The sequence below is a fragment of the Collinsella aerofaciens genome (assembly GCF_018785265.1).
Taxonomy (GTDB): domain Bacteria; phylum Actinomycetota; class Coriobacteriia; order Coriobacteriales; family Coriobacteriaceae; genus Collinsella; species Collinsella aerofaciens_AI.
In genome coordinates, this window is record NZ_WQPK01000003.1 from 1 (window position 1) to 54,975 (window position 54,975).

Here is a 54,975-nt window from a genome sequence, read left to right on the forward strand (position 1 = left end):
GCCTCAAGAAGGAGTAACATCGGGGCTTGCAGCGACGGACCTCAGGACACTCTTACACCACGTCTGCGCGCGCCACCCTGACCATTGTAGATTTACGGCAAAAAGGGTTCCAGACCGTCCAAAGATGCATCAAATGACGCACCGACAATCTGGAACCCGTTCAAACTGGCTATGTTTTACTCTCGCTAAGCCAAAACACCCGCCAGGATCTCGATCAGGTTGTCCACGTCGGCCTCTTCGCACACGAGCGGCGGAAGGAAGCGCAGCGTATGTGCGCCTGTAGCGTTGATCACGGCACCAGCCCCCAATGCACGGGCCACGACGTCGTGTGCATCACCCGCGGCATCATCCAGATCGCAGCCGAGCATCAGGCCGCGACCACGCACCTCTACCACATGCGGAAGCTTAGCCAGCGCCTGCTCCATATAGGCGCCAACCTTGGCAGCATGCTCGGCATAATCGCCGTGCACAAGCGCGGAGAGCGTCGCGGCACACGCCGCGATGGCCAAGCAGCTGCCACCGAAGGTCGAACCATGATCGCCGGGCTTAAAGACGTCGGCGATTTCCTTCTTTGCCACCACGGCACCCATAGGCACACCGTCGGCAATGCCCTTGGCAAGGCTCATGATGTCGGGCTCCACGCCATAGGTCTGGAACGCAAACGGCTTACCCGTGCGGAAGATACCACACTGGACCTCGTCGGCAATAAGCACGGCACCCACCTCGTGCGCCAAGTCGCGCGCCGTAGCCATAAACTCCTCGGTCATGGGATGCACACCGCTCTCGCCCTGGATTGGTTCGAGCATCACGGCACAGATTTCACTGCCCAGTTGCTTAAAGATTGCACGCAGCTCATCCACATCGTTGGGTGCGCAGGCCACAAAGCCACCCGGCAGCGGGCGGAAACTGTCCTGCAGCCAATCCTGCATGGTCGCGGCAATGGTCTCGAGCGTACGACCGTGAAAGCCGCCGCGCATGCACACGATGGTGTTGCCAGCGTTGCCGGCACGCTTGGCGTACAGACGCGCGAGCTTCATAGAGCCCTCGTTGGCCTCGGCACCGGAATTGGCAAAGAACGTCTCCCACACCTGCTCGCCCGCAGCCGGAGCGCCAAGTGCCGCCGCCGTGGTCTCGTCGCCAGCGGCAATCGCGTCGGCAAGCACGCGTGCACCGTCCGCATCATCGTTAGCGAGCTTGGACAGCAGCGCCGCGACCTGGCCGCGCTGCTCGATGTAGAAATAGTTGGAGACATGCAGGAGCCTCTTGGTCTGATCCTCGAGCGCCGACAGCACTGCCGGATTGCCGTGGCCCAGGCTGCACACGCCAATACCGGCAAGAAAATCGAGGTATTCGCGACCATCGTCGCCGGTGAGCTTCATGCCGTGGCCTTCGACGAACTCGACCGGCGAGCGACCAAAGGTGTGCATGACGTAGTGGGATTCGAGCGATTGTTGTGCTGCAAGTGACATGAGATACCTTTCGTTAAGCGCCAGGTAGCGCGGACTGTGGGCGTAATGGCGTAGCAATTTCGAGCCGGCTAGACCGTCTGGAGCTTCTCGACCTCGTCGAGGTTCTCGGTCAGGCGCGCCGCAAAGGTCGAAAGCGGGTGCGGGTGCGCATCGAACTCGTAGGCCGTCTCGGTGGAATGGATCACGGTACCGACGCCGGCATCGGTCAGCAGCTCAAGCAGCAGCGAATGCGGCGTGGTACCGTTAATGATGTGGGCGCGGAATACGCCCCCGGCAAGCGCATCGACGGCCGCGCGCAGCTTGGGAATCATGCCCTTATCGACCTCCCCGCCATAGAGCATCTCGTTGACCTCGTCGAGCGTCAGGTTGGAGATAAGCGAGTCCTTGTCGCTAAAATCCTTGTACAGGCCGTCGACATCGGTCAAAAAAATCGCCTTATGCGCATGAAGCGCCGCCGCGACGGCACCGGCAGCGGTGTCGGCATTGATGTTGAAGAATCCGCCGTCCTCCCCTGCCGCGACGGTAGCGATGACGGGAATGTACTCGCTATCGAGCAAGCGCTCGATATAGTCGGTGTTGACGTGCGTCACTTTGCCCACACGACCGAGCTCGGGGTCGAGCGGCTCGGCGATGAGCGTGCCGGCATCGCTGCCCGACACGCCTACGGCCAGATTGCCGTGGTGGTTGATGGCAGCAACCAGTTCCTGGTTGACTTTGCCGCCCAGCACCTCGCGCACGATATCCATAGTCGCCGGCGTGGTCACGCGCTGGCCGTTCTTAAACTCGACGGGAATATCGTAATGGCTCAGTGCCTCGTTGATAGCCTTGCCTCCGCCATGCACGATGACGGGGCGCATGCCGATGATCTTGAGCAAAACGATGTCGCTCATCACATCGCGGCGCAGTTGCTCATCGACCATGGCCGCTCCGCCATACTTGATAACGACCGTCTTGCCGGTCAGGTTTTTAATCCACGGCAGCGCTTCGAACAGCAGCTGCGCGGTTGCTTCGTTGGATTCGCTCGAACGACAATCGCGTGCGAATTTCATAATCTGCCTCGTCTTTCGTATCGTTATCGTGCCGTGCTCCGCCGTCCGCAATCGCGGCAAGATGCGCAGCGTGCCTGGAATCTAGGAACGGTAGTCGCCGTTGATGGAGATGTACTCGTGCGTGAGGTCGCAGGTCCACACGGTCGTTGCCGCATCGCCTGCGCCCAGGTCGGCCGAGATCACGATCTCGGGCGCCTCAAAACGTCGCAGAGCCTCGTCCTCGTCAAAGGGAACAGTCAGACCGTCGCGACAGACGGGCATGCCCATCATGTCGATGGAAACGTCTTCCTGATTAAACTTCACGCCGCACTTGCCAAGCGCCATGGCGACGCGGCCCCAGTTGCAGTCGTGACCAGCGATGCAGGTCTTGACGAGCGGCGAGTTGGCGACGGCACGGGCGGCGATATCGGCTTCCTCGTCGTTGGCGGCACCGGCAACGTTAACCGTCACGAGCTTTGACGCACCCTCGCCATCGGCCGCGATGTTGCGCGCCAGGCTCTCGCACACCTCGTGCACGGCAAAGGCTAACTCGTCAAAGGCGTCAGTGCCCTCGGCGATGGCCTCGGCATCTGCGGCAGCAGCGCCGGAAGCGAGCATAATGCAGGTGTCGTTGGTCGAGGTATCGGAATCGACCGTCACCTTATTAAAGGTCTGCTTAACGGTCGAGAGCAACAGGGTGTGGAGCGCCGACGGCTCGACGGGGGCATCGGTAGTAATGACCGCGATCATGGTGGCCATATTGGGCATGATCATGCCCGAGCCCTTGCACATGCCGCCCACCGTATAGGCGTTGCCCGCATGGCCCGCAGCCTCACTGCGGTAGCGAACGGCATACTCCTTGGAGTGTGTATCGGTCGTCATGATGGCACGGGCCGCATCGGCACCGCCATGGGCAGAGAGCGCCTCGTAGGCGGACGGAACGGCCGTCTCAAACGTATCGATCGGCAGAATCTGTCCAATCACACCCGTGGAGGCAACCAGGATCTGCTGGGGTTCACAGCCGATGACCTGCGACGCGATGTTGCACGTCTCGCGCGCACAGGCCAGGCCGGTCTCGCCCGTGGCGGCGTTCGCGTTGCCGGAGTTGATTGAAACACCGGCGACGATTCCATAGCCCTTGTCCGCACCGCCCAGGTTGGCACGACTCACCTGCACGGGCGCCGCGCAAAAGCGGTTGGTCGTAAACACGCCGGCGCCGGGACAGGGCTTATCGGGCACGACGAGCGCATAGTCCAAGCGCTCGGGATTCTTCCGGAATCCCGCATGGATACCTGCAGCCTTAAAGCCGGCCGCTGCCGTAACGCCGCCCTCGACGGCGCGAATCTTGATATCAATCAGGTCGGTATTCATCGTCCCTACGACTCCTTATATCAAATAAAAAAGCGGGCATCGGCTGGCACGCCATACCGGTCGCAATTAGTAGACCAGCTTAAAAGTGGCGCCCAACTCGATACCCGACTACCAAATCGTTAACAATCGAATGTGCTACACCGGGCACGCCACTGTGGGCAAGCCTCGTCGCTCGTCAAAGCCAAAAACGATGTTGGCGCACTGGACCGCCTGGCCCGCAGCACCCTTGCACAAATTGTCGATAGCGCCCGTCGCCACCAGCACGCCCGCACGCTTGTTGAGCGCAAGGCCGATCTGGGCGGCGTTGGTGCCGACGACCGAAGCCGTCTTGGGCTGCTGGCCGGCATCGAGCACGCGCACAAAGCTGCGTCCGGCGTAAAACTTCTTGTAATGGTCGACGACGTCCTCAAGGGCCAACGCGTCGAGAGCCTGCGGCGCGAGCGGCATCGTCACCGTGGAAAGCAGGCCGCGCTTGAGCGGTGCCAAGTGCGGAGTAAAGACGACGCGATCGGTCAGGTCCAGGATCTGCTCAATCTCGGGCGTATGGCGATGTTTGCCTACGCCATAGGCCTCCAGGTTCTCGTCCGCGCTACAAAAATGGGTGCGAGCGTTGCAGGACTTACCGGCGCCCGTCACGCCACTAATGGCATCGACGATTACGGGGCCGTTCTCTGCCACCCAGCCCGCACGCACGGCAGGAGCGGCAGCAAGGCTCGTTGCGGTGGGATAGCAACCGGCGCAGGCGACCAGCACGGGTTTGCCGTCGGCATGGTCGGATGCGGCGGTCTCCAAGTCCCGGCAGAATAGCTCGGGCAGGCCAAAGGCACGGGTCTTGAGCAGCTCGGGGCTCGTATGCTCGGCGGCATACCACGTCTCAAAGACGGACGCGTCGTTCAGGCGGTAGTCGGCCGAAAGATCAAAGCAGGAGACGCCCGATGCAAGCAGCGCGGGCACCTGTGCCATGGCAGCCGTGTGCGGCACGGCAAGAAAAACCGCATCGCAGCTCTTGAGCTCGGGGGCGTCATGCGTGGTGAAAACCAGATCGCTCACGCCAGCAAAGCTCGGATACACCGCGGACAGCGGCTGGCCGGCATCGGCGTTGGACGTAATGGCAACAAGTTCAAACTCGGGATGGCCGAGTACGAGGCGAATGAGCTCGGCTCCGGCATATCCAGCCGCGCCGACGATTCCAACCTTCAAAGACATATCAGACTCCTTGTCTGCGATTTATGCACCGATGCGCATTTCGCAGCGGTCGTTATGAAGTGGGTTGAAACTTTAGCACCAAAAGATACATTTATACGTAAATAGCTTGCATGTTCATGCATTGAAACATTCCCGACACATTCACTTGAAGGAATTGACAAATAGAGCGGACCCCGTATTGACCGGCACTCCTTACGGCGCCGGGCAACACGGGACCCGCCCATGCGAAAACTAAGTTGTTAGGATGAGCCAGCTGGCTAGAGCTCGACCGGCACCCATTCGTCGTGATTGCAGATAAAAGCCTCGGGATCCTCAACGCTAAAGAAGACGAGCGCGGGGTCGTTAGGCCCCTCATAGTGCTCGCTCAAGCGCTCAAGATGTTTCCATCCGGCCTCGCGCATTTCGCTCGAAGCCCGGTCTTCCAGCCCTGCACGCCCGCGCAGGATCAACCAACCATGGCCCGGCCACCAACTCGTGGCCTCAAAGCGCTGGTTTTGCAGCAGCTCCTGCCACACATCTTTGGTGCGCGCTGTCACAAACCACAGCTTGCCGTCCTGAATCTGCGCAAACGAGAACGGACGCACATGCGGCTGCCCGCCCACGCTCGTCGCCAGATACCACGCCGGCACCGACGTCAGATACTCCAACACCGTATTCAATCCGTCCATGTGTCCTCCTGACGCCTGACCAGTCTTTTTGGAATGGGTAGCCAATTTGGGAAATTAGAGCTCGAGGCGCTCTTCGCTGCCGTCGATATCGCAGAACCGTGCGGCGATGTTGCGGACCGAGAAGAATGCAAGGCGGCCGTCGTTGGCACTATCGTGTTGCTCGCCAATGCCCACCATGTGCCTAAAGCCCGCCTGACGCACCTTGTCGCTCACGACTGCATCATCATCGAGCGCGGCCTCACCGGTTAACACGATCCAGCACTCCCCCGGCTTCCAGCCCGATACCTCAAACTTGGGATTCGCGCTCAACTCCGCCCACACGTCCTTGTCGCGCGACGTGCAAAACCACAGTTTGTCGTCATCGACCATGGCAAACGAAAACGGCCTCACGCGGGGCTGATGCCCGTCGCTCACATCGGTCGTGGCAAGATACCACGCCGGAATGCGTCTGAGATACGAGCAAGCGCGCTCGAGCTGAGCCGTGCGATCGATGTCGGTCATAGAGACCCCTTTCTTGCGCTCGAATCGAGCTTAGACGAGTTGAAGATTGATAACGACAACGCATGTCACCAGCAGCGCCATCGCCACCGCGGCCAGTGCATCCCCGCGGCCAAACGTAAGCGCATGCAGACGCGTGCGTCCCTGTTCGCCGTGATAGCAGCGCGCATCCATGGCGGCCGAAAGCGTCTCGGCATGACGAAACACGCCGGTGAACAGCGGAATCGCCACACTGCCGAGCATGCGCACACCGCCGAGCGGACCGCCCGTCACGCGCGCGCCGCGACTTGCCTGTGCATCGGCCGTCTGTTTCATCTCGGTGGCAAATTGCGGCATAAACCGCAGCGCGATACCCATAATCATGCCGAGCTCGTGCGCCGGAAGCCCCACGCGCGCAAATGGTGCGAGCAGACGTTCAAAGCCCGCGGTGAGGTCGAGCGTCGGCGTGGTGAGTGTAATGGCGCTCATGCCGGCCATCATCAACGTCAGGCGGCACGCCACAAACGCCGCAGAACGCAGCGAGCCCTCGCTCACCTGCAAAAAGCCAAGCTGCCACAGGATGCGGCCACTCTGGTCGGAAAACAGGTTGAGCACCGCGACCACCACGACAATCGCCAGCAATGGTGCCATCGATGATAGGACCCGGCGCAACGGCACCCGGGCTGCGAGATAGACCAGCACGACAAAAAATGCGACCGGAACCAGCCCGCAAAAGCTTCCGACGGTGAGCACGGTGACCAGAAATGCAAAACCTAGGAGCAACTTATTACGCGGATCCAGGCGATGCACCGCGCTATCCCCGGGATAGTAGCTGCCAAATGAGAACGCCTCCATTAGCAGCCCTCCTCTCGCGTGGGCGCCTTGGAACCAGCCTGACACGGAACCCTCAAAGGCACGTCCGCGCAGCCCAGCAGCAAGCCGGCCAACTCGTCGGCTAGCGCCTCAACCGTATAAAGCTTGTCGCAGCGGAGCGGCACACCGGCTTGCGCAAGCGCCAGCGCCATGCGCTGGGCGGCAGGAACGCCCAGGCCGATCGATTTGAGCTCGTTCGCGCGCGCAAACACCTGCGCGGGCGTTCCCTCGGCAAACACGGCGCCCTCGTTCATCACAACGATACGGTCACAGCAATTTGCCAGGTCATCCATGCTATGCGAAACCATGACAACAGTCAGGCCCTCGCGATGGAGCCGATCGATGAGCCCCAGGAAATCCCTGCGCGCAGCCGGATCGAGCCCCGCCATGGGCTCGTCGAGCACCAGCACCTCGGGCTCCATGGCGAGCACGCCGGCAAACGCCACGCGGCGCTGCTGGCCGCCCGAAAGCTCAAAGGGGTTCTTGTCGCCTATCGCGGCAAGGTCGAGGCCCACGCGCGCAAGCGATGATGCGACACGGCGTGCAACCTCGTCTTCTGGCAGGCCAAGGTTGCACGGGCCAAACGCCACGTCCTGCGCCACGGTCTCGGCAAATAGCTGGCGCTCGGGATACTGAAACACCACGCCGACCTTGGCCTTAACCGCGGCGGCGTCTTTCTTGCTTGATAGGTCGAGCCCCAGCGCGCAAACGCTTCCCTCCTGCGGACGAATCAACCCGTTGAGATGCTGAACCAGCGTCGATTTACCCGAGCCGGTATGACCCGCCAATCCCAGAAACTCGCCGCGGCGCACCGTCAACGAAACATCACGTAGCGCCCAGGGGCTGTTTGGATCGTTGCCCCAAAGAGCTTGTTTGCTCGATGCGTCCGCAGTGGTCGAGCGCTTGCGCCATCGACGGCGCTCGCGGGCGCTCAGCGAGTAACTATGCGAGAGGTGCGAGATCTCGATAACGGGCTCCGACGCGGCCGCCTCGTTAGTCGCGAAGGATGCATTGTCGAGCATACGAGAATCGGATGCAGAAGGCTGCACTGCGACGTCCGCCCCGCCCCGCTCGGCGTAAACCCGCGCAATCTCGGCGACCATATCTGCCTCGCGCACCTGCGCGCAAACGGGCACGCCCTTCTCACGAAGTGCCCTACCTAGGCAGCACGACGCCGGCATATCCAGGTTGAGCTGCGCAAGTTCGTCCGCCCGCGTCAAGATTTCCTCGGGCGTACCGATCATGGCAACGCGGCCCGCTTGGAAGACAGCAACGCGATCGGCCTCGGCGGCCTCTTCCATAAAGTGCGTAATCATCACGATGGTCATGCCGCGATCATGCAACGCACGGCAAGCCTTCATGAGGCCCTTGCGTCCACGCGGATCGAGCATCGAGGAAGCCTCGTCCAATATGAGCACGCGCGGTTCCATGGCGAGCACGCCGGCAAGCGCCACGCGCTGCTTTTGGCCGCCCGAAAGCGCGTGGGTCTCGTGGCGCTCAAAGCCCACCAGGCCCACGCCCTTCAGTGCCTCGCGTACGCGCTGCGCAATTTGCGCCGATGGCACGCCAAGGTTTTCAGGACCAAACGCAACGTCATCTTCGACAAGCGTTGCTACCAGCTGATCATCGGGATTCTGGAATACCATGCCCGCGGTCGAACGAATGTCGTAGACCAGCTCGGGGTCGGACGCATCCATGCCGTTGACGCGTACCGTGCCCGCATCGGGCTGCAACAGTGCATTCAGATGCTTGGCAAACGTCGACTTGCCCGACCCATTGCCACCGAGGATGCAGAAAAACTCGCCATCCTCGATGTTCAGATCGACGCCGTCGAGTGCCGGTGCGGCACCGTCATAGCTAAAGGAAACGCCCCGACACTCAATCATGCGCGGCCTTTGACCTGGTCCTTTTTAGGCGTGATGAGGTTGGAGACCGCCTTGTACACCACAAGCGTCAACACCGAGTTAAGCACGGTCTTGATAAGGTTGAACGGCAGCACGGCAGGAATCATGAGCGGGGCGATCACATCGACCGAGCCATACCAGAACCATACGCCAATGGTAAGATTTGCGACCATAGACAACGCCGTAGCGGCAATAACGCCGAGCACCAGGCCAATCACGGCACCCTTATAGGTATGCATCTTCTGGTAGACGATAGCCGCGGGCAGAATGTAGCCCAGCGTGGCAACCAGATTCATAAGCGCGCCGACCCAGTCACCCGTAGTGAGCGCATGGATAACGATCGCCATGGCTGCAACAGCGGTACCAGCACCGGGGCCATACGCAAATCCGCACACCATCGCCGGCACCAGCGACGGGTCGTAGGTCAAAAACGGCGCCGAAGGAAGGATGGGCAGCTGCACGTACATAAACAGGGCGCCCAAGGCGCACATCAACGCCATGGTAACGAGCTGTTTGGTGCTCCACCTATTCGTGTTCTCAAAATGGATATGCTGCGACTGTTCAGACATAAGATCACCTGCCTCTTTCATCCGGACTCTAACCGTTGGTACTGGGGTCTCACCAGTTCAGCCGGCATGCGAACCAACACACGCACGGGTCGCGGACTCATCGGCTCGGTCGCAGACGCCTCGTCTGCGCCACGGCACCCCTTTGGCACCGCCCGATTTACCGCCAGTGGGGAATTCCACCCCGCCCTGAAACAGCAATTGCAAGTGTAGCACGGGCAGGTATTCGCGCAAGTATGCCAAGGATAATTTGTGGTGGGGATCAGTTGCCGTAACAACCACGTTCCCCATCCATCCCAAAGTAGCGTGCCTTTCGCGCAAAGCGCGAAACAGCGAAGGGGACACGTATCCCTATCGACCACGTCCTTCTCCCCCCGCCGACCTCAAGGCCGTAAACGCAGGGAATCCGGGGGCGTGACGGGGGCTTCTCTCCGGAACATTCCGCAGGACGCAAAGAGGCTCCGCAGCGCGAAGCGCGATGCGGAGCCTCTTTGCATGTCCGAGGACGTTCCGGAGAGAAGCCCCCGTCACGCCCCCGGATCCCCGGTGGGAGTTCTAGACCTTGTCGGCCTTAGTACATACCGCCGCCCTGCTGACCAGCGGTAGCAGCAGCGATAGCATCCTCAAGCTGAGTGTTCTTGGGCACATCGGAGACGGTGGCCTCGGTGATGAGAATCAGGCTGGCGACAGAAGCAGCGTTCTGCAGGGTGACGCGGCTGACCTTGACGGGGTCGAGGACGCCCATCTCAATCATGTCGCCCCACTCGCCGTTGGCAGAGTTGAGACCCTGGCCGGCGGGCAGCTCGGCAACCTTGTCGACCACGACAGCGCCCTCAAAGCCAGCGTTCTTGGCGATGGTAGCGACCGGAGCGGTCAGAGCCTTCTTGACGATATCGACGCCAATCTTCTCCTCGGGGTCGTCGATCTCAACAGCGTCGAGCGCAGGAGCAGCGTCCATGAAGGCGACGCCGCCGCCAGCGACAATGCCCTCCTCGACAGCAGCGCGGGTAGCCTGCAGGGCGTCCTCGACGCGGTGCTTGATCTCCTTGAGCTCGGACTCGGTAGCAGCGCCGACCTTGATGACGGCAACGCCACCGGAGAGCTTGGCCAGGCGCTCCTGGAGCTTCTCGCGGTCGAAGTCAGAGGTGGTGTTCTCCATCTCGCCCTTGATCTGAGCGATGCGGGCGTCGATGGCCTCCTTGGAGCCAGCGCCGCCGACGACGACGGTGTTGTCCTTGGAGATGGTGACGGACTTAGCGGTACCGAGCATATCGGCGGTGATGTCAGCGACCTTCACGCCCAGCTCGTCCAGAGCGGCCTGGCCACCGGTGAGGACGGCGATGTCCTCGAGGATGCGCTTGCGGCGATCGCCGTAACCCGGAGCCTTGACGGCGCAGACGTTGAGAGCGCCACGGATCTTGTTGAGGACCAGGGTCGGCAGAGCCTCGCCGTCGATGTCCTCAGCGATGATGAGCAGGCCACGGCCGGCGCGCTGGACAGCCTCGAGAACAGGCATGATGTCCTGGACGCTGGAGATCTTCTGGTCGGTGATGAGGATGTACGGATCCTTCATCACGGCCTCCATGCGGTCGTTGTCCGTGACGAAGTAAGCGGAGACATAGCCCTTGTCGAACTGCATGCCCTCGACGGTGTCGATGGTAATGTCGAACGTCTGGGAATCCTCGACGGTGATGACGCCGTCCTTGCCCACGACCTCCATGGCCTCGGCGATCTTCTCGCCAACCTCGGGGTCACCGGCGGAGATGGTGCCGACGGAAGCGATCTGCTCCTTGGTCTCGACCGGCTTGGCCTGCTTCTTCATCTCGGCGACGGCGGCGTTGACGGCCTTGTCGATGCCGCGACGGATGGCCAGCGGGTTGGCGCCAGCGGCGACGTTGCGCAGACCGTCGTTGACGATAGCCTGAGCGAGCAGGGTTGCGGTGGTGGTGCCGTCACCCACGGTGTCGTTGGTCTTGGTGGCGACCTCCTTCACCAGCTGAGCGCCCATGTTCTCGATGTTGTCCTCGAGCTCGATCTCCTTAGCGACGGAAACGCCGTCGTTGGTGATGGTCGGGGCACCGAACGTGCGCTGCAGAGCGACGTAACGGCCCTTGGGGCCCATGGTGACGGTAACGGCATCGGCCAGAGTGTTGACGCCCTTTGCGAGCTTGGCGCGGGCATCGGTGTTGAACGTAATGTTCTTTGCCATGGTAGGTAATCCTCCAAAAGAAATGTGACTCGCGTCGCCGCTTCCGAGTCCTATGCGGCAGGCGCGTTCAAAGACGAATCAGAGATTCTGACGAGGCTAGGCCTCGACGACGGCGTAGATGTCGTCGGCGCGCATCAGCAGATACTTCTCGCCGTCGACCTTGACCTCGTTGCCACCAAACTTACCGTAGATGACAACGTCGCCGACCTGAACGTCCATGGGAATGCGCTCGCCCTTGTCGTTGACCTTACCGGCGCCAACGGCAACGATGGTGCCGCGCTGCGGCTTCTCCTGAGCGTTGCTAGCGATGTACAGACCAGAAGCGGTCTTCTGCTCGGCCTCGTCGGGCTTGACCAGGACGCGATCTGCAAGCGGCTTCAAAGACGACATGCTTGTTTCCTCCTTTGTGGGCCGCGCGGTCATGCCGCGCGGGTTAACCCTTTTTGTTTGCGTACGCGTTGAATGGTACCCACGAATGGCGGGTTATACAACACGGAGTCAAAAAATCTTATTTTTTGGCACTTAGATTTTCTGAATGCCGGGGGATAACTTAGCGGTGGCTCCCGGGGCGGACCGGAGGGCATGAAGTTTGCTGCTCTACAGTCCTGCGCAAGACGGAAAGCACATTAAGTGCTTTCCTTTGCGTGCGGAACTCGCGACAAACTTCATGCCCTCCGGTCCGCCCCGGGAGCCAGGTTGACTAACTCGGGCCCGGCATTCAGAAAAGTCAGTGCAGCAAAATGGCGATGCGGGTAGGGTGCACAAGAAAGGGGCACGTTGCTGAAACGTGCCCCTTAAGTTGCGGTGGAATATGGACTGTTTTTGGCTGTTGAGGTGTTATTTAGTCCGTATTTCACCGCAACTGAGGGGTGGGATGTGGGGTTAACGCTCGTAGATTAAGTTGCCTGCCAGGTAGGTTGCCTGAACTTTGGTAGCCTGGAGCTCTTGTGGGTCAATGGTGAGCGGGTTTTGGTCCAGGACTACCAGGTCGGCGTATTTGCCGGGCTCTAGACTGCCGAGGTTTTGCTCGTCGCCCGCTGCGTACGCGCTACCAAGCGTGTAGTTGCGCAGGGCCGTTGCCGCATCGATGCGCTCGCTGGGGAGCCAGCCGCCCTCGGGCCAGTGGCTGCGAGGGTCTTGGCGCGTAATAGCCGTGTAGAGCACGTTCATGCTGGTAACGGCCGTGATGGGGCTGTCGGTACCAAAAGCTTGGCGGATGCCGCGCTGCTTATAGGTCGCAAACGGCCACATGATGCGGCTGCGTTCCAGGCCCAGGTCGCGCTCCGGGCCACCCGGGTCGAGCGTGATGTGGCAAGGCTGGCTCGAGGCAATGACGTTGAGCTTGCGCAGACGATCGATGTCCTGAGGCAGCAGATTCTCCAAATGCTCAAGCGTATTATGACCGTGCTGGGGCAGGCCGTAGAGCTCTGCCGCCTCCTCAAAGATATCGAGTGCGGCATGGATGGCACCGTCGCCGATAACGTGGATGCGCACGGTGTGGCCGCGCTCGGCTGCCGCCAGAACCAACTTGCGCATGCGCTCGACAGGAACCGTCAGGCGCCCCTGGTCACCCGGGAAGCGCGGGTTAGTATAGGGCTCAGTGAGGTATGCGGTATGCTCGCTCGACACGCCGTCGAAGAACTGTTTAAATCCTGGCGCCGAGAGCAGCGCGTTGTTCGCGTAGCGGGTCTGGAGTTCTTCCAAGCGCGATTGGTCATCCAGCAGCGTGGGAAACAGATGGGCGCGGATGCCCAGCTTGCCGGCGGCCTGCAGCCTGTCGTAAACATCGTCGCGAATAAAGTCGCAGCCCGGCATGGGCATGAGCGACATATCGCAGATTGAGGTGATGCCTTGCTCGGCCATACGCTTCATCTGGTCGCCGTAAGCGCTCGCGATGCGGTCCTCGCCCAGCCATTCCAGGCAGCGCGGCAGCAGCTGCATAGCAGCTGCCTCGTGGGCAATACCCGTAAGCTCACCGTTTGAGTCTTTGTCGTAACTGCCACCCGCCGGAGGCTCGCTGTCACGCGTCACGCCGAGGGCTTCGAGTGCGCGGCTGTTGAGCCACAGCGTATGCCCATCGCCCGAATACATAACACAGGGGCGACCGGGGAAGGCGGCGTCGAGGGAGGCCTTGGTAGGATGCTCGGGCGGATCCCAGCGGTAATCGCGCCAGCCCTGGGTCACGACCCAGGCGTCGTCGGGCAGGCCCTGGGAAAACTCGAGCGCATGCTGCACCAGTGCCGCCTCGGACGTGCCCATATCCATGAGCATATACGGCGAGGAACCGACCGAGGTATGGAAGAAGTGCAGATGAGCGTCATGGAAACCGGGGCAGACAAACTGCTCGCCGTAATCGACCACCGGCGTGGCGGCAGGTGCGGCGGCAATCACGTCATCGGGCGCGCCGACAGCGACGATGCGATCGCCCGCGATGGCGATCGCCAACTCGCGGGCGGCATCGATACCGTCTTGCGCGGTAAAAACGTTCTTGGAGCGAATAATCCGATCGATATGTCGCATGGGCATCCCCATCTCTGGCAGGTAATTCAACACCCCCGAGTGTACTCCCCCGCCCTTGCAACAAAACCCCAAGCGGCAAACGGCAACTTTACCAGCCCTAGCGGCAGGTGGCATACTGGAGAAAGCCTGTACGATTTTGCGATCAACCCAGCAAGGAGCAAATCGACCATGACGAAGACCAAGGCACAGCAAATTATGGCGGCAACCGAGGTTCGCGCGGCAGACGACGTCACCGCGGCCATCCAGGATATCGCCGCCGAGTTTGAACCCTACATCATCAAGCAGCGCCGGCACTTCCATAAGCACCCGGAGTTGAGCCTTGCCGAGGAGCGCACGACTTCCGACATCGCCAACCAGCTCGACGCCATGAATATCCCCTACGAGCGTCCGCTCAAGACGGGCCTGGTGGCGACGCTTCGCGGCACCGCGCCGGATGCCTACCGCGAGGACGGCACGCCGCGCCGCCGCATCCTGCTGCGCGCCGATATCGACGCCCTGCCCGTCACTGAGCAGACCGGCGAGGAGTTCGCCAGCGTCAATGAGGGCTGCATGCACGCCTGCGGTCACGACTGCCATATCGCCATGATGCTCGGCACGTTGCAGATTCTGCGCCACATGACCGATGACATCCACGGCGAGATTCGCATCGTATTCCAGCCCAGCGAGGAAAACGGCCAGGGCGCCAAACTCATGATTGGCACGGGTGTGCTCGACGGCGTCGATGGCGCCTACGCCGCGCACATCTGGAGCGAGGTCGACGCCGGTACCGTAAGCTGCGAGCCCGGCCCACGCATGGCAAACACCGACTGGTTCCGCATCGACGTCCGCGGCACCTCGTGCCATGGCGCCATGCCCCAGCGCGGCCACGACGCCGTTATGGTTGCGGCAGAGATCGTCAACGCCCTGCAGACCATCGTCTCGCGCGAGATTAGCCCCTACGAACCCGCCGTCATCACCGTCGGCGAGCTGCACGGCGGCACCGCGCGCAACGTTATCGCCGGCACGGCGTACCTCGCCGGCACGGTGCGCACCTATGGCGACAAAACGCATGAGGAGATGCCCGAGCTTATGCGCCGCATCGTGGAGCACACCGCAGCAGCGCTAGGCGCCGAGGCCGAACTCACCGACTACACCATCGCCAACTACAAGGTCGAAAACGATGCTGCCTCGAGCGAGCGCTGCCGCCAAGCTGTGCTCAAGTGCTTGGGCCCCGCGGGCGAGGGCCATTACCGCGGCACGCTTTCGGGCGAGGACTTCTCGGAGTATCTGCGCCGCGTACCGGGCGTGCTCGCCTTTGTTGGCACGCGCAACCCCCAGATCGGCGCCACCTATGCCCAGCACTCCTGCTTCTATAAGATCGACGAGAGCGTGCTCGCCAAGGGCTCCATGGTAGCCGCTCAGTATGCCATCGACTTTTTGGCCGAGCCCACGCAAGAAGAGCTCGACGGCCCCACGATCGCCGCGGTTGCCGAGACCAATCCCGACCTGGCAGCCAAGCTGCGCTCTGCCAAGGCAACGGCCGCCGAGGCCCGCGACGCCGTGCACGACGCCCGCACCGCCCGCCATGCCGCCATCAAGGGCATTCACGATGCCCGTGCCGCCGCTCGCCACGAGGAGAAGCGCGACGAGTAGCCGTCACGCCCACCCATAACAACCTAGCTAGAGCAAAGCGGGGGCGAACGTTATCTCAACGTTCGCCCCCGCTTATGTGTCGACCGCTTTTCTAGCGCGTCCTCCGTCACGACAGGTAAGAGTGAAGAATGGTGAGCCAGCGTGGGGTTTCGAGGTGGATGATATCGGCAGGAACTCCGACGGGAGCGTGACCACCAAAGAGCAGGCCCGCGTCTGCCGGGTTGATAAGGCGCACGATCCATACGGCAACGACCAGCACGCACAGAACAATAACCGCAATGTCGATGCCGCGCTTTAGCTTGCTCGACGTCACCTCCTCGCGCACGAACGCGAGCACAAACGCAATCGGCACCACCCAAAACAGCGGATGGTAGGCAAAGGCCGCCGCAAAATCGAGGCGCAGTGCTGCCAGCCAGGCCCTCGTCATGCCACATCCCGGACAGGGAATGCCCGTCATCAGGCGAAACACGCAGCCGATATCGAGCAGGTAGAGTGCGAGCCAGGCGACAAAGAGCGCGCCGATGCAAGAAAGGGCGCGGCGAATGAGTTCCGCCGCGCCCTTATGTCCCTGGGAGCTGTTCACGCCGCTCTTATCGTTAGGCACGAGCGCCAAGACGGACGTTGTAAGCCGTTGCCATGGCATTGGTATTCTTGATGATGATGTTCATGGCAAAGATGGGGCCAAGGCCGCACAGCAGCGCGCCGACGATCTGCCACATAAGAACGGTGGTACCGTTCTCCTGGAACATCAGGCCATAGCGAGGAGCATTAGCCTGCAGGCGGTTGCCGATCTTGTAGTACCAGTAGAGTGCGTAGAAGCCGCAGGTCACGAACGACAGCAGGATAAATGCTGCCAGACCCGGCGTGGAATCGCCGTCGTCCTGGCACATGACATTGATGTCGCGAGCGAGGCAATAGAGGAAGTAATATGAATAGATGCCGCAGGTCACGATGGAAAGCAGGAGCCAGCCGATCACGCCACGGTCGGTTTTAATCGGAGCATAGCCCATCGGGGCGGGTGCAGGCTGCTGAGCATACTGCTGCTGACCGGTGTACTGCTGCTGGCCGGTGTACTGCGGCTGAGGCTGAGGCTGAACTGCCTGAACCGGAGCGGGCTGAATCTGTGTGGGCTGCGGAGCAGGTTGGGGCTGAGGTGCAGGCTGCGGCGCGGGCTGCGGAGCGGGAGCGGCACCGACGGCAGAACCGCAGACGGGGCAGAATTTGGCATCATCCGAAATGGGAGAACCACAAGTGGGACAGAACATAAGCTTCTCCTTTTCCTAAGGCGTTGCACGCCTTCAAACCTTACACGTCTATGTTCTCAACAATAGCCGCGACGTTGTTGCGCAACATTGACCAATTCCCGAGAAATTTTGCTGCAACCGTTTTCCCAGGCATTTTCTTGCTTCCGCAGTAGAAAAAGGCACCCCGGGCTCAGTTGCCCAGGGCGCCTCGACCGACTATTCGGTTTGATTGTTTTCGGCAGCAGGATTATCGCCCGGCTCTTCCGCCGGCGTGGCAACGGCATTCCAATCGGGCTCCGCAGGCGTCGCCTCGGGCGCCGGGGCAGGCGCCGGGGCAGGTGCCGGAGCAGGCGCGGGCGCAGGTGCAGGCGCAGGTGCAGGTGCAGGGGCAGGGGCAGGTGCCGGGGCAGGCGCAGCACCAGTGGCGGCCGTGGGGTTGAATCCCGCAGGAGTAGGCTTCTTCTCACCCGGGAACACAAACGTCAGGACATCGTCGGCATCCTCATCGGCCCACTCGCTGGCATGACGTGCCGCCCAATAGCCAACGGCGCGATACTTGAGCATCTTGCCAAACACAGTCAGGAACACCGTGACGAAGGCAATGATCATCAAGAACAGAATGAGCGTAATGCCACCGCCCTCGATGATTGCCTCAAGACCCGTGGGGCGGTAGTAATAGCTATACATACCAAACGTAGCAATGGCGCCGAAGATGGCGGTGAAGATCCACGTGATGATGTGCGACACGATGCCCGTCAAAAACTCGGGGAGAATCGATGCGCAGAACAACTTGCCCAGGTTGGCCTTATAGGACTTCCAAACCTTCTCAAGCGAGAACGCACTCTCCACGCGCCCGACGACGGCAAAGTGCATCACGGCAGCATCACCAAACATCTTAAAGAAGATGCCCAGTACCACCGACACGATCATGGCAAAGACGAGCAGGCCCATCGAGCCGAAGAGTGCGGCCTCGAGACCGCTCGAACCGTTGTAATAGTACGAGCCGACGGCACCGATCACGACGCTCTCGATAGCCGAGAAGATCACGCCTATCACTGGGATAATGGCAACGAACTCGAGCACACCGGTAATGACGGACGAGAAGATACCCAATCCAAACGAGGTCGAGCGCAACAGCGGACGCTCCATGCCGTTATCATCCTTGAGCGACAGGTCACGACCCCACTCGATAGCAAAACCGGCACCGCACACGCTTGCCACGTACGCAAGCAAAAAGCCAATGGCCGCTGCGATACCGCCGATAACGGGGATGAACAGCACCAGCACCGACACGACGCAAATCAGCGCCGGCAAAAAGGCAATCTGACATACGCGAACCAGGGCGCCGGGAACCTTAAGCATATCGTTGAAAGCCTGCGCCATGCAGCCCTTGGGCACGTTCATAGCCGGCTGGGGCGCAACGAACGGCTGCGGCTGCGGCTGGGCAAACGGCTGACCCTGCTGCTGAGGTTGAGCTTGCGGAGCGGGACCGGCGGCCTTGACCTCGGTATTAGGGGCACCGCACACGCCGCAGAACTTGTCGTTATCGCCCATGGGGGCGCCACACTGCGAACAGAACATCGAAATCATCCCTTCGTATCTAGAGCGAATCACCTGGATCGCAAACGATGTCTTTGGCATCATTATCGCCCAATGTGGGGACAAATACCCCAAGATGACCGATTTGCAACGCAGCCGGCTTTATTCAATGATTCGAAGGGTACGCCCGGGCTAGTTCGTGCCGCGGAAGCCCTTGCCGACGATTTCGGAGCTATCGACGATGGTGATGAAGGCGCCAGGGTCAATCTCGCGGGCATAGCGGCGCAGTTGCACTGCCTCGCGACGGCTCAGCACGCTCATGATCACCGTGACGCACTTGCCCGAGAAAGCGCCGTAGCCACGGCTGATCGTTGCCGTGCGGTTGAGATGCTTGACGATAAACTCCTCGACCTTAAGGGGCTCGGAGCAAATGATCGTACAGACCTTACGAAGGTGAATGCTCTCGATAGCCTTGTCGACCACAAGCGTCTTGGCAAACAGGCCAAGCACGCAGTACAGACCGACGCGCGGGCCATACAGGAAAGCCGCAATGGTCACGATGCCGATATCGACCAGCAACAGGGCACGGCCGATCTCGAGCGTCGTGCGGCGCTTGAGGATCATGGCAAGGATGTCGGTGCCGCCCGTCGAGGCGCCAATGTCAAAGACAATGGCACTGCCCAGCGCCGGCAAGATGACGGCAAAACACAGGTCGAGCCACATATCGCCCGTCATCGAAACATCCGACGGAATGAAGAGCTCAAACAGCGAGACGTAGGCCGAAAGCGCAAACGAGGCAAAGACGCTCCAAAGGATTGCCTTGCGCTCCAAAAAGATAAAACCCAGGATGACCAGGACCGCGTTGATAATCCACATAAATACGCCGACGGGCAGAGTCGGGAACAGCGTGGAAAGAATGACCGACACGCCCGAGGTGCCGCCGAAGGCAAAGTGATTGGGCGTTTTGAAAGCCACGATGGCGAACGCCGTGAGGACCAGGCCCAGATTGAGCTCGGCAAAAAAGCGCGGAAAGCCTGGTTCCTGGCTGCGCTTGCGGCCGGCGCGCTCGCCACGTTCGATATCCTCGCGACCGACAACGCGCTCCATCGGCACCACCGGAGGACGATGCATCTCCTCGGCGGCACGCGACGCCGCCTCTGCCGCAGCGGCTTCAATCGCCCATGCCTTGCTTTCGGTCTCATGTTCGTCGGCCATTACGGCAACCCCTCGTTAACAATTTGGAAACAATGCGCCCATTAGGGTAACGCGGAACGCGAAGATTGCAACCCTTAGTTAGACGAGCGGTATGCCTGCATCGGGGGCATATAGAAAACGGTCGACCGCACCTTTGCTTGCGCGGTCGACCGTTTAGCGTTTTCGCAGGTAAAACCTATCGAAACAAACCTGTCCCTATTTGGTAGGTTACTCGTGCTGGCTGGTGCGGTGCTCGTACTCCTCGGGGGTGATGACATCCTCGATGCGCAGGTTGACGCCTGCCACCTCAAGGCCGGTCATCGCGGCCAGACGCTCGGTGACGCGCGCCTTAACGTCGTCAAAGATCGCAGGCGCATAGGCGCCGTACTCGATGATGACCGAGATGTTGACGACCACGCGGTTGTCATCGGTGACCTCGACCGTCACGCCCTTGGTCAGGTTCTCGGCACCAAACTGCTCCTGCACAAAGTGCATGAGGTTGCCCTTCATGCCCAGGACGTGCGGCACCTCGCGGGTGGCCATGGCGACGATCTTCTCGATCACGCCGTTGGAATAGGTCAGCGAGTCCTCGGACTCGTCCGCCTCCTCGTCCATCTCCTCGTTGTCCTCGTCCGCATCGGACTCGGCCTCGACGAGCGCCTCGTCCTCGAGCGTCACGTCCCCGGCATCGGCGACGGCCTCATTCGCCTCGAGCTCGGTATCGGCCACATCGACCTTCGTGTTAAAAGCCATGGTTCCTCCTTATGCCTGCCGCAGATGCGACAGTCGAATACATATTAGCGGCCGCTAAACAGACGGCCGAAGAAGTTGACGATACCGTTCTCGCCGTCGCGAATCTGGCCGATCACGGCGCCAATCAGCACAAAGAATGCGATGACGAGCGTGTCCCACAGGCCCAACGTAAGTACCAGCACGGCGAGGATAAAGCCAGCCACGGCGCCGAGCGTAGTGTTGGGGTGGCGCACGGCGTAGCTCCAGATAGCAGCGCCCGTACCTTTGATGAGACCCATGGCCTCGTCAAAGTCGTTGACGGCGCTGTCGTGCTGCTCGCCGGCCTCGGGCTTGGTGTCGGCGGACTCGCCTGCTGGCGTAGCGTTCTGGTCGATCGTCAGGCGCGGCGTGCGGGCGGTCTTGTCTTGGTTGGTATCACTCACCGGAAACCTCCACGGTCTGGACGGTAGTCTTGGACGGCAAAAAACGGACGCGCGCGGTCGTGCCCGGCGTGCCGAGCATGGTGTCGCAGGCCTTCTCGATGCGCTGCTGCATCGAGGTGGCAAGGGAGGCGACGTCCTTATCATCGAGCGCGATGGCCTCGACCTTAAAACGAACGCGGGACTCGTCGGGGCCTTGAACGCGTGCCTCGATATGCTCAACCATCACGCGATCATCGCACTCCGCCGCGGCACGGGCGCACGAGGAAAGCGCTGCGAGCGTAACCTCGATATTGCGCTCCCCCGCCGGATGCACGCAGGACGGCTCGCGACGCGCGAACATCAGGCGGAAAAAACCGATGAGCACGCCAAGTGCCACGATAGCAGTACACACCGTAACGACGACGCGAGGCATGGTGTCACGCAACAGCAACATAATGCGATACGTATACGGTCCCCAGAACTGGCAGACAAGCGCACCCAGCGCCACGATGGAGGCGGCAAGATACACGATCGCTAGGGCTCGTTTGAGTACGCGCACGCGCGCTCCCTTCAGGTTTCGGTCCACAGAATGCAAAACGATTCGCATCATTATAAAAGAGCCGGGTCCGGTGCCATACGCACGCGGATCCGGCTCATCTATTCCACGAGGCTTGCATGCTCGCTTCATTATGCCCAGATATGCACGGCTTAACCCGTGCAGGCGCTACTCCTCCTCGAGGGCAGCGATGACCTCGTCGGTCATGTCCATGGTGCTGTAGACGTCCTGGACGTCGTCGAGCTCCTCGAGACGGTCGATGAGGCGCTGAACCTTCTTGGCGTCGGTACCGGAGACCTCGGTCGGGGTAGTCGGGACCATGGTGGTCTCGGAGCCCTTGACCTGGATGCCCTGCTCCTCGAGTGCCTTGGAGACAGCCATGACGTCGTTGGCAGCGGTCCAGACGATCCACTCCTCGCCAGCGTCCTCGTAGTCCTCGCCACCGGCCTCGGCGATAGCCATCATGAACTCATCCTCGTCACCGGCAGCACCGTTGGCGATCATGGTCTCCTTCTTGGCGTTCTCGTCCAAGATCTCCTTGGCGACGACGATCTGGCCCTTGCGCTCAAACTGGAAGGCGACGGAGCCGGAGGTGCCCAGGTTGCCGCCAGCGTGGGAGAAGGCGGAACGGACATCGGCGGCAGTGCGGTTGCGGTTATCGGTCAGGCAGTCGACGTAGACGGCGACACCGGCGGGACCATAGCCCTCGTACACGATGTTCTCGTAGACAGCGGCGTCGGCACCCGAACCGAAGGCCTTGTCGATAGCGGACTTGATCTTGTCCTTGGGCATGGACTGAGCCTTGGCCTTAGCAACAGCAGCAGCGAGGCTGGCGTTGTTCTCAGGCAGCGGGTCGCCGCCGAGACGGGCAGCAACGGTGATGTTGCGGCTCAGCTTGGAGAAGAGGGCGGAACGCTTGGCGTCCTGCGCGCCCTTACGATGCTTGGTTGTGGCCCACTTAGAGTGTCCGGACATACGTGTCTCCTATCGGTTTCGACCTAAAGCCCAGCGCAGATGCTCGGGCAATATAAACAAACGTCGTTATGATATACCTACTGGCCTGCGAGATAAACCCCAAAATGAAGGCGTCGTGATGATACAGCCCCTTGGTGCAAAGTAACCTGTCCCCTTTGCACCAAATTAGGACCAGAGGAGGTCGCTGCGGGTGATGGTGGCGCCGATGGCAAAGGGCATGCAGGCGATGACCGGATACAGGTAGCGCATGTAGGTCGAGCCGTTGCAGGGACCGATCAGGCACACGGCGAGCACGCCCAGCAGCGGCACCCAAATGGCCAGCCCGCGCCACGAATGACGACGTAGCAGATAGACCACCACGGCGATCATGATCCACACATAGGTGGCCGAGCTCATGGTGAGCGAGATAAACGGGATGCGCTGCACCGCCACGCGGTACAGGTTGATCAGGTGGTCGCACCAGCGCACAACCTTGCTATCGACCGGATGGAAGTCGAAGTACTTGAGGTTATCGGGCTTTGCCATGATCTCGGCACTGCGCGCCGTGCTGTAGACCCACGCATCGCGGGCACTCGGATAAAAGTAGCCGTAATAGTTATTGATGAGCGCCGAGATATAGCACTCGGGATCCTTTTTGAACATCTGGGCCCACACCTCAAAATAGGCCTTGATGTCCTCCTGCGAGGCGTACTCGTTAAAGCAGTTCTTGACGGCATCGGACTTATCTGGGTTGTAACGGCGGCCCAGATTCTCGTACTTGAGCACACGGTCGATCACGGCGCGCTCTTCGTCGGTCACCAAGCCGTCGCAAGGAGCCTCCACGACGGTGCCGTCCTCCTTAACCGTGGGATTGACGCCCGAGTTGAGGCCATCGTGCTTTTGGACGAAACGAGCCGTCTGCTGGAACGGAATCGAGAGGATTTCGCGCTTGGAACCAGGCGTGATGTCGTGCACCGGCATAAAGACCTTGGTGAAGTACATATTAGAGGCAAGGCAGAGCGCAAGCACCGCAAGAACGCCCACCCAGCGGAAACGCGGCGTGGCGCCCGAAGTCGCAGCACCAGCCTGCTTGGCTGCACGATGAGCCACATGCGCGTCCCACGCGCAAAACGCCGCCGCGATCACGCATGCCGCCAGGGAAAACACCAGGCCGCCGTTGCGCAGAAACGTGGAACCCATGGCGCCCAGAGCGAGCAGCAGCCAGTCGTGGCGCGCAAAGAGCACAGGCCTCTGTTCGCCTGCACGCTCGACATTGGCATCGCGACGGGGCAGGCCGCAGGCCACGAGCTTCACGGTCTGCACCAACAGCACCAAAAACGCGTCGGCAAACAGCACGTCTTTGGTAAGCAAGGCCGCGTAGTTGGAGAACATGGGCATAAACACAAAGAACAGCAGGATTACGCCGCGGACCGGCAGGCTCACGCCCAGCTTGCGCAGCGACGAGATGGAATAGGCCATGCAGGCGGCCGTAATGACGAACTGAGCGCAGGTGTAGATGGCAAGACCTGCGTTGGCGCTGTTGAACAGTGAAAGCCCCAGCTGGACGCACGAACCGATGATAGCCGTATGCACCACGGGGTGATGTCCGTTGAGCAGCACATTGGGATTGAGCAGACGCAGGTAGTCACTCGTGCCGTTGGGGTAGTTGAACCACTGGCGAATCTGCGCACCCGTATCTCCCATAAAAAGGCCGGGCAGCGAAGCGATGAGCGTGGGCGCCCAAGCGACCATAAGCACCAGGAAGGGCCCGGCAAAGGGATGGACCGAGAGCACGGCGTGAGCCACACGCCATACGCGGCCAAAGTGCGCTTCGGAAAACGGAATGCGCCGAGAGCTCAGCCAATCTAGACACTCAAAGGCAAGGTAGAAGGCAACGACCGCCAAGAGCATCCAGCCCGCACCGCCTATCCAGGCGCAGATGATGCGGGCCTTGTCGCCGAGCACGATCTCGGCCGAATCGGTGAGGTCGTAGCTGCGGCCAAACACCATGCAGACGGCAAAGAACAGCGACGGAAGGATCACCGAGGGACGCCAAGCGTCGCCGCGGCCAAAGAATACGTAGCGAAACGGCAGCGTGAGCAGGCAGGCAAGCGCAAGCAGCATGACCGCGTCGGTATGGCCGGCAAACGAGAGGAGCACCTCGTAGCACACGTACAGCATGCCCGAGGCTTTGGGGTCAATCGCCAAGACTGCGTTGCTCGACACCGGGGCGGGATCGATGGAAAACGCCGTGGTCGCCAACAGCGCGAGCAAAAATGCGATGAGCGTCTGCTTGGCGGGGTAGCGCTTAAACCAGACGATGCGGGCAGCGTCGCGCGCAGCCGTTGTGGAGAGGTCGGGATCCTTCACAGTCCGAAAGCCTTTCTAGAAACCTATCAAACTCGGCAAGACCACCACAAAGGTGCCTGTCCCCTTTGTGGTGGTTTTGGTGGTTAGGCGTCCAAGTAGACGCGCTGGGGGCGATTGCGGTGTCGGGCGAAGATGATGAGCGCCAGACCGGCGATCACGAGCGGCAAACTCAGCAGCTGACCCATGGTGATGACGCCGCCCAGCAGATAACCCAGCTGGGCATCGGGCACGCGCACGAACTCAACGAGAAAGCGGACGATGCCGTACCCCATCACGAACACGCCCATAAACGTGCCCTGGGGCAGTAGCGGCTTTTTGCGGCTGAGCACCTGCAAAATACAGAAGAGCACGACGCCCTCAAGAAACGCCTCGTAGAGCTGGGAGGGATGGCGCGGCATATCGCCCGCGGTGCCGCCAAAGACCACACCCCAAGGCAGATCAGTCGGTTTGCCCCACAGCTCACCGTTGACGAAGTTGGCGCAACGGCCCAGGCACAGCGCCAGCGGGGCGCCGATCACGGCAAGGTCGGCGACGGTCCAGGCGTCGAGCTTATACATGCGGCACACGATGATGCCGCCCAAGATGCCGCCCACCAAGCCGCCGTGGAAGCTCATGCCTCCCTCGTTGGTGGCAAAGATCTCGAGCGGGTGGGTCCAATAGTAGCCATCGCCGTAAAAGACGACGTAAAACAGGCGCGCGCCGATAATAAGGCCAAAGACCGCACCGACCACGACGCTCGTCAGGTCATCGATCGTGATGTCGAAGCCCCAACGACGTTGCGTGCGGTACATAACGACCGCCGTGAGCAGAGCGCCGACCACGTAGGCCAGACCGTACCAGTAGATGGTGATGGGGCCCGCCGAGATCGCGACGGGATCAAGCATATGGTAGAGGTCGTTGAGCATATCGATCCCCCTGCTCCCTACATACAAATGCGGCCGCGGGCCTTACGCTCGCAGCCGCATATTTGGGCGTAACGTCTATGCGGAGCGTACCGTCCGCAGCTTTCGCATCTTAGAACGGGGCGTACTCGTCGTACAGGTCCTCGGCCTCGCCGGAAGCATTGACCTGCTCAACGCGGGTAACGCCGGGCACGTGCTCCTTCAGGATGCGCTCGATGCCCATGGAAAGGGTTAGCGAGCTCATGGGGCAGCCGGCACAGGCGCCCTGCAGCTCCAGCTTGACGACGCCCTCGTCGTCGACGCCCACATACTCCATATCGCCACCGTCGGCCTGCAGGTTGGGGCGAATCTCTTCAAGAACCTTCTTAAGCAGCTCTTCGTTAACAGCCACAGGGGCTCCTTTCTCACAACAACGCGGGCACGCCCGCGGACAGAAGCTATGTTACTACAGCCATGTACCCGCTCACGAGCCGTCCATGCGCGCAGACGCGACTTTCACGAGTAGTCAATTTGGGACGGGGCTCTTTTGGCTGTTTTGCCGTCAGCTGGCGTTGGCACGCGCTACTGCTGAGCCTGTCCCCCGGTACCAATCTGGACATCGACGATGACCTGGCGGTAGCTGATGCCGCAGGAGTCGAGAATGCGGCGGCTGATACGGCCGTCATCGGTATCGGCATACTTATTGTCCAGGTAGACGACCTCGCCTACACCTACCTGCGCCAGGATCTTGGCACAGTCGTGGCACGGGAATAGCGTGACGTAGACTGTGGAACCCTCGAGGTCCTTGAGCGAGCCACGGTAGTTGAGCACGGCGTTGGCCTCGGCATGGACCACGTAGTTGTGCTTATCCTGCAATGGGTCGTCGCTCGTACCCCACGGGAAAAAGTCATCGTTGAGCGCCGAGGGCGTACCGTTGTAGCCCACCGAAAGGATGCGGTGGTTGGTGCTGGCGATGCACGCGCCCACCTGCGTGTTAGGGTCCTTGCTGCGGCGCTGCGCGGCAATGGCCACGCTCATAAAGAACTCATCCCAGCTAATGACGTCGCGGCGCTTGCCCGACGCGGTTTGATGAAGATCGTCCGACATGGCAGGCACCTCCGAAATCGCAATAGTTTGACCCATTGTAGCAGGTGGAAGGTAGGGGCGTTTATCCCACCGGCGCCCTCACTTTCACGCGCGGCGGGGCTTTTGGTTGATGCGGTAAAGCTCGGCGAGGCCCCGCAGCGTCAACGCGTCATCGACCGTCAGGCTATGGCCGACCAGGGCCGCAAGCGCCTCGGCATCGTCGCCGGTAATGACAATGGGCACATCGCCCTCCCCCGCGGCCTTGGTCGCACGCATCTCGGCAAGCACCATGTCGAGCATGCCGTCGATACGGGCTACCTCGCCCAAAACCACGCCCGAGCGCATGGCCTCGCGCGTGTTGCGGCCGATGACGTGTGTCGGCGCCGAGGGCTCAACCTGGGGCAGGCGCGCTGCTGCCGCCGAAAGCGAGCGGGCACCGAGGGCCAGGCCCGGCGCGATAACGCCGCCGACAAAGGTACCGTGCGCGTCGATGACCTCGATATTGGTCGTCGTGCCCAGGTCGATCACGATGCACGGCGAGCCGTAGACGGCGCGGGCTGCCACGGCGTCGGCGATGCGGTCGGGACCGATCTCGGCCGGGTCATCGTAGTGCACGGGTATGCCGGTCTTGAGGCCCGGCCCCACCGTGAGCACGCGCCCCGTGCAGGTATGGGAAAGTGCCGCCTTCCACGGGCGCTCGAGCGCCGGGACCACACAGCTCAGCACGGCAGCCGTGGGCACAAGCGCACCCGGCATGCCCGCATCGGCCGCCAGTGTGGCCATAACCTGCACGAGACGCATGCGCGCCTCGTCTGCCGTGATGCTCGACGGCGTGGTGATCTCGCACGTCGCAAGCGGACATTCCTGCGCCGCGGCCGAATCCTCGGCAAACAGGCCAAAGCGAATGAACGTGTTGCCTACGTCGACCGTCAATATATATGCGCATCCATTTTGCATCGTCGGCGCTCCTTTCGTCTGCCCAGCAGTATATCGCCTACCTAAACCAGTCATCCCAAAATGACTAGCTTGCGGCTATACTGGTGCGCGGTCGTTTGCGAGCTCACGCGGCGGCCCTTGGTAACCCGACTTCCCGCGCCGTATCCGTAGCGGCGCTCCCGGGGAAGCGGATATACGCAAAGGAGTTCTATATGAGCAATCCCTCGAGCCGCGCTTCGATGCGCGGGCAACTCACGCTGCGCGGCGTCGTCATCGGCGTCCTTGGCTGCGTGATCATCACGGCAAGCTCGGCCTATACCGCCCTCAAGATGGGCGCCCTCCCCTGGCCGATCGTCTTCGCTGCCGTCATCTCGCTGTTCTTCCTTAAGCTCATGGGCAACGCCAGCCTCAACGAGGCAAACGTCACCCACACCATCATGTCCGCAGGCGCCATGGTCGCCGGCGGTCTGGCGTTTACCATCCCGGGCGCCTGGATGCTGGGCTATGCCGACCAGATTAGTTGGCTCGACATGTTTATCGTGGCACTCGCCGGCACTATCCTGGGCCTGCTGGCCACGGCACTCATCCACCGTCACTTTATCGTGGACGCCGCGCTTGAGTTCCCCACCGGCAACGCCGCAGCTCAAACCCTGCGCGCGACCGAGGCCGGCGGCAAGACCGGCAAGCAGCTCTTTGGCTCCATGGCCATCGCCGGCATCTACAGCGTGCTTCGCGACGCTCTGGGCGTGGTGCCCAGCATGCTGTGCACGCTCAATATCCCCGGCGTGACCTTTGCCATCTACAACTCGCCCATGTTGCTGTCCATCGGCTTTTTGGTGGGCTTCGCCCCCGTCGCCTTCTGGTTTGCCGGCGCGCTGCTGGGCAACTTTGGCATCATCGTCGGTGGCACCGCTGCCGGCCTGTTCGATGTTGCGACCGCGCAGGGTATCGTCAAGTCCCTCGGTATGGGCCTTATGATGGGCTTTGGCGTCGCCGTCGTCCTTAAGGACATCCTTCCGCAGGTCGCCGGCATCGTCCGCGGCCTCGCCGCCGACAGCTCCACCGACACCGACGAGCAGTCGCTCATCTCGGGCTCCCTTAAGCTCGACGCCGGTATCATCGGCCTGGGCGCTGCCGCCATCGCCGTGATCATCGCCATCGTGCTCGACCTTGGCCCCGTTCCGGCCGTCATCGTTACGCTGTTCACCTTTGTCACCACCATCATGAGCGCGCAGAGCTGCGGCCAGACGGGCATCGACCCCATGGAGATCTTCGGCCTCATCGTCATGCTCATCGTTGCCGCCTTCGCGCAGCTCGCTCAGGTCAAGCTGTTCTTTATCGCCGGCATCGTGGCCGTGGCGTGCGGCCTTGCGGGCGACGTCATGAACGACTTCAAGGCCGGCGCCGTGCTGGGCACCAACCCGCGCGCGCAGTGGGTCGGCCAGGCCATTGGCGGCATCGTGGGCGCCCTGGTCGCCGCCGCCGTCATGGTCGCGCTCGTCACCGCCTATGGTCCGGACGCCTTTGGCCCCGACAAGAGTTTTGTGGCCGCACAGGCAAGCGTGGTCGCCACCATGGTCTCGGGCATCCCGAGCGTGCCGTGGTTTGCGGGCGGCTTTATCGCCGGCATCGTCATGTACTGGCTCGGCATTCCGGCCATGATGATCGGCCTGGGCGTGTACCTGCCGTTCTACATGTCGCTCACGGCCTTCCTGGGCTCCTGCGCTAAGCTCGCCTACGACAAGTGGGCCGCTCACCGCGACGCCGAGGCCGGTCTTTCGGACGAGGAGAGGGCTGCCAAGGACGCCGCCTTCCAGGAACAGGGCCTGGTTGTCGCCAGCGGCCTGCTGGGCGGCGAGTCTATCGTCGGCGTTATCCTGGCGTTTATCTCTGTTGGCCTGAGCCTGCTGGGCTAAACCAAACAACAACGCACCCGTGCAGAGCGCGGGGTCGGAGACCATCCGGCCCCGCGCTTTTTGTATCTGCCGAAACCCTCGGCAGTACTTGTATGTGGCGTGTCTTCCTTTGCCTGCTCGCCTAAGTTCCATGTCAAGATGACCGCCCCGCCCGCCACGGTGTAGAGTACATGCTGCGAGCGCACCCGCGTTCCTGCGGCAATACGAGGTGAACATGGAACTCGACAAACAACAGATTAAGCGATTGCGCGAGCGCCATCATCGGCGCCATGGCATCCGCCCCGCCCACAGCGAGGCTATGGAGAACGCAAACCGCTTTCTAAAGCAGGCATTCAACATTCGCGAGGGCCGCGCGCCCTATCACGTGATTCGCAAGCGCTTTGTAAACGGGGCGCGCCTGACTGGCACGCACTTATGCATCCTGATCATTGCCATGTTGATCGCGAGCATCGGCCTCGATATCGACTCGGATATCGCCATTGTAGGCGCCATGCTCATCTGCCCGCTCATGGGCTCGGTCCTTGCCATGGCATACGGCATCGCCACGCTCGACCGCGAGATCACCCTTGAGGCCGTCGCCGGCCTCGCGCTGCAGATGGTCTTTTGCCTGGTCACGTCCACGTTGTACTTTAAGCTCTCGCCCCTTGGCACCACCACGGCCGCCATCATCGACAATTCGACACCGACTGTTTGGGACCTTGCCGTCGCGCTCGCGGGCGGCTTTGCGGGTGGCCTGGGCAACTCGCGCGACCAGGAACCCGCCACGCTCATCGCCGGCGTGGCCGTGGCAACCGCGCTGATGCCGCCCCTGTGCGCGGCGGGCTATGGCATCGCCATCGCAAGTGGGTCGCTGTTTCTCTCGGCGCTTTATGAGTTTGGCATCAACGTGGTCTTTATCGCGCTGGCCGCCGAAGCCGTGCTGCTTCTATTGCGCGTGCCGCTCAAGCGCGACCTCAACGGCGACGGCATTGTGACTGCCGAGGAAGATGCCGAGGTCGACGAGCTATCACGCAAGGTGCGCCGCCGCATCATTGTGGGCACGGTAGTCTTTGCCATCCCCTGCATCGTTATGACGGCGGGCTCTATCGGCTCGGCGCAGGCCGGCGTGCAGGACGGCTACGGCGTCACCGAGACCACGCGTGAGCTCGCCGCGGTGCTACCGGGCTTTAAGGACTACACCGTCGCTGTCGAGACCTCGGCTACCGAAGGCGAGGAGGAGGGCATCGTCGAGCACGAGATTGTCGCCCATGTGACGACAGGCGAGGCGCTTGGGGCACACGACCGTCGTATCGCCCGCAAGCTCATCGACCTCAATGTGCCCGAACTCGATCGCGTGGAGTTCGATGTGAAGTGATACCGGCGCGGGATGAATGCGCGCACGGACGCAAGTTACGACGAGACGCAGACGCGATACGGACACGAGCAAACAGCGGGGTGCAGTTCACCCGCGCCCCGCTCGCTGTTTTATTGCCGTGAATCAGACGTCCGCATCGACATCGCCAGATTCCACTGTAAACGCCGGATCGGTGCTCACCAGATAAAATCGGGTCACCTTAGTATTTCTAATTAGGTAAATCTGCCCCTGATTGCGTCGGCGCGATATATACGCAACGTGAATCGTGCCGAATTCTTCGCCGTTTTCCTTCTTTAATATCAGGATGTTGGGGTCATCCGTACGCTTAAACTGCCCGTCTGTGCAGATTCCGTCTTGATCGACCAGCTGCCATCGACAGTTGTCCTCCTCAAGAAAAGCCAGGGTTTCCCGACTCGTTTTGTCATCCCGATAGTAACCATCAATGGCAAACCCTTCGGAAGCGCATTCCTGCATATAGGACGTTTCCCGGCTTATAGCAAACAGCCCTGTAGCGCCCAGGAGCACAGCCAGGCAGACCACTGCAAGGGTTATCGAAATAGCACGGCGACCCATGTTAGACCAACCGATAGTTGTTTAACGGAGCGCGAAACATACCTGGAACCTCCGATATCAGGGGGAACGTCGCCAGCAGGCTGGTGACAACTATATGCTTCTGACATCAAACCATATGGCTGCCACTCGCGGAGGGGGCATCGGTGAACGGCGTGTTTTCATACTCCATTGGTCAAACCTAAGCGCGGCCCTACAGGTCGTACTTGTACACGCGGTAGATGTGCTTTTCGGCTTCCATCTCGTAGGTGGCGATGGGCAGTCCGTAGCGGTCGTACTCGATAAAGGTCTTGGCCATGCCCGATGCCACGAGCATGCTGTTCGAATTGCCGACGCGCTGCGCACTGCTCACATAGCCCGAAAACGGCACGGCGATCTGGTCCACAAGCTCGTAGGTGCGCGCGGTCTCGTCCACCGTAAAGATGCGCCCAAACGAATGCGTGCCCTTGTTGTAGTCGGTCACCACCGCGGCGCCCAGCTGACCCCAGTCGAACTTGGGATAGCTTTCGGCCGCACCAAAGTTGTTGTCGTACAGCAGCACCTGGTAGCGACCAGTCGTTGCCGTGTCAAAACTCGGCAGATACGTCACGCTGTGCTGACCCGCGTTGAGCGAAAAATCGCCCTGGGCCTGCAGTAACTTGTCCTCAAAGCCCGAGCCGGCCCATTGCCACTCCTTTCTATTTCTGGGTCCATCTTCTCACTGCTGGCGACCAAAAATGATCCGTTTTCCTCCGTCCCCGAGGGATCATTGTTAGTACTTGAAGAAGCCCTCGCCCGAGCTTTCGCCCAGCTTGCCTTCGTCGAGCATCTGCTTGAGGACGGATGCCATGGCCTTAAAGTTGTAGGGCATCATCATCTTTTTGAGCAGCGGGCTCACCAGGCCCGGGACCTTCTGATACTGCATGACGATGTTGTAGGCCGTCTGGATACCCACGGTGTCGAATACGCGGAATGGGCCCTTGGGAGCACCAGTGCCGCGCGTCCATGCGAGGTCGATACTCTTGGGGTCACTCACGCCCGAGACATACAGGTCAAGGCCCGAAAGCAGCCACGGCACCAGCATGGAATTGAGCAGGTAGCCGTTCTTTTCCTTGTTGACGGGAAGCGCCAGCATGCGGATATCGTTGGCAAAGTCGACGAGCTCGTCGAAGTAGCGCTTGTCAGTTTGGCTCTGGGCCATGACCTCGGTCATGTTGTTCTTCCAGATGGAGTTGGCAAAGTGCAGCGACAGGTACTTCTCGGGGCGGCCGGTGTACTTGGCAAAGGTGCTCGGCAGCAGCGTAGAGGAGTTCGTTACGACGACGGTCTTTTGCGGGAGGACCGGGGCGAGCTTCTTGTAGAAGTCGATCTTTGCCTGGGCGTCCTCGGCCATGGACTCGATGACCAAGTCGGCGTCGGCCACGGCTTTGGCGAGGTCGAGCTCCGGCTTGAGTGTGGAGTAGGCACGCTCAACGGCGGCGAGCGCCGCCTCCTTGTCGAAAGGCTGGTCGCTATCGGCGATACCGGCGCACCACTCGCCCGTGCCGTCCGCCATGCCCTCGATTGCCGCGATGTACTCCTCGCGCACATGATCGATCTTGGGCTGGGTGCGGCCGATGCTGCCCTCGCTGCGCAGCCAAATCGTTACATCAAAGCCGCAGTAGGCAGCCTGAAAGGCAATCTGGCTTCCTAACACGCCGCCGCCGGCAACACAAACGGTCTTGTAGCTCATAGGAACAGCTCTCTCTTACGTAATTCCATAGATGTGTATTTATTCAACCGTAAGGGGACTGCACGCTGGGGGTGGGTTCTATAAACGGACGGTAATTTGCGGCGAACGGCTACACCTGTTCATTAACTCTCGATTTTGAGGGCATTTTTTGACGCTGCTGAACCGCTGTTTTCGGAAGTGCGGGGAAAAATCGGAGTTCGCCGACCAGACCGGCTTTTTTACAACAAAACCGCAGGTCGTGAGAGTCTAAAAAGGCGGTGTGCTCAGGAGGTTCGCGTTTTTTCCCGCACTTCCGAAATTCGAGTGCACAGAAGGCTGCGACAAAACGATTTACGCAACATATGTCCAGCAAAAACGGGTGGTAGCCGGTACGGCTACCACCCGTTTGTCTCATATCTAGCCCAAAGCAGGCCAGTTACTTCTTAATGCCGCGTCCCAGGCGCTCAGCGACCGACGCCACGGCACTCTCGTCGACCGAGCCGCAGCTCACGCAGCCATCGTGGGCACGCATCTGGCCGGTGACCTCGTCCATCGCGAGCGGCGCCACCTTCTCGAGCTTAAAGCCCTTGCCGGCGCGCATGTTTTCCTTAGCCACGCTGATCATGAGCTTAATGCGGTTGAGCTGGTTGACCTCGGATGCACCGGGGTCGTAGTCCACCGCGACAATGTTGCTCTCGGGGTGCTGGCGGCGCAGCTCCTTGATCACGGCCTTGCCCACCACGTGATTGGGCAGGCACGCGAAGGGCTGCGTGCAGATGATGTTGGGCGCACCGTGATCAATTAGGTCGAGCATCTCGGCCGTGAGCAGCCAACCCTCGCCCATGTTGTTGCACACCGAAAGCACCGTGCGAGCCTTATCGGCCATGGTGCCGATGCGCTCGGGCGCCTCAAAGCGGCGGGACTTCTCGAGCATCTCCTCCACCGGCGTGCGCATCCAGTCCACGAGCTTAATAAGCGCCTGCATACCAGCGCGCGTGGTAGCGGAGCTTCCCAACTCGTCCTTCTGCAGCTCGGCGTTGCTCATGGAGTACAGGAAGAAGTCGAGTAGGCCCGGCACCACAGCCTCGCAGCCCTCGCGCTCAATGACATCGACCACGTGGTTGTTGGCCGTGGGGTGGAACTTGACCAGAATCTCGCCGACCACGCCCACGCGTGGCTTGGTACCCTCGCCCACAAGCGGCATGGTGTCGAACGCGCGGATGGCCTCGCGGCACAACTTGGTGTAGTTGTGCCTGTTGAACTTAGGCGCCAGCTTGCGGGCGCGCGCCATGTACTCCTCGTAGAGTGCGTTGGCAGCACCGGGCGTGGCCTCGTACGGGCGGCAGCGGTAGAGCATCTGCATCATCACGTCGCCAAAGAGCACCGCGTAGACTGCCTGCTTAAGCAGCGCCGGCGTAATCTTAAAACCGGGGTTGTCCTCGCCGAGCGCCACGGCCGAAAGCGAGATCACCGGAATCTCGGGGTGGCCGCTCTCGCGCAGGGCCTTGCGGATGAGCGCGATGTAGTTGGTGGCGCGGCAGCCGCCGCCGGTCTGGCTGATGACCACAGCTGTCTTGGACAGGTCGTATCGACCGCTCTCAATGGCCTCCATGATCTGGCCCGTCACCAGGATCGACGGGTAGCAGATGTCATTGTTCACATAACGCAGGCCGGCCTCGACGGCGTCGTGATCAGTCGAGGGCAGCAGCTCCAAGTTGTAGCCGGCACCGCGGAACACCTCTTTGACCAGGTCAAAGTGGATCGGCGCCATCTGCGGGCACAGGATGGTGTAGCCCTCGTCGCGCATCTGCTCGGTAAAGGGTACCTTGGGCCACGCGGTCGAAGCGCTCTCGCGCTGAGCCTCAAACGTGTACTTGCGGCTCGCGAACGCGGGGGCATCCGTGGAGGGTGCCACCGGCGCGGCATCGCCCTGCTCGTAGGCCTCGCCCGCGGCCGTGGCCTCGGCCAAGCGCTCGGCCTCCTGGTCCTTGAGCGCTGCCATGAGCGAGCGGATGCGGATGCGCGCGGCGCCCAGGTTGGATACCTCGTCGATCTTGAGCACGGTGTAGATCTTGCCGCTGGCCTCCAGAATCTCCTGCACCTGGTCGGTGGTCAGAGCGTCCAGGCCGCAGCCGAAAGAGTTGAGCTGGATCAGGTCCAGGTCGTTGCGCATCGTCACAAAACGGGCGACGGCGTACAGGCGACTGTGGTACATCCACTGGTCAACGACGCGAATCGGACGCTCGGGCTTCACGAGATGCGCGAGCGAATCCTCGGTAAAGACCGCAAAGCCAAAGCTCGAGATCAGCTCGGGCAGGGCGTGGTTGATCTCGGGGTCGTTATGGTAGGGGCGGCCGGCGAGTACGATGCCGTGGCCGCCGTGGTCCTCGACCCACTTAAGGGCCTCCTCGCCCATGGTCTGGATATCCTCGTGGAAACGCGCATCGGCCTCAAAAGCAGCGTTGACGGCAGCATCGACCTCGGAGCGCGTAATCTTGGGACCGCGCACGCGACCGCGACCGGCTTGCGCATCGGCCACGCGGTCGACGGCGAGCACCTGGTACAGACGACGCTTGAGCTCGGTCTTGTCGTGATACGGCACAAACGGATACAGGAACTCGATGTTCTGCTCGCGGATCTCGTCGATATTGAGTGCCAACGCCGTGGGGTAGCTCATGACGATGGGGCAGTTATAGCAGTTACCGGCCGTCGGGTCCTCCTTGCGCTCCCAGCGCACGCACGGCATCCAAATGAAGTCGACATCGCGGTCGATGAGGTTCATCACATGGCCGTGGCTCATCTTGGCCGGGTAGCACACGCTCTCGGACGGCATGGACTCGATGCCCGCCTGGTAGGTCTTTTTGCTCGACTGGTCGGACAGCTGCACGCTAAAGCCCAGGCGCGTAAAGAACGCGTGCCAGAAGGGGTAGTTCTCGTACATGTTGAGTGCGCGCGGGATACCCACGGTGCCGCGCGGGGCCTCGTCGGGACTCAGGATCTCGCGGTTAAAGAGCAGCTCGTTTTTCTTTTTGAAAAGGTTGGGGGCCTCAGTCTTCTGCTTTTTGTGGCCGGCGCCCTTCTCGCAGCGGTTGCCGGTAATGAAGCGCCTACCGCCGCCAAAGTCGTTGACGGTGAGCTGGCAGTTGTTGGAGCAACGGCCGCAGCGGACATGCTTTTGCGTCACGGTGAGGTGCGCGATGTCCTCGGCCGAAAGGATGGTCGAGGTGCCATCGGCGCCGGCGCGATCGCGGGCGAGCAGGGCAGCACCATAGGCACCCATGCAGCCGGCGATGTCGGGACGCACGGCATGGACGCCGGTGAGCTGCTCAAACGCGCGCAGCGTGGCATCGGACATAAAGGTGCCGCCCTGGACGATCACCTGGCTGCCGATCTCCTTGGGGTCGCGCAGCTTAATGACCTTGAACAGAGCATTCTTGATGACGGAATAGGACAGGCCGGCCGCGATGTCGCCCACCGTGGCGCCTTCCTTTTGCGCCTGCTTGACGCGCGAGTTCATAAAGACCGTGCAGCGGCTGCCCAGGTCGACCGGGGCCTTGGCATGGATAGCGGCGTCGGCGAACGCGCGCACGTCCATGTTCATAGAGACGGCGAAGCTCTCGATAAAGCTACCGCAACCCGACGAGCAGGCCTCGTTGAGCATGATGTGCTCGATAACGCCGTCCTTGACGCGCAGGCACTTCATGTCCTGGCCGCCAATGTCCAGGATAAACTCGACGCCGGGCAGGAATGCCTTGGCGCCGCGCAGGTGAGCGACGGTCTCGATCTCGCCGGAGTCGGCCTTAAGGGCCTCGATGAGCAGTGCCTCGCCGTAGCCCGTGGTAGTCACGTGGCCGATGGTGCAGCCGGCGGGGATGTGGTTGTAGAAATCGGCCATGATGACCTTGGCCGTGCCCAGGATGTCGCCGTTGTTGTTGCCGTACCAGGTGTGCAGCAGCTGACCGTCCTCGCCCACGAGCGCGGCTTTCATGGTGGTGGAGCCGGCGTCGATACCGATGAACACGCGGCCGGTGTAGCCGTCGAGCTTGCCCTTGGGGACGACTTCCTGGTCGTGGCGGGTTTTGAACTCGGCAAAGTCCTCGTCAGTGGCAAAGAGCGGATCCAGGCGCTCAACCTCGGCGCCCTGCGTGTCGCCCAGGCTGTCGATGGCCTCGATGAGCTGCGGGAACGTGCTGAGCTTGTTGGACTCATGCGCCATGGCGGCGCCGCTCGCCACAAACAGGTGGGCGTTTTGGGGCACGATACGGTGCTCCTCGTCCAGATTGAGCGTGAGGTAGAAGCGGTGGCGCAGCTCGGAGAGATACTGCAGCGGGCCGCCCAGGAAGGCGACGTTGCCGCGGATGGGACGGCCGCACGCCAGGCCCGAGATGGTCTGGGTCACGACAGCCTGGAAGATGGAGGCAGCCACGTCTTCGGGGCGGGCACCCTCGTTGAGCAGCGGCTGCACGTCGGTCTTGGCAAAAACGCCGCAACGACTGGCGATGGGATAGATGGTGGTGGCGTTGGCCGCGAGCTCGTTGAGGCCACTGGCATCGGTGTGCAGCAGGGTTGCCATCTGGTCAATGAACGCGCCCGTGCCGCCGGCGCAGGTGCCGTTCATGCGCTGCTCGATGCCGTTGTCGAAGTAGATGATCTTGGCGTCCTCGCCGCCCAGCTCGATGGCGACATCGGTGGCCGGGATAAGGGTCTCGACGGCGCGTTTGCTGGCGATGACCTCCTGGACAAACTCCAGGTCGAGCCACTGGGACAGCAGCAGGCCGCCCGAGCCGGTGATGGCGCAGGTCATCTGGGCCGTCGGCAGCACGGTCGCAGCGCCCTCGAACAGGTCGCGGGCACAAGCGCGGACGTCGGTGTGGTGGCGTTGGTACTTGGCGTACACGATCTGGTTGTCGTCATTGAGCACGGCAAGCTTGACGGTGGTGGAGCCCACATCGATGCCCAAGTGCAGGTTGCCGCGAGCGTTCTCGGGGTTGAAGATCGCGCCTTCGGGGGCGTGGGCGGCGGCTACGGGCTCAGCGGCGGTGGCGGGCTCGCTGGTGACGGACGCCTCCCCTGCCGCGTTCTTGGCCTCGGCAACTGCCTCGGCGACCTTCTCGGCAGCCGCGGTCGCGGCCTTCTGCGCGGCGTCCACCACGGCGGGCGCGGCCTCGCGTGCGGCAGCGACCATGCGGTCCTTGATGCCCTCGACGAGTTTGCTCATCTGTCTCTCCTCTTAGTCGTTGGACTCGACGGTTGCGACGGTGTCGGCCGCATCCTCGAGCTGCAGGTTCAATAGCTTCATGCCGTATTCCGGCACGTTGATATCGATGGGTTGGCCATACAGGTCACCAGGGCGCACAAAAGCGATGACCGTCATAATGCGCGCCATGGTCTCGGGCGATTCAGAAAGGTCACGCTCAAACCAACGTTGGATCATGCCGACCTCGGCACTCACGACATAGGTGACGTAGTAGTCAAAGAAGGTGCCCAGCGCCAAACCCAAAATGCCCGTCTGTGCACGCGGCACCACGGCCTCGCGTGCGGTATCGATGATCTTTTTAATAAAGGCGGGGTCGCCGCCCGGGCCCAGCAGGGCCCCGATAAGGTCGCGATTAGCCGCAAGATAGCGAAGCAGCTCAACCGAACCGGGTGCCGGCTCGAGCTCGTCGATATTGCGGTAAAGATCGGGTAATTGAGCTGCGGTGATAAGCTCCACCCGTTCGCGAATCTCGGCAAGCAGGCCGTCCTCGATCTGGCTGATAAAGTCGGGGATATCGCGGTAGTGCGAATAGAACGTGCGGCGTGTAAGACCGGCGCGCTCGGTGAGCGACGCGACGTTAATGCGCGAAAGGTCGCCGCTTTCGGCAAGCTCGCTGGCAAGCGCCTGGCGAAGGGCACGCTGCGAGCGAAGGGACCGGCGATCGCATTTCTCGAGCTGGGACAAGCGTCCTCCTTGTTACTCAACCTGTGCGCTATTGCACAGTGCGAGTATTATTGCACACCGTGTGCATCAACACGTAAAGGCAATATTTGGAATGTGACAAAGGGCAGTCCCTTTGTCACATTATTCGATGACGGTGCGGGAGTTTTGCTTGCGCATGGTGGCGAGCATATGCTTGGGAACGGCGTGGACCATGCAACTGCCGATGGTCGCGCTCGCGGCGGCCTTGGCCGCGTCACTGCCGTTTTTGGTCGCGTAGCTATGGCGGAAGCGTTTGAGCATGGCAATGTCGTTGCCGCCGTCTCCGTAAACCGCGACCTCGTCCTCGGCAATGCCGTAGTAGCCCGCCAGCCAGGCCACACTCTCGCCCTTGTTGCACGCCACGTCCGTGATCTCGAACATCACCGGATCAAACGGCGCGTTGACCACACGGTCCGAGCGCTCGGCCAAATACGCCTTAAGGTCGCGCTCCAGCTCGGGCGAGGTCACGCGACAGTTGATCTTGCACACGTCATGACGCAGGATGTCGCCGATCGACTGATCGAAATACTGCTCCTCGTGATACCCGCCACGCGCGCGCATGCCGCGCATCACGATGCGCTTGATAGGGCTGTCCTTCTTAAAACCCGCCTGGTGCATCTCGAACGACCCGCTCGAAAACATGCCGTCGGGCGTGGAGCAGTCGAAGCAAATGTCCGGGAACGCCTTGAGCAGTTCCTCGGTAACCTGCGGGTCGATGGTCCAGGTCTTGAGCACCTCGCCATGACTGTCGCGCACAATGGAGCCGTTAGAGCAGCAGGCGTCAAGCGCCAGGCCCGTAAAGCCATGCTCGCCGATCGGCAGCGTCGAGCGTCCGGTCGCGGGAACCACATGCAGGCCAGCCTCGGTCAGCTCGCGAATGACACGGCGAATGGTCCCGTCTGCCTCGTGCAGGGCATTCAACAGCGTTCCGTCTAAGTCACTCGCAAACATCTTGATCATGGGCATGCCTCTCCTTCGTCTGCACGATATTGTAGACGAGAGCGGGCGCGTCCCAAGAGAGACGCGCCCGCTAGGCGAAAGATTGTCCTACACCGCGGCGGGGCCGTGTTCGCCGGTGCGGATGCGGATAACTTCCTCGACCGGCTCGACCCAGATCTTGCCGTCTCCAACGGCACCGGTGCGAGCAGCATTGCAGATAATCTCGACAATTCCGTCGACATGCTCATCGGCGCAAATGAGCGTGAACTGCACCTTAGGGATCGTGTTGACAAGCAACTCGTTGCCGCGCGCGTATTCCTTCCAGCCATGCTGTGCACCGCAGCCCTGCACCTGGTTGATAGTCATGCCGCGAACATCGGCAGCAAACAGCGCATCTTTAAGAACCTCAAGCTTTTCCTGGCGCACGATAGCCGTGATCTTTTTCATAATGAATTCCTCTCAATAATCAACGTATCCCTTTACATGAGACGCGGGTTTCCCAGGTGCCGCAGATTGGGTTGAAAGAGGAGCGCCGCGTACTTTTGTACGCAAGCGACGGTTTGAAACCCAAGGTGCGGTGCCTGGGGAAGCCGCTAGTCAAGTCCCGAGAAGGAGGGATACGCGCTCTCGCCGTGCTGACTCGCATCCAGGCCCAGCGCCTCGTCGGCCTCGTCCACACGCAGGCTGCCGTGGAACAGCGCCTTGACCACCGCGGCGATCACTAAATCGAGTACCAGCACAATAGCGACCGTCACCACAATGCCCAAAATCTGCGAGATGAGCAGCGACATGTCGCCCGTGTAGAACAGGCCGCCCTTACCGGTCCACGAGAGCTCCGGCACACAGAACAGGCCCGTGAGCACGCCGCCCAAGATGCCGCCGATACCGTGGCAGCCAAACGCGTCGAGCGCGTCGTCGTAGTCGAACTTGGTCTTGAGATGGCTGATGGCCAAGTAGCAGACGGGCGACACGATCAGGCCCATGACCAGCGCCGCCCACGGCTCGACAAAGCCCGCGCCCGGCGTGACCACCACAAGGCCCGCAACCAGACCGGTGCTGGCACCCACCAGCGTGGGACGACCGGTGTGCACGCACTCGACGGCAAGCCACGAGACCATACCTGCCGCACTGGCCGTCACGGTGTTGAGGATGGCGAGTGCCGCCACGGCGTCGGCCTTAAACTCGCTGCCGCCGTTAAAGCCAAACCAGCCAAACCAAAGCAGCCCGGCGCCCAGCGCCACAAACGGCACGTTATGCGGACGATAGCTCACCATGCCAAAGCCGCGACGACGGCCGAGCATTAAGCAGAGAATCAGGCCCGTGAGACCGGACGAAATGTGCACCACGTCGCCGCCGGCAAAGTCGAGTGCGCCGATGATGTCGCCGATAAAGGAGCCATCGCCGCCCCAAACCATGTGGGCGAGCGGCGCATAGACCACAAGCAGCCAAATGCCCAGGAAGACCGTCATGGCACCAAACTTAACGCGACCGGCCAGGCTGCCCGTGACGATAGCGGCGGTGATCATGGCAAACGCCATCTGAAAGGCGATGTTGATAATCTGAGGGTAGACGGCACCGTCCGCAGCATTGCCCTCGGCCGCCTGCAGCACCTGGTTGAGCACCGGCAGGCACAGAAGCTGGTCAAAGCCGCCAATAAACGGGCTGGAACCATCGCCACCGTAGGCCAGCGACCAGCCGGCAACAATCCACAGCACACCAACCAGGCCAATGGCGCCAAAGCACATAAGCATAGTGTTGATCACATTTTTGCGCCTGGACAGGCCGCCATAGAAAAACGCCAGACCCGGTGTCATTAAAAACACGAGCATGGTGCAGATGAGCATAAACGTTGTCGATCCCGTGTCGTACATTCGCTCCCCCTTGGTCGCATGAACGTTGTCGGCGCCCATAATGCGGCCGAGGGGCAACTGGTGTAGACCAGATACGGCGTTGTTAAACGCTGCGTTGTCGAATGGAAACGGTGCCGCAATCTTGGAAACGGCGCGGCAACGGGCGCGAAACGGACGGGAAATACGCGAGCAAGGGAGCCGTGAGCGCGCCCGTCCCGACTAGCGCCGAAACAGCTCGTGGGCGCGGTCGCGAAGATTAGTTGCTCGAATGACACCTTCGTAGTGATTGATGCGCAGACGCGGGAAGGCGTTAAAGAAGCGTAGGTCGCGGCGGCTGAGTGACACGCTCGGCACCGGACGGCTCATGCGCTTGCCGGCAAGGCGACGACTGAGCGACGGACGCGGCATGCTCGGCGCGGCATCGGCCACGCGGCGGGCGACAAGCGCCAAGCCGCGAGCGCCGTCCGCGATAAACGTCGGCATCAAAGCCTTCTCGCGCAGGGCATCGAGCGCGGCGTCACCCAGCTCGGCGAGCCACGCGTTAACGGCACGGCTACGAATATGCGTCTGTGCCACCGAGTCAATCGTCGAATCGGGAATGCGCTCGAGCATTGAGTCCGAGGCATCGGCAAGCGACTCGTTGATACGGTCGGCAAGGTCGGCACGCACACGCTCCAGCTGATCGGACAGGCGACGCCAGCTGGCCAAAGAGCACGCCGCGTCGACCATCATCGCGACCGCGACGATAAAGGCGGACAGCCGCACAATCAGCACCGGCAGATGGCCAAGCAGCCCCAGCAATGCCGGCTCCACTAAATGGCAAATGCACAACGCACCCAAGCCAAACGCGCAGGCCCAGTACAGGCAGATACGTCCGTGCAGGTTAAACGGCAGGTGCGAATAGTCCCAAAAGCGAGCGCCCGTTGTTTTTTCCAATAGAAGGCCCACACTGTACTCGATTACGCTGCATACAAGCGCCGCGGCGACAAACTGGCTCGGGGCATCCGGAATCCCGCGCAGCAAAAGCCAGCAGGCTATGCCGCCCACACCATAGATAGGGCAACACGGTCCCAGCAAAAAGCCGCTGTTGGCAAATCGTCCGTGATTGAGCATGGCGCATACTGTCGACTCCCACGCCCAGCCGCAAAACCCGTAAAAGGCAAACGAGAGCACCAGTGCCGAAAGCGGGCAGGCGGCAAGCGTTGCGCCGCCAAACGCCATGTCGATCGCGGTTTCCACCGTCTACCCTCTCCTCTTTTCGCTCGATTCTTTGCTCACGCTATCGTCCGCCTCGTCCTTGCGCCGCAGGCGACCGGCGACCGTCTCGCGCAGGGCACACCATTTATCGGCCAGGCACACAATCCATGCCTCACGACACGTCGGCGGCACCGGCACCAGCGGAAACATATGCCGCACGATAATATTCCGCTCTCGCGGCGTCAGCTCAAAATCTTCCTCGGCACGCGCCAGGGCAAAAAACGGATGTCGAAATCCGTGCAGTCGATGGCTCGGGTCGGGGTCGTGCCAATCATAGAGAAAGTAGTCGTGCAGCAAGGCCCCGCGCAGCAGCGAGGCACGGTCGATCGAAATGCCAGCACCGCCCAAGTGCTCGGCAAAGGACAGACTTGCCCGTGCCACCGAGGTCACATGTGCATAGACCGTCACGTCGCCATGCTGGATAAACTCGCGCGTCAGGTCCAAGCGGCCCGCCTGGGCGAGCTGGCGGGCGGCATCGTCGACCTCGTGCGCGATTTTCTCGGCACGAACGGCATCGGACATGCTGCCTCCTTCCAGCGGCTCACGGCGGCAAGCCACGGCCTGCACGTATTGAAAAAATCATCATCGAATCTATCAGTATGGCATCGGACAAAACGTTTTGCCCCACCAGTTGTCGAATTACCGCGCCGCCGTCACATATCAAACGCCAAAATGTGCGAGACTGTCTTGTGCAATTGTGTCGGCCGAGGGAGCGCCGGCGCTCGATTCGCATGGAGTAACCCACAACGATGCTGCTTACGCAAACGACAACGCCCGAGGACGTCAAGGCTCTCGACCGCGCCGAGCTTCCGCTGCTCTGCGGCGAGATTCGCCACGCCATCCTCGAAAGCTCCGCCGCTGTCGGCGGACACGTTGCCCCCAACCTGGGCGTCGTTGAGCTTACGGTTGCGCTTCATCGCGTGTTTAACTCCCCTATCGACAAGATTGTCTTTGACGTTTCGCACCAGACCTACGCCCACAAGGCGCTGACCGGGCGCGCGTATACCTATATCGATCCGGAACGTTTTGGCGAGGCTTCTGGCTTTGCCAATCCCGACGAGTCCGAGCACGACCTGTTCGCCATGGGCCATACCTCCACATCGGTGAGCCTGGGCTGCGGCTTGGCACACGCCCGCGATCTGGCGGGCGACAGCTACAACGTCATCACCATCATTGGCGACGGCTCGCTTTCGGGCGGCTTGGCGTTTGAGGGCTTTAACAATGCCGCCGATCTCGACAGCAACCTGATCATCATCGTCAACGATAACGACCAGTCCATCGCCGAAAACCACGGTGGCCTCTATCGCAATCTGGCCGAGCTGCGCACCAGCAACGGCACCTGTGAGCGCAACGTTTTCCGCGCGATGGGACTCGACTACCGTTATTTGGACGCCGGCAACGACGTGTTGGCCCTGGTCGACGCGCTGCAGGAACTGCGCAATATCGATCATCCCATCGTGCTGCACGTCTCCACCGCCAAGGGCAAGGGCTTTGAGCCGGCCCAGAGCGACCCCGAACGCTGGCACCACGTGGGTCCGTTTGACATGGCGACTGGGCGCAAGCTTTGCCCGGGCCATCCGAGCGAGCCCGCGCCGCGCACCTATGCTGACATTACGGGCGAGGCGCTCAGCGCCGCCATCGAGCGCGATCCACAGGTCGTTGGCATCACGGCCGCCACGCCCTACATTATGGGCTTTACACCCGAGCTTCGCGCTGCCGCCGGCAAACAGTTCGTCGATGTGGGCATTGCCGAGGAGCACGCCGTGACCTTTGCCACCGCGCTTGCGCGCTCGGGCGCCAAGCCAGTCTTTGGTGTGTACGGCACGTTTTTGCAGCGCGCCTACGACGAGCTGTGGCACGACCTGTGCCTCAACGACGCCCCCGCAACCATTTTGGTGTTTGGTGCGTCAATCTTTGGCACCACGTCCGAGACGCACCTCTCGTTCTTTGATATTTCCATGCTGGGCGGTCTTCCCAACATGCACTACTTGGCGCCGGCCTGCATGGAGGAATATCTGTCCATGCTGAGCTGGTCGCTCGACCACCGCGAGCATCCCGTGGCAATCCGCGTACCGGGCATCGGCCTGGTGAGCCGTCCCGACCTTGCGCCCGCCGAAGACACCGACTACAGCGCCGTTCGCTATAACGTGGTGCGTCAGGGCCGCGACGTTGCCGTGCTTGCGCTCGGCGACTTCTTTGAGTTGGGCGAGCGCGTGGCAAACCGCTTGGCCGCCGAGTACGGCATCGAGGCCACGCTCGTCAACCCGCGCTTTGCAACCGAGCTCGATCGCGAGTTCCTCGACAGCCTTGCCGCCGAGCATCGCGTTGTCGTCACCCTCGAGAACGGCGTCTTGGACGGCGGCTGGGGTGAGCGCGTGGCATGTTATCTGGCATGCACGCCGTTGCGCACGCGCACCTTCGGCATCGCCAAGGGCTTCCCCGACCGCTACGACCCCAACGAACTGCTCGCTCAAAACGGCATGACGGTCGAGAACATGGCCGCCGAAGCCGCAAGACTACTCAACGAGTAAGAAAACCTCCGCAAGGGAAGCATCCCTGCGGAGGTTTTTGTTTTCGCGACGCGATTATCTCAATCTGTAACATCCAGGGCCCGAATTCCCGTCTAACTGTTACAGATCTAGACAAGACGTCTTAGTCCCTGACCTTTGTCTCAATCTGTAACAGATAGAGACCTTTTAGCCATCCAGATGTTACAGATCGAGACATTCGAATTCCCCTGAAGTGAAAATCTCGATCTGTAACAGGTAGAACCCATTTCCTCGTCTAACTGTTACAGATTGAGACAAAGCAGCGAGACAGGCCACCACATCTGCAAGAACCACCACAAAGGTGCCTGTCCCTTTTTGGTAGGCAGAATAACCCATAAGGTAAGTATGTTTCTGAGTTATTTCGTGTTGACCCATTTGAGCGCGATAGGGTATAACTCTACTCAACCGCTAGGGATTTTATTGAGAAAGGTGTTCTACCATGAGCAAGAACCTCTCCCAGCAGGTCGTTCTCGACCGCCGCGGCTTCGTTGCCGCCACCTTCGCAACCGTCGCCGGCCTTGGTCTTGCCGGCTGCTCTGACACCAGCGCCGAGGCCGACAAGGGTTCCGCCGCCGGCTCCTCCAAGAGCTCCGAGGATACCGAAGTTTCCGCCACGCTCGATGCCAAGGCATTCGACAAGCTCGTCGACAACGGCCCCAAGGCCGATGACGATGCCATCGCCGCCAGCACCTGGGCCACGGCTGTCAAGGACGCCGGCGTCTTTAAGATCGGCGGCGTTCAGACCTCAACGCTCTTCTCCCTCCTCAACGAGAAAGACGGCCAGACCCGCGGCTTCGATGCCGGTATCGCACAGCTCCTGTCCAACTACATCCTGGGCGAGAACAGGGTCGAGATCACCCAGGTGACCTCGGACACGCGAGAGTCCGTCCTGCAGAACGGCCAGGTCGACGCCGTCTTTGCCACCTACACCATCACTGACGAGCGCAAGAAGCTCGTCTCCTTTGCCGGTCCCTACTACTACACCCAGCAGGCTATCCTGGTGCTCGCCGATAACGACGACATCAAGAGCGTCGACGACCTGGCCGACAAGAGCGTTGCCGTCCAGTCCGGCTCCAACGGCCCCGCCATCCTGGAGGAGCTCGCTCCCAAGGCCAGCCAGCAGGAGTTCAAGACCGACGAGGAGGCCCGCCAGGCACTCCAGCAGGGCCGCGTTGACGCCTACGTCATCGATAACAACATGCAGCAGAGCGCCCTGGTCCGCGAGCCTGGTAAGTACAAGATCGCCGGCAAGCCCTTCGGCAGCAAGGAGCCCTACGGCATCGGCCTGCCGCTCGATTCCGACGGCGTCGCCTTTGTCAACGACTTCCTTAAGAAGATCGAGGACGACGGCACCTGGACCGAGCTGTGGCAGATCTGCATCGGCGACCGTACGGGCGACACCAATGTTCCCGAGCTGCCCGAGATCGGCGCCTAGGCAGCGGGCCTGGTAACGGCCGCAACGAAACCATACGGAAACGCATGATGCGCTTTATTGCGGTAAACTGTTTCCTCACTGAGTTGTCGGGGCTTCCGTACACACGGGAGCCCCTTTCCTTATCGGCGGGAGGTCCGCATGAGTCTCTCCGAACTCTGGTCGCTCTATGGCCAGAACTATATCGACGCGCTGCTAGCAACCTGGGGCATGACGCTTGAGTCGTTTGCCATCGCCATGGTACTGGCCGTCGCCGTCACCGTGATGCGCGTGTCGCCGCTCAAGCCACTGCGCGTCTTTGGCGACCTGTATGTCCAGGTCTTCCGTAACATCCCCGGCATCGCGCTGCTCATCATCGTCGTCTATGCGCTGCCGCCGCTCAAGGTCGTTCTGCCCTACCGCACCTGCGTTATCGTCGCCACGGTCCTTTTGGGCTCGGCCTTTGGCTCCGAAAACTTTATGAGCGGCATCAACACCGTCGGCGTCGGCCAGGTGGAAGCCGCCCGCTCGCTCGGCATGAGCTTTAACCGCATCCTCGCCAAAATCGTGATTCCGCAGGCGCTGCGCTCGAGTGTGCTGCCCATGACCAACCTCTTTATCGCCGTCATGCTCACCACCGCGCTCGGCAGTCAGGTGCCGCTTAAACCGCAGGAGCTCACCGGCGTGGTGAGTTTCATCAACACGCGCTCGCTCGGCGGCGTCGCCGCGTTCTTTATCTCGGCGCTCGGCTACCTGGGCACGGCCTTTGTGGTGAGCCACATTGGCAACTACATCGATAAGAAGGTGAGGATCCTCCGATGAGCAAGCACTCCTCCCCTGCGCTTACCATGCGCGATGCGCTCTACGAGGCTCCCGGCCCCAAGATGCGCGCCAAGATTCGCATCGGCACCGCCATCTCGCTTGTTGCCGTCGCCGCGCTCGCCGTCCTCGTGCTGCAGCGCTTTTATGTGACCGGCCAGCTTTCGGTCCACTATTGGTATTTCTTTACGCACCTCACCACTTGGAAGTTCCTGCTTGCCGGCTTTGAGGGCACCGTTAAAGTCGCACTCACCGCTGGCGCCATCGCGCTGGTGCTGGGCTTAGCCCTTATGCTCGGCCGCACCAGCGGCATCAAGCCGCTGCAGCTGGTCTGCCGCGTGCTCACCGATTTCTTCCGCGGCGTGCCGAGCCTTCTGTTCATCTACTTCTTCTTTTTGGTGCTGCCTCAGTACAAGATTTCGCTGCCGTCGTTTTGGATGCTCACGCTCCCTGTCGCGCTCGCTGCGGCCGGCGTACTTGCCGAGATCTTTCGCGCCGGCGTCAATGCCGTGCCGCGCGGCCAGGTCGAGGCGGCCCAGGCGCTCGGTCTCTCCAAAGCTAAAATCACCTTTAAAATCGTGTTGCCGCAGGCGATTCGATTTATCATTCCGTCGTTGATTTCGCAGCTCGTGGTCGTAGTCAAAGACACCACCGTCGCCTATGTGGTGAGCTACCCCGACCTCATGCAAAATGCCCGCGTGCTCATTACCAACTATGATGCACTCGTATCGGTCTACTTGGTGATCGCGGTCATCTACATCCTCATCAACGTCGCGATTAACAAGGCCGCTGTCTATGTTTCGCACAAGACCGGCGCGACCATCATCCGCTAACGCTTTACCATTTCGAGTCATAAGGAGCCGAGCACCATGGCACAGAGCACCTCTTCCACCGGCAATCAGCCGCTGATCGAGCTCAGACACGTCGATAAGCACTATGGCGACCTGCACGTTCTCAACGACATCAATCTGTCGGTCGATCGCGGCGAGGTCGTCGTTGTGATCGGCCCCTCGGGCTCGGGCAAGTCGACCATGTGCCGCACCATCAACCGCCTGGAAACCATCGACTCGGGCGAGATCCTCATCGAGGGCGAGCCCCTGCCGCAGGAAGGCAAGGACCTTGCCCGCATGCGTGCCGAGCTGGGCATGGTGTTTCAGCAGTTCAACCTGTTCGCACATATGACCGTACTGCAGAACGTCATGCTGGGACCGGTCGATGTGCTGGGCGTCTCCAAGGACGAGGCCCGCAAGCGCGCCATGGACCTGCTGAGCCGCGTGGGCGTGGCCGAGCAGGCCGACAAGGTGCCCGCACAGCTCTCGGGCGGCCAGCAACAGCGCGTAGCCATCGCCCGTTCACTCGCCATGCAGCCCAAGGCCATGCTCTTTGACGAGCCCACAAGTGCGCTGGACCCCGAGATGATCAATGAGGTGCTCGAGGTCATGGTCCGTCTGGCCCAGCAGGGCATGACGATGATCGTCATCACGCACGAGATGAACTTTGCCCGCCGCGTGGCCGACCGCGTCGTGTTTATGGCCGACGGCCAGATCGTGGAAACCGGCACGCCCGACGAGTTCTTCGACCACCCCCAGACCAAGCGCGCCCAGGACTTCCTCAACTCCATCAAGGGCCACTAACCCAATTGCCACGCGGGCAAATTCATCAGTAACGTTTGCTCCGCGCCACCCCTGTGCCATGTCCACCCGGATTCGAAAGCTACGCCCATGATCGGAACCCGCACCTCATCGTCCTACACTCCGCACGTCGACGTCGATCCCGCCGACCGTCCGCTCATCCTGGTCGCACCACGCTGGGAAGAAGCGAAACCCTATTTGAGCGAGACGCTCTCCCCCAACGAGGAGATTGCGAGCGTCTTTGTCGATGCCATCCTTGCCGCCGGCGGCCTGCCGCTGCAGATGTCCATCACCGAGGACATTGAGGTCATCCGTCATTACGTCGATATCGCCGACGGCATCGCCATTCCCGGCGGCCCCGATGTCAATCCCAAACGTTGGGGCGATGATCGACCCTACGACCCCACCCTCTGCTGCGAGATCCGCGATAGCTTTGAGTTTAAGCTGGTCGGCGAGGTGCTCCGCGCCAAAAAGCCGCTCTTTACCACCTGCCGCGGCACGCAGTTGCTCAATGTCGCCACCGGCGGCACCCTGTGCATGGACGTGCCAAGCCTGGGCGCGCGCGAGGGCCGCACGCAGTGGCGCCATACCCACGTGCTCAACGACCCCGTGCATCCCGTCGAGGTCGTGCCGGGCTCGTTGCTGGAGCGCGCGCTTGGCGGGCACAGGCTTATCCAGACCAACTCCGCACACCACTGCTGCATCGATCGTCTGGGTAAAAGCACGCGCTTGGTCGCCAAGGCAACCGATGGCGTGCCCGAGTGCATCGAAGTCGAAGGCCAACCCTTCTGCCTGGGCGTGCAATGGCATCCCGAGTACACCTGGCAGACGCTCGAAACCGACTTTAACCTCTGGAAGTCGTTTGTCGAGGCCGCGGCCAAGGTAAAGCAGGCTCGTTAGCTCGCGAACCACACAGGCTAAAGCTACCCATACAGGGGGGGACACCAACTACGGTGCCCGCCCATTACAGTCTGAAATAGGCCATCGATAAATTTCGATGGCGAGCATTCGGCGCATTGCCTACGATACGGGCAAGCCCCGAGGGGCCGCCGATCGGGCGCCTCCGGATGGCCGTCTGCCCCTGCCCCGTAGAGGGCCCGGGGGGTGTTGCCACCGGGGGCGCTCGCCGCTCCGGACGACTGATAGGAAACTGCCGGGCGAAAGCGCCACGGCCAGGTAATGTGGGTGTCGCGGGGAGGGGTTCCGATCGGCCTACCGATTGGAGGATACCACCGTGGCACCAATTAGAATGCCGGAAGCCGTCATCGGGCTCGATGTCGGGAAATCGTCCCACTGGGCATGCGTCGCGACTCGAGATGGCGAGGTGCTGTTGAGCGCCCCCGTCGCGAACAGGGAGGACGACCTGGACTCGCTGTTCGGCCGCTTCCCCGATGCGCTCGTGGTCGTCGACCAGTCGCGCAACATAGGCGCCCTCGCGCTCGCCCGCGCCAGGGCGGCCGGGATGTCGGCGGCGTACCTGCCGGGACTCGCGGCGCACGGGGCCGCCAGGCTCTTCGCCGGCGACGCCAAGACCGACGAGCGAGACGCGATGGTCATCGCGAAGACGGCGCTTGGCATCCCCGACGCGCTCCTGCCGGTCGGGGATCCGGGCCCGACGGTCGCGGCGGCGAGGGCGCTGGCCGCCCAGAGGAACTTCCTGACCTGCGAGAACACTAGGAATAAGAACCGGCTGCGCAGCATCCTGCTGGAATCGTGCCCCGCCTTCGAGGCGCTGGTCGACCTGTCCGACGGGCCCCAGCTGAGGCTCATGGCATCCCTCGGCGGGGCCTGGTCGGTAGCCGACTGACGCCGGGCCCCGCAGGGCGGCGGCGCTCACGCGTGGGGCGGCGCGCGGTAAGATCGAGGCCCTCGTCCGCTCGACAACCTCCTCGACAAGGCCGGATGCGTCGGTCGTCGCCGCCGAGGACCGGGCGGTGAAACTGCTCGCGCACAGGATATCCGAGAACTCGGCGGAGATCGAGGCGATCACGGCGGAGATCTCCGCCCTGCTCGAGGGCGACGATACCTACCGATGCCTCCTGACGGTGCCGGGCATCGGGCCCAAAACCGCTTCCGAGCTTGCGATCTCCATCGACATCGAAGACTTCCCCAGTCACGACAGGCTCGCGTCGTACTGCGGCCTGGCGCCGCGCAACCGCCAGTCGGGAACCTCGATCTCCTCGGTGACGGCATCGCGCCAAGGCAACAAGAGGCTGAAGAACCTGCTCATATTCTCATGTAACTGCCTTACCCGGACAGAGGGGAGATGGGGCGACTACTACACCAGGTGCCGGGAGCGGGGCATGTCGCACGGCAAGGCGCTCAAGGCGCTGGCGCGAAAGAGACTGAAGGTCATCTACGCGGTCATGCGAGACAGGGTGCCTTACGCAGCCTAGCCGAAACGCACCGAGCAGACTGAAGCCCACCGGCCTAATGGCTAGGCGTCAGCATGCCGCGATTCGGTCGCACGGAGAGCATTTCCCAGTTGACAAAACTATAGGAACACCCCCCTGTATTTGATATGCTAGGCCCACTAACCCGTCAGGCAATTTCAATCACCTCATCGCATGCCGAAATAAGCACAGGGTCATGCGTAGCGATGAACGTGATATGTCGCCCCTTTCTTTCCTTAAGGATTTCGATAAACGCCTGCTTGCTCTGACTGTCAAGTGCAGATGTCGGCTCATCAAACATCATCACGTCCGGGTTTTTCAGCAGCTGGCGAATTATCGCTATTTTTTGTTTCTCCCCCCCTGAAATGTTGTTCTGCTTATCGTCCAGCTCGACATCAAGTCCACCACTTGAATCGACCATCTTTTTAAGCCCCATTCTCTCAATGAGACTCTCAAGGTCACGCTCTTCAGTGCTTCTGCAGCAAAGAGTTAAATTGTCCCGTATCGACCCCTCGGTCAGGGGCGGCTCCTGCTCAGTAATCCCGATATTGCGCTTCCGCAGCGCATAACGGTCCAGAGAGCTCAGGGGCTTGTCGTTAATCCAAATATCACCCTTGCAGTTTTCTGGATCGCAACCGCTTATCACATCCAGCAGCGTGCTCTTACCGGAACCGTTCGGCCCAACGATTCCGTATACCTTTCCTTTTTCCAAAGAAGCTCGAATGTCTCTGAACGCGGTTTTTTCAGACCCAGGATAGCTATACGCCAGCTCGGAACAGCTCACCTCGTAAACATCGGCGAGGATAATGGCCCCATTTGAGTCCTCTGGCATGTCCAGCAAGCGCCGCAAACGCTCGTAGGATACTTTTGACGTTTGATAGTCCTTGCCCAGCGCAAGGAAGAATTCAATAGCCGAAGAATAATAGGAGTAATAGCTTAGCGCCGTCATAAGATAGCCGGGCAGCAAATTGCCGTCGAGAACTTCCTTTGCGCCCAGGATCAAGATTCCACCCTGTGCCAAAGATGTGACGACAGTGTTGGCAAACGTAAAGGTCGCATTAATTTGCTGGTTCTGATAAACGCAACGATATAGCTCTGCAAAAGAGTGCTCAAGCCTTTGCTTGAAAACCTCGAATAGAACATGTCTGCGGATAAATTGTGCGTTGCTAAGCTGCTTCTCCAGATCGGAAAAGAATCGAGCCTCCTGCTCTTGAGCCTCGAAACTTCTTGCGAACAAACACTTTTTGAAAAGCGAATAGACCGCGCCACCTATTATGCCAAGAGCCATACACAGCATTGCCAGGTGACCGTTTATGGTCGCCAGGACAACAAACACCACAAGCAACGTCACTATATTGCTCACGCTTTGGACACTAGCGTTTATAACAAATATCACCAAATCGTTAGCGTCATGATTAATCTGTTGGTTGTAATATGAGGCATCAAAATTAGAAAAGAAGGCCCGTGGTAGCCTTTGAACGTGACTTATCACCTCTTCATTCAATGCAAATCCCACATGTGTTTGCAGATCGACATAGACCAGCTCACTGACGCAATTCAAACCGGCTCGCACAATACCCAGTGCTGCTATCCCAGCGCCGATGGCGATTGCGCTTTCCCCATCTCGCGCGACACCGACAAAGTTGTTGACCAGTTGTCCCGTCAGAAAAGGAATTGCGAGACCAACCATAAGCGAGAGCAGGCACATTAGAAGATAGGTTATATACTTTGGATTCTTGATTATTGTTCTTGCGCAGAGATTAAACATGAGCTGAATCCAGTTCCGAAAGCAATCGCTGAGCCTTCTCGGTCAAAATCATTCGTTGGCGCACCTGATACCTTTGAGATACGCACTGTTTTGACCCTCCATGAAGAGCGTGATTAGGGCAACCTCCCATGCATGAGGGATAGGCAAAACACTCTTCACACTCATGATCGCTCGGCTCATAGTTTAGCCATTGGACCAGCTGAGCATTCATCCTCGGCCCTTCGGCAAGCGTACCGACGCAGCGTTCACGCATCCCGATTTCGTCCCAACATTTATAAAGATAGCCCTCCGGATCCACTACAAACGACCCTGCACAAACGGCGCCACAAATAGCCGGATCAAAGCGCACCGTCAGGTCAACGTAGAACCCCCTATCAACTGCATGACTATAAAAGTCCAGCTCTTCCCGAGAAAACGCCTCCATCGAAAAACAACTACTGTCACTTGGGCACGTATCGTTAATATTGTCGACAGGCGCCAGATAGAATCCAACCTTGTTTTTAAGGCCCTTTTCCTCGAGTGCATCCAGCAAATCGCCAGCACCGGCAATGTTATGGGCATCGACATTGCACCTGATAGAAATATCCAACAGATGCGTGACTTTAGAAACGTTGTCTAGAATCGCATCGTACGTCGGCTGTCCGTTCCGCAAGAACCGTCGAGAATCGTGGTCCTTTCGAGACCCGTCCAAGGTTATTTGAGCCATCTTGACGTCACAAGCCGCGAGAGTCTCGGCCACTTCTGGCGTCAGAAGATATCCATTTGTAACGATGGATGCCGAATAGGAGCACTCTGGATTAAGGATCGCCTTTATACGCTCCGTAAGCCGCTGAATTTTATCGACTTGCAGCAACGGCTCTCCACCATACCAACCGATCTCAAGCTCGCTCAGCCCCCGTGAACGCTCCTTCACGAATGAGACAAGCCGGTCTTCAACCTCCGGAGTCATTGTCGTTGTTAGCGCCGGAATAATTTAGCCAAATATAGTCGGCCGAGATTGACCAATCCCGGCCGACCCATTTTAGCCAACAC

At 60.8% G+C, this 54,975-nt stretch carries 47 protein-coding genes, 1 pseudogene and 1 riboswitch; of the genes and pseudogenes, 11 read left to right on the plus strand and 37 right to left on the minus strand.

The window, feature by feature from the left end; genetic code table 11:
- Positions 1-185: 185 nt before the first annotated feature.
- The 12 genes from GPK42_RS00360 to GPK42_RS00415 form a co-directional block, all read right to left on the minus strand.
- A complete protein-coding gene (locus tag GPK42_RS00360) occupies positions 186-1,469 on the minus strand; it encodes an aspartate aminotransferase family protein (protein WP_215692714.1) in 1,284 nt (427 codons plus the stop codon).
- 68 nt (positions 1,470-1,537) lie between these two features.
- A complete protein-coding gene (gene argB / locus GPK42_RS00365; RefSeq protein ID WP_215692716.1) occupies positions 1,538-2,518 on the minus strand; it encodes an acetylglutamate kinase in 981 nt (326 codons plus the stop codon).
- Between the two features lie 81 nt (positions 2,519-2,599).
- Positions 2,600-3,868 carry a bifunctional glutamate N-acetyltransferase/amino-acid acetyltransferase ArgJ gene (gene argJ / locus GPK42_RS00370; RefSeq protein ID WP_215692718.1) on the minus strand — a complete coding sequence of 423 codons (1,269 nt, stop codon included), beginning with the start codon at positions 3,866-3,868 and terminating at the stop codon, positions 2,600-2,602.
- 135 nt (positions 3,869-4,003) lie between these two features.
- Positions 4,004-5,074 (minus strand): N-acetyl-gamma-glutamyl-phosphate reductase, encoded by a 1,071-nt coding sequence (gene argC / locus GPK42_RS00375; RefSeq protein ID WP_215692720.1) that lies wholly within the window; start codon positions 5,072-5,074, stop codon positions 4,004-4,006.
- A 257-nt stretch (positions 5,075-5,331) separates the two neighbouring features.
- Complete coding sequence (locus GPK42_RS00380; RefSeq protein ID WP_195239395.1) at positions 5,332-5,742, minus strand: pyridoxamine 5'-phosphate oxidase family protein; 411 nt, start codon at positions 5,740-5,742, stop codon at positions 5,332-5,334.
- A 54-nt stretch (positions 5,743-5,796) separates the two neighbouring features.
- Positions 5,797-6,243: a pyridoxamine 5'-phosphate oxidase family protein gene (locus tag GPK42_RS00385; RefSeq protein WP_215692722.1), complete on the minus strand. Its 447-nt coding sequence runs from the start codon at positions 6,241-6,243 to the stop codon at positions 5,797-5,799.
- Positions 6,244-6,273: 30 nt separating this feature from the next.
- Complete coding sequence (locus GPK42_RS00390) at positions 6,274-7,074, minus strand: energy-coupling factor transporter transmembrane component T family protein (RefSeq protein ID WP_215692724.1); 801 nt, start codon at positions 7,072-7,074, stop codon at positions 6,274-6,276.
- A complete protein-coding gene (locus GPK42_RS00395) occupies positions 7,074-8,978 on the minus strand; it encodes an energy-coupling factor transporter ATPase (RefSeq protein WP_215692726.1) in 1,905 nt (634 codons plus the stop codon). The genes GPK42_RS00390 and GPK42_RS00395 overlap by 1 nt, the downstream gene beginning before the upstream one ends.
- Complete coding sequence (locus GPK42_RS00400) at positions 8,975-9,565, minus strand: ECF transporter S component (protein WP_240128684.1); 591 nt, start codon at positions 9,563-9,565, stop codon at positions 8,975-8,977. Before GPK42_RS00400 ends, GPK42_RS00395 begins: the two co-directional genes overlap by 4 nt.
- A 5-nt stretch (positions 9,566-9,570) precedes the next feature.
- Positions 9,571-9,763: riboswitch (FMN riboswitch) on the minus strand.
- Positions 9,764-10,133: 370 nt separating this feature from the next.
- Positions 10,134-11,771: a chaperonin GroEL gene (gene groL / locus GPK42_RS00405; RefSeq protein ID WP_006234938.1), complete on the minus strand. Its 1,638-nt coding sequence runs from the start codon at positions 11,769-11,771 to the stop codon at positions 10,134-10,136.
- Positions 11,772-11,867: 96 nt separating this feature from the next.
- Entirely contained in the window at positions 11,868-12,161 is a 294-nt protein-coding gene (gene groES, locus GPK42_RS00410; RefSeq protein ID WP_040358989.1) for a co-chaperone GroES, read from the minus strand.
- Between the two features lie 492 nt (positions 12,162-12,653).
- Complete coding sequence (locus GPK42_RS00415) at positions 12,654-14,291, minus strand: amidohydrolase (protein ID WP_252199999.1); 1,638 nt, start codon at positions 14,289-14,291, stop codon at positions 12,654-12,656.
- 168 nt (positions 14,292-14,459) lie between these two features.
- On the opposite strand from GPK42_RS00415, the gene GPK42_RS00420 reads away from it, so the two are divergent.
- Positions 14,460-15,923: a M20 family metallopeptidase gene (locus GPK42_RS00420; RefSeq protein WP_215692728.1), complete on the plus strand. Its 1,464-nt coding sequence runs from the start codon at positions 14,460-14,462 to the stop codon at positions 15,921-15,923.
- Between the two features lie 106 nt (positions 15,924-16,029).
- On the opposite strand, the gene GPK42_RS10100 is transcribed toward GPK42_RS00420, so the two are convergent.
- The 13 genes from GPK42_RS10100 to GPK42_RS00485 all read right to left on the minus strand — a co-directional run bounded on the left by GPK42_RS10100 (position 16,030) and on the right by GPK42_RS00485 (position 27,858).
- Complete coding sequence (locus GPK42_RS10100; protein ID WP_215692730.1) at positions 16,030-16,506, minus strand: DUF2752 domain-containing protein; 477 nt, start codon at positions 16,504-16,506, stop codon at positions 16,030-16,032.
- A 13-nt stretch (positions 16,507-16,519) separates the two neighbouring features.
- Positions 16,520-17,188, minus strand: a complete 669-nt coding sequence (locus GPK42_RS00430) for a DUF4234 domain-containing protein (protein ID WP_215692785.1) — start codon at positions 17,186-17,188, stop codon at positions 16,520-16,522.
- Between the two features lie 195 nt (positions 17,189-17,383).
- Positions 17,384-18,748: a zinc-ribbon domain-containing protein gene (locus tag GPK42_RS00435; protein WP_215692732.1), complete on the minus strand. Its 1,365-nt coding sequence runs from the start codon at positions 18,746-18,748 to the stop codon at positions 17,384-17,386.
- A 150-nt stretch (positions 18,749-18,898) separates the two neighbouring features.
- Positions 18,899-19,921 (minus strand): YitT family protein, encoded by a 1,023-nt coding sequence (locus GPK42_RS00440; RefSeq protein ID WP_215692734.1) that lies wholly within the window; start codon positions 19,919-19,921, stop codon positions 18,899-18,901.
- A 207-nt stretch (positions 19,922-20,128) separates the two neighbouring features.
- A complete protein-coding gene (locus GPK42_RS00445) occupies positions 20,129-20,653 on the minus strand; it encodes an Asp23/Gls24 family envelope stress response protein (protein WP_215692736.1) in 525 nt (174 codons plus the stop codon).
- Positions 20,654-20,697: 44 nt separating this feature from the next.
- The gene (locus GPK42_RS00450; RefSeq protein ID WP_338404301.1) at positions 20,698-21,075 is read right to left on the minus strand and encodes a DUF2273 domain-containing protein; all 378 of its coding nucleotides are present in this window, start codon (positions 21,073-21,075) and stop codon (positions 20,698-20,700) included.
- The gene (locus GPK42_RS00455; protein ID WP_215692738.1) at positions 21,068-21,613 is read right to left on the minus strand and encodes an Asp23/Gls24 family envelope stress response protein; all 546 of its coding nucleotides are present in this window, start codon (positions 21,611-21,613) and stop codon (positions 21,068-21,070) included. The genes GPK42_RS00450 and GPK42_RS00455 overlap by 8 nt, the downstream gene beginning before the upstream one ends.
- Before the next feature lie 165 nt (positions 21,614-21,778).
- Positions 21,779-22,585: a YebC/PmpR family DNA-binding transcriptional regulator gene (locus GPK42_RS00460; RefSeq protein ID WP_055309449.1), complete on the minus strand. Its 807-nt coding sequence runs from the start codon at positions 22,583-22,585 to the stop codon at positions 21,779-21,781.
- 165 nt (positions 22,586-22,750) lie between these two features.
- Positions 22,751-24,934 carry a DUF6020 family protein gene (locus GPK42_RS00465; RefSeq protein ID WP_338404302.1) on the minus strand — a complete coding sequence of 728 codons (2,184 nt, stop codon included), beginning with the start codon at positions 24,932-24,934 and terminating at the stop codon, positions 22,751-22,753.
- Between the two features lie 83 nt (positions 24,935-25,017).
- Positions 25,018-25,839, minus strand: a complete 822-nt coding sequence (gene lgt, locus GPK42_RS00470) for a prolipoprotein diacylglyceryl transferase (RefSeq protein WP_215692748.1) — start codon at positions 25,837-25,839, stop codon at positions 25,018-25,020.
- A 109-nt stretch (positions 25,840-25,948) separates the two neighbouring features.
- Positions 25,949-26,227 carry a NifU family protein gene (locus GPK42_RS00475; protein WP_035137589.1) on the minus strand — a complete coding sequence of 93 codons (279 nt, stop codon included), beginning with the start codon at positions 26,225-26,227 and terminating at the stop codon, positions 25,949-25,951.
- A gap of 170 nt (positions 26,228-26,397) precedes the next feature.
- On the minus strand, positions 26,398-26,922 hold the full coding sequence (locus tag GPK42_RS00480) for a deoxycytidylate deaminase (protein WP_089572276.1): 525 nt from the start codon (positions 26,920-26,922) through the stop codon (positions 26,398-26,400).
- Positions 26,923-27,006: 84 nt separating this feature from the next.
- Positions 27,007-27,858 (minus strand): type III pantothenate kinase, encoded by an 852-nt coding sequence (locus GPK42_RS00485; protein WP_215692750.1) that lies wholly within the window; start codon positions 27,856-27,858, stop codon positions 27,007-27,009.
- A 191-nt stretch (positions 27,859-28,049) separates the two neighbouring features.
- Between GPK42_RS00485 and GPK42_RS00490 the strand changes: the two genes are divergently transcribed.
- Both GPK42_RS00490 and GPK42_RS00495 read left to right on the plus strand, forming a co-directional pair.
- A complete protein-coding gene (locus GPK42_RS00490; RefSeq protein WP_215692752.1) occupies positions 28,050-29,753 on the plus strand; it encodes an OPT/YSL family transporter in 1,704 nt (567 codons plus the stop codon).
- Positions 29,754-29,967: 214 nt separating this feature from the next.
- Entirely contained in the window at positions 29,968-31,107 is a 1,140-nt protein-coding gene (locus GPK42_RS00495) for a DUF389 domain-containing protein (RefSeq protein ID WP_215692755.1), read from the plus strand.
- Between the two features lie 123 nt (positions 31,108-31,230).
- Here the strand turns inward: GPK42_RS00495 and GPK42_RS00500 are convergent, their stop codons facing one another.
- The 10 genes and pseudogenes from GPK42_RS00500 to GPK42_RS00545 form a co-directional block, all read right to left on the minus strand.
- Complete coding sequence (locus GPK42_RS00500; RefSeq protein WP_006234914.1) at positions 31,231-31,680, minus strand: hypothetical protein; 450 nt, start codon at positions 31,678-31,680, stop codon at positions 31,231-31,233.
- 190 nt (positions 31,681-31,870) lie between these two features.
- Positions 31,871-32,332 (minus strand): annotated as a pseudogene (locus tag GPK42_RS00505) (aryl-sulfate sulfotransferase); the annotation flags it as partial.
- Between the two features lie 96 nt (positions 32,333-32,428).
- Positions 32,429-33,388, minus strand: coding sequence for a 3-hydroxyacyl-CoA dehydrogenase (locus GPK42_RS00510; protein ID WP_215692757.1), 960 nt, complete (start codon positions 33,386-33,388; stop codon positions 32,429-32,431).
- A 415-nt stretch (positions 33,389-33,803) separates the two neighbouring features.
- Positions 33,804-38,585: a 2-hydroxyacyl-CoA dehydratase gene (locus GPK42_RS00515; protein ID WP_215692759.1), complete on the minus strand. Its 4,782-nt coding sequence runs from the start codon at positions 38,583-38,585 to the stop codon at positions 33,804-33,806.
- A gap of 12 nt (positions 38,586-38,597) precedes the next feature.
- Positions 38,598-39,308: a TetR/AcrR family transcriptional regulator gene (locus tag GPK42_RS00520; RefSeq protein WP_215692761.1), complete on the minus strand. Its 711-nt coding sequence runs from the start codon at positions 39,306-39,308 to the stop codon at positions 38,598-38,600.
- 120 nt (positions 39,309-39,428) lie between these two features.
- Entirely contained in the window at positions 39,429-40,286 is an 858-nt protein-coding gene (locus GPK42_RS00525) for an HAD-IIB family hydrolase (protein ID WP_215692763.1), read from the minus strand.
- An 87-nt stretch (positions 40,287-40,373) separates the two neighbouring features.
- A complete protein-coding gene (locus GPK42_RS00530; protein WP_215692765.1) occupies positions 40,374-40,712 on the minus strand; it encodes a P-II family nitrogen regulator in 339 nt (112 codons plus the stop codon).
- A 146-nt stretch (positions 40,713-40,858) separates the two neighbouring features.
- Positions 40,859-42,136 (minus strand): ammonium transporter, encoded by a 1,278-nt coding sequence (locus GPK42_RS00535; protein WP_252200000.1) that lies wholly within the window; start codon positions 42,134-42,136, stop codon positions 40,859-40,861.
- A gap of 198 nt (positions 42,137-42,334) precedes the next feature.
- Positions 42,335-43,354 carry a putative ABC transporter permease gene (locus tag GPK42_RS00540; protein ID WP_338404303.1) on the minus strand — a complete coding sequence of 340 codons (1,020 nt, stop codon included), beginning with the start codon at positions 43,352-43,354 and terminating at the stop codon, positions 42,335-42,337.
- Positions 43,355-43,357: 3 nt separating this feature from the next.
- Positions 43,358-43,894, minus strand: coding sequence for an HD domain-containing protein (locus GPK42_RS00545; RefSeq protein ID WP_215692769.1), 537 nt, complete (start codon positions 43,892-43,894; stop codon positions 43,358-43,360).
- Between the two features lie 227 nt (positions 43,895-44,121).
- Between GPK42_RS00545 and GPK42_RS00550 the strand changes: the two genes are divergently transcribed.
- From GPK42_RS00550 to GPK42_RS09960, 8 genes are all read left to right on the plus strand, one after another.
- A complete protein-coding gene (locus tag GPK42_RS00550) occupies positions 44,122-45,903 on the plus strand; it encodes a 1-deoxy-D-xylulose-5-phosphate synthase (RefSeq protein WP_215692771.1) in 1,782 nt (593 codons plus the stop codon).
- 457 nt (positions 45,904-46,360) lie between these two features.
- Positions 46,361-47,356 (plus strand): glutamate ABC transporter substrate-binding protein, encoded by a 996-nt coding sequence (locus GPK42_RS00555; RefSeq protein WP_215692773.1) that lies wholly within the window; start codon positions 46,361-46,363, stop codon positions 47,354-47,356.
- Between the two features lie 138 nt (positions 47,357-47,494).
- Entirely contained in the window at positions 47,495-48,154 is a 660-nt protein-coding gene (locus GPK42_RS00560; RefSeq protein ID WP_215692775.1) for an amino acid ABC transporter permease, read from the plus strand.
- Positions 48,151-48,984: an amino acid ABC transporter permease gene (locus GPK42_RS00565; protein ID WP_215692777.1), complete on the plus strand. Its 834-nt coding sequence runs from the start codon at positions 48,151-48,153 to the stop codon at positions 48,982-48,984. Before GPK42_RS00560 ends, GPK42_RS00565 begins: the two co-directional genes overlap by 4 nt.
- Before the next feature lie 36 nt (positions 48,985-49,020).
- On the plus strand, positions 49,021-49,785 hold the full coding sequence (locus GPK42_RS00570; RefSeq protein WP_275950413.1) for an amino acid ABC transporter ATP-binding protein: 765 nt from the start codon (positions 49,021-49,023) through the stop codon (positions 49,783-49,785).
- A gap of 87 nt (positions 49,786-49,872) precedes the next feature.
- Positions 49,873-50,682, plus strand: a complete 810-nt coding sequence (locus GPK42_RS00575; RefSeq protein WP_055286831.1) for a gamma-glutamyl-gamma-aminobutyrate hydrolase family protein — start codon at positions 49,873-49,875, stop codon at positions 50,680-50,682.
- Positions 50,683-51,016: 334 nt separating this feature from the next.
- The gene (locus GPK42_RS09955) at positions 51,017-51,589 is read left to right on the plus strand and encodes an IS110 family transposase (RefSeq protein WP_338404304.1); all 573 of its coding nucleotides are present in this window, start codon (positions 51,017-51,019) and stop codon (positions 51,587-51,589) included.
- A gap of 127 nt (positions 51,590-51,716) precedes the next feature.
- A complete protein-coding gene (locus GPK42_RS09960; protein WP_338404305.1) occupies positions 51,717-52,178 on the plus strand; it encodes a transposase in 462 nt (153 codons plus the stop codon).
- 145 nt (positions 52,179-52,323) lie between these two features.
- Here GPK42_RS09960 and GPK42_RS00585 read toward each other — a convergent pair whose 3' ends face one another.
- Both GPK42_RS00585 and GPK42_RS00590 read right to left on the minus strand, forming a co-directional pair.
- The gene (locus tag GPK42_RS00585; RefSeq protein WP_215692779.1) at positions 52,324-53,943 is read right to left on the minus strand and encodes an ATP-binding cassette domain-containing protein; all 1,620 of its coding nucleotides are present in this window, start codon (positions 53,941-53,943) and stop codon (positions 52,324-52,326) included.
- A complete protein-coding gene (locus tag GPK42_RS00590) occupies positions 53,936-54,892 on the minus strand; it encodes a radical SAM/SPASM domain-containing protein (protein ID WP_275950414.1) in 957 nt (318 codons plus the stop codon). Before GPK42_RS00590 ends, GPK42_RS00585 begins: the two co-directional genes overlap by 8 nt.
- Between the last annotated feature and the right edge of the window lie 83 nt (positions 54,893-54,975).

Coding starts and splice junctions, on each gene's coding strand:
- GPK42_RS00360 (WP_215692714.1), bottom strand. CDS start 1,469: ATGTCACTTGCAGCACAACAATCGCTCGAATCCCACTACGTCATGCAC.
- argB (WP_215692716.1), bottom strand. CDS start 2,518: ATGAAATTCGCACGCGATTGTCGTTCGAGCGAATCCAACGAAGCAACC.
- argJ (WP_215692718.1), bottom strand. CDS start 3,868: ATGAATACCGACCTGATTGATATCAAGATTCGCGCCGTCGAGGGCGGC.
- argC (WP_215692720.1), bottom strand. CDS start 5,074: ATGTCTTTGAAGGTTGGAATCGTCGGCGCGGCTGGATATGCCGGAGCC.
- GPK42_RS00380 (WP_195239395.1), bottom strand. CDS start 5,742: ATGGACGGATTGAATACGGTGTTGGAGTATCTGACGTCGGTGCCGGCG.
- GPK42_RS00385 (WP_215692722.1), bottom strand. CDS start 6,243: ATGACCGACATCGATCGCACGGCTCAGCTCGAGCGCGCTTGCTCGTAT.
- GPK42_RS00390 (WP_215692724.1), bottom strand. CDS start 7,074: ATGGAGGCGTTCTCATTTGGCAGCTACTATCCCGGGGATAGCGCGGTG.
- GPK42_RS00395 (WP_215692726.1), bottom strand. CDS start 8,978: ATGATTGAGTGTCGGGGCGTTTCCTTTAGCTATGACGGTGCCGCACCG.
- GPK42_RS00400 (WP_240128684.1), bottom strand. CDS start 9,565: ATGTCTGAACAGTCGCAGCATATCCATTTTGAGAACACGAATAGGTGG.
- groL (WP_006234938.1), bottom strand. CDS start 11,771: ATGGCAAAGAACATTACGTTCAACACCGATGCCCGCGCCAAGCTCGCA.
- groES (WP_040358989.1), bottom strand. CDS start 12,161: ATGTCGTCTTTGAAGCCGCTTGCAGATCGCGTCCTGGTCAAGCCCGAC.
- GPK42_RS00415 (WP_252199999.1), bottom strand. CDS start 14,291: ATGCGACATATCGATCGGATTATTCGCTCCAAGAACGTTTTTACCGCG.
- GPK42_RS00420 (WP_215692728.1), top strand. CDS start 14,460: ATGACGAAGACCAAGGCACAGCAAATTATGGCGGCAACCGAGGTTCGC.
- GPK42_RS00430 (WP_215692785.1), bottom strand. CDS start 17,188: ATGTTCTGTCCCACTTGTGGTTCTCCCATTTCGGATGATGCCAAATTC.
- GPK42_RS00435 (WP_215692732.1), bottom strand. CDS start 18,748: ATGTTCTGTTCGCAGTGTGGCGCCCCCATGGGCGATAACGACAAGTTC.
- GPK42_RS00440 (WP_215692734.1), bottom strand. CDS start 19,921: ATGGCCGACGAACATGAGACCGAAAGCAAGGCATGGGCGATTGAAGCC.
- GPK42_RS00445 (WP_215692736.1), bottom strand. CDS start 20,653: ATGGCTTTTAACACGAAGGTCGATGTGGCCGATACCGAGCTCGAGGCG.
- GPK42_RS00460 (WP_055309449.1), bottom strand. CDS start 22,585: ATGTCCGGACACTCTAAGTGGGCCACAACCAAGCATCGTAAGGGCGCG.
- lgt (WP_215692748.1), bottom strand. CDS start 25,839: ATGCTCAACGACCTCTACCATATGCTTGATCCCGTCGCGATCTCGGCG.
- GPK42_RS00480 (WP_089572276.1), bottom strand. CDS start 26,922: ATGTCGGACGATCTTCATCAAACCGCGTCGGGCAAGCGCCGCGACGTC.
- GPK42_RS00485 (WP_215692750.1), bottom strand. CDS start 27,858: ATGCAAAATGGATGCGCATATATATTGACGGTCGACGTAGGCAACACG.
- GPK42_RS00490 (WP_215692752.1), top strand. CDS start 28,050: ATGAGCAATCCCTCGAGCCGCGCTTCGATGCGCGGGCAACTCACGCTG.
- GPK42_RS00495 (WP_215692755.1), top strand. CDS start 29,968: ATGGAACTCGACAAACAACAGATTAAGCGATTGCGCGAGCGCCATCAT.
- GPK42_RS00500 (WP_006234914.1), bottom strand. CDS start 31,680: ATGGGTCGCCGTGCTATTTCGATAACCCTTGCAGTGGTCTGCCTGGCT.
- GPK42_RS00510 (WP_215692757.1), bottom strand. CDS start 33,388: ATGAGCTACAAGACCGTTTGTGTTGCCGGCGGCGGCGTGTTAGGAAGC.
- GPK42_RS00515 (WP_215692759.1), bottom strand. CDS start 38,585: ATGAGCAAACTCGTCGAGGGCATCAAGGACCGCATGGTCGCTGCCGCA.
- GPK42_RS00525 (WP_215692763.1), bottom strand. CDS start 40,286: ATGATCAAGATGTTTGCGAGTGACTTAGACGGAACGCTGTTGAATGCC.
- GPK42_RS00530 (WP_215692765.1), bottom strand. CDS start 40,712: ATGAAAAAGATCACGGCTATCGTGCGCCAGGAAAAGCTTGAGGTTCTT.
- GPK42_RS00535 (WP_252200000.1), bottom strand. CDS start 42,136: ATGTACGACACGGGATCGACAACGTTTATGCTCATCTGCACCATGCTC.
- GPK42_RS00545 (WP_215692769.1), bottom strand. CDS start 43,894: ATGTCCGATGCCGTTCGTGCCGAGAAAATCGCGCACGAGGTCGACGAT.
- GPK42_RS00550 (WP_215692771.1), top strand. CDS start 44,122: ATGCTGCTTACGCAAACGACAACGCCCGAGGACGTCAAGGCTCTCGAC.
- GPK42_RS00555 (WP_215692773.1), top strand. CDS start 46,361: ATGAGCAAGAACCTCTCCCAGCAGGTCGTTCTCGACCGCCGCGGCTTC.
- GPK42_RS00560 (WP_215692775.1), top strand. CDS start 47,495: ATGAGTCTCTCCGAACTCTGGTCGCTCTATGGCCAGAACTATATCGAC.
- GPK42_RS00565 (WP_215692777.1), top strand. CDS start 48,151: ATGAGCAAGCACTCCTCCCCTGCGCTTACCATGCGCGATGCGCTCTAC.
- GPK42_RS00570 (WP_275950413.1), top strand. CDS start 49,021: ATGGCACAGAGCACCTCTTCCACCGGCAATCAGCCGCTGATCGAGCTC.
- GPK42_RS00575 (WP_055286831.1), top strand. CDS start 49,873: ATGATCGGAACCCGCACCTCATCGTCCTACACTCCGCACGTCGACGTC.
- GPK42_RS00585 (WP_215692779.1), bottom strand. CDS start 53,943: ATGTTTAATCTCTGCGCAAGAACAATAATCAAGAATCCAAAGTATATA.
- GPK42_RS00590 (WP_275950414.1), bottom strand. CDS start 54,892: ATGACTCCGGAGGTTGAAGACCGGCTTGTCTCATTCGTGAAGGAGCGT.